At 50.8% G+C, this 52,410-nt stretch carries 46 protein-coding genes and 2 riboswitches; of the genes, 20 read left to right on the top strand and 26 right to left on the bottom strand.

What is annotated here, in order from left to right; translation table 11 throughout:
* The first annotated feature begins 463 nt into the window (after positions 1 to 463).
* Positions 464 to 1,420 (top strand): alpha/beta hydrolase, encoded by a 957-nt coding sequence (locus FKW19_RS12615; RefSeq protein ID WP_089179321.1) that lies wholly within the window; start codon positions 464 to 466, stop codon positions 1,418 to 1,420.
* Positions 1,421 to 1,476: 56 nt separating this feature from the next.
* Here FKW19_RS12615 and FKW19_RS12610 read toward each other — a convergent pair whose 3' ends face one another.
* Both FKW19_RS12610 and FKW19_RS12605 read right to left on the bottom strand, forming a co-directional pair.
* On the bottom strand, positions 1,477 to 2,181 hold the full coding sequence (locus FKW19_RS12610; protein WP_089179320.1) for a hypothetical protein: 705 nt from the start codon (positions 2,179 to 2,181) through the stop codon (positions 1,477 to 1,479).
* A 100-nt stretch (positions 2,182 to 2,281) separates the two neighbouring features.
* Positions 2,282 to 2,524, bottom strand: coding sequence for a hypothetical protein (locus tag FKW19_RS12605; protein ID WP_035353640.1), 243 nt, complete (start codon positions 2,522 to 2,524; stop codon positions 2,282 to 2,284).
* A 223-nt stretch (positions 2,525 to 2,747) separates the two neighbouring features.
* On the opposite strand from FKW19_RS12605, the gene FKW19_RS12600 reads away from it, so the two are divergent.
* The gene (locus tag FKW19_RS12600) at positions 2,748 to 4,106 is read left to right on the top strand and encodes an NCS2 family permease (RefSeq protein WP_089179319.1); all 1,359 of its coding nucleotides are present in this window, start codon (positions 2,748 to 2,750) and stop codon (positions 4,104 to 4,106) included.
* 48 nt (positions 4,107 to 4,154) lie between these two features.
* Here the strand turns inward: FKW19_RS12600 and FKW19_RS12595 are convergent, their stop codons facing one another.
* The 6 genes from FKW19_RS12595 to FKW19_RS12570 form a co-directional block, all read right to left on the bottom strand.
* Positions 4,155 to 5,471: an outer membrane beta-barrel protein gene (locus tag FKW19_RS12595; protein WP_063354400.1), complete on the bottom strand. Its 1,317-nt coding sequence runs from the start codon at positions 5,469 to 5,471 to the stop codon at positions 4,155 to 4,157.
* A 128-nt stretch (positions 5,472 to 5,599) separates the two neighbouring features.
* Positions 5,600 to 6,187 (bottom strand): hypothetical protein, encoded by a 588-nt coding sequence (locus FKW19_RS12590; protein WP_193561109.1) that lies wholly within the window; start codon positions 6,185 to 6,187, stop codon positions 5,600 to 5,602.
* Between the two features lie 42 nt (positions 6,188 to 6,229).
* Complete coding sequence (locus FKW19_RS12585) at positions 6,230 to 6,781, bottom strand: flavodoxin family protein (RefSeq protein WP_006116397.1); 552 nt, start codon at positions 6,779 to 6,781, stop codon at positions 6,230 to 6,232.
* A gap of 174 nt (positions 6,782 to 6,955) precedes the next feature.
* On the bottom strand, positions 6,956 to 7,594 hold the full coding sequence (petA, locus tag FKW19_RS12580; RefSeq protein ID WP_006116398.1) for a ubiquinol-cytochrome c reductase iron-sulfur subunit: 639 nt from the start codon (positions 7,592 to 7,594) through the stop codon (positions 6,956 to 6,958).
* An 18-nt stretch (positions 7,595 to 7,612) separates the two neighbouring features.
* Positions 7,613 to 8,389 (bottom strand): cytochrome c1, encoded by a 777-nt coding sequence (locus tag FKW19_RS12575; protein ID WP_089179317.1) that lies wholly within the window; start codon positions 8,387 to 8,389, stop codon positions 7,613 to 7,615.
* Positions 8,389 to 9,807 carry a cytochrome b N-terminal domain-containing protein gene (locus tag FKW19_RS12570; protein ID WP_006116400.1) on the bottom strand — a complete coding sequence of 473 codons (1,419 nt, stop codon included), beginning with the start codon at positions 9,805 to 9,807 and terminating at the stop codon, positions 8,389 to 8,391. Before FKW19_RS12570 ends, FKW19_RS12575 begins: the two co-directional genes overlap by 1 nt.
* A gap of 230 nt (positions 9,808 to 10,037) precedes the next feature.
* Positions 10,038 to 10,184, top strand: a riboswitch (FMN riboswitch).
* Between the two features lie 99 nt (positions 10,185 to 10,283).
* Between FKW19_RS12570 and ribD the strand changes: the two genes are divergently transcribed.
* The 6 genes from ribD to FKW19_RS12540 all read left to right on the top strand — a co-directional run bounded on the left by ribD (position 10,284) and on the right by FKW19_RS12540 (position 17,560).
* Positions 10,284 to 11,336 carry a bifunctional diaminohydroxyphosphoribosylaminopyrimidine deaminase/5-amino-6-(5-phosphoribosylamino)uracil reductase RibD gene (gene ribD / locus FKW19_RS12565; RefSeq protein WP_089179316.1) on the top strand — a complete coding sequence of 351 codons (1,053 nt, stop codon included), beginning with the start codon at positions 10,284 to 10,286 and terminating at the stop codon, positions 11,334 to 11,336.
* Positions 11,318 to 11,920 (top strand): riboflavin synthase, encoded by a 603-nt coding sequence (locus FKW19_RS12560; RefSeq protein WP_089179315.1) that lies wholly within the window; start codon positions 11,318 to 11,320, stop codon positions 11,918 to 11,920. Before ribD ends, FKW19_RS12560 begins: the two co-directional genes overlap by 19 nt.
* 14 nt (positions 11,921 to 11,934) lie before the next feature.
* A complete protein-coding gene (gene ribB / locus FKW19_RS12555) occupies positions 11,935 to 13,248 on the top strand; it encodes a 3,4-dihydroxy-2-butanone-4-phosphate synthase (protein WP_089179944.1) in 1,314 nt (437 codons plus the stop codon).
* Between the two features lie 36 nt (positions 13,249 to 13,284).
* Positions 13,285 to 13,770 (top strand): 6,7-dimethyl-8-ribityllumazine synthase, encoded by a 486-nt coding sequence (gene ribH / locus FKW19_RS12550; protein ID WP_006116404.1) that lies wholly within the window; start codon positions 13,285 to 13,287, stop codon positions 13,768 to 13,770.
* Between the two features lie 70 nt (positions 13,771 to 13,840).
* Positions 13,841 to 14,851: a lysylphosphatidylglycerol synthase domain-containing protein gene (locus FKW19_RS12545; protein ID WP_089179314.1), complete on the top strand. Its 1,011-nt coding sequence runs from the start codon at positions 13,841 to 13,843 to the stop codon at positions 14,849 to 14,851.
* A 114-nt stretch (positions 14,852 to 14,965) separates the two neighbouring features.
* Complete coding sequence (locus FKW19_RS12540; RefSeq protein WP_089179313.1) at positions 14,966 to 17,560, top strand: MMPL family transporter; 2,595 nt, start codon at positions 14,966 to 14,968, stop codon at positions 17,558 to 17,560.
* A gap of 98 nt (positions 17,561 to 17,658) precedes the next feature.
* Here the strand turns inward: FKW19_RS12540 and FKW19_RS12535 are convergent, their stop codons facing one another.
* The 6 genes from FKW19_RS12535 to FKW19_RS12510 all read right to left on the bottom strand — a co-directional run bounded on the left by FKW19_RS12535 (position 17,659) and on the right by FKW19_RS12510 (position 23,428).
* A complete protein-coding gene (locus tag FKW19_RS12535) occupies positions 17,659 to 18,918 on the bottom strand; it encodes an FAD/NAD(P)-binding oxidoreductase (RefSeq protein WP_035353629.1) in 1,260 nt (419 codons plus the stop codon).
* Between the two features lie 101 nt (positions 18,919 to 19,019).
* Positions 19,020 to 19,256 (bottom strand): DUF3297 family protein, encoded by a 237-nt coding sequence (locus FKW19_RS12530; RefSeq protein WP_003624557.1) that lies wholly within the window; start codon positions 19,254 to 19,256, stop codon positions 19,020 to 19,022.
* Between the two features lie 101 nt (positions 19,257 to 19,357).
* A complete protein-coding gene (locus tag FKW19_RS12525) occupies positions 19,358 to 20,122 on the bottom strand; it encodes a hypothetical protein (RefSeq protein ID WP_089179312.1) in 765 nt (254 codons plus the stop codon).
* Between the two features lie 41 nt (positions 20,123 to 20,163).
* Positions 20,164 to 21,126: an HlyD family secretion protein gene (locus FKW19_RS12520; RefSeq protein ID WP_089179311.1), complete on the bottom strand. Its 963-nt coding sequence runs from the start codon at positions 21,124 to 21,126 to the stop codon at positions 20,164 to 20,166.
* Between the two features lie 15 nt (positions 21,127 to 21,141).
* The gene (locus tag FKW19_RS12515) at positions 21,142 to 21,342 is read right to left on the bottom strand and encodes a DUF1656 domain-containing protein (RefSeq protein WP_003624554.1); all 201 of its coding nucleotides are present in this window, start codon (positions 21,340 to 21,342) and stop codon (positions 21,142 to 21,144) included.
* Between the two features lies 1 nt (position 21,343).
* Positions 21,344 to 23,428, bottom strand: coding sequence for an FUSC family protein (locus FKW19_RS12510; protein WP_006116410.1), 2,085 nt, complete (start codon positions 23,426 to 23,428; stop codon positions 21,344 to 21,346).
* Between the two features lie 313 nt (positions 23,429 to 23,741).
* On the opposite strand from FKW19_RS12510, the gene FKW19_RS12505 reads away from it, so the two are divergent.
* Positions 23,742 to 24,890 (top strand): DNA repair exonuclease, encoded by a 1,149-nt coding sequence (locus FKW19_RS12505; RefSeq protein ID WP_089179310.1) that lies wholly within the window; start codon positions 23,742 to 23,744, stop codon positions 24,888 to 24,890.
* The gene (locus FKW19_RS12500) at positions 24,887 to 27,592 is read left to right on the top strand and encodes a GTP-binding protein (RefSeq protein WP_089179309.1); all 2,706 of its coding nucleotides are present in this window, start codon (positions 24,887 to 24,889) and stop codon (positions 27,590 to 27,592) included. Before FKW19_RS12505 ends, FKW19_RS12500 begins: the two co-directional genes overlap by 4 nt.
* Here the strand turns inward: FKW19_RS12500 and FKW19_RS12495 are convergent.
* The gene (locus FKW19_RS12495; RefSeq protein WP_063354390.1) at positions 27,576 to 29,042 is read right to left on the bottom strand and encodes a carbohydrate porin; all 1,467 of its coding nucleotides are present in this window, start codon (positions 29,040 to 29,042) and stop codon (positions 27,576 to 27,578) included. The two genes, FKW19_RS12500 and FKW19_RS12495, sit on opposite strands and share 17 nt — an antisense overlap.
* Positions 29,043 to 29,176: 134 nt before the next feature.
* Here FKW19_RS12495 and moaB point away from each other — a divergent pair, with 134 nt between their 5' ends.
* Together moaB and FKW19_RS12485 are read left to right on the top strand one after the other, a co-directional pair.
* Positions 29,177 to 29,815, top strand: a complete 639-nt coding sequence (gene moaB, locus FKW19_RS12490) for a molybdenum cofactor biosynthesis protein B (RefSeq protein WP_170315314.1) — start codon at positions 29,177 to 29,179, stop codon at positions 29,813 to 29,815.
* On the top strand, positions 29,808 to 30,386 hold the full coding sequence (locus FKW19_RS12485; protein WP_006116415.1) for a DJ-1/PfpI family protein: 579 nt from the start codon (positions 29,808 to 29,810) through the stop codon (positions 30,384 to 30,386). Before moaB ends, FKW19_RS12485 begins: the two co-directional genes overlap by 8 nt.
* Before the next feature lie 52 nt (positions 30,387 to 30,438).
* Here FKW19_RS12485 and folE read toward each other — a convergent pair whose 3' ends face one another.
* The 3 genes from folE to metZ all read right to left on the bottom strand — a co-directional run bounded on the left by folE (position 30,439) and on the right by metZ (position 32,888).
* A complete protein-coding gene (gene folE / locus FKW19_RS12480) occupies positions 30,439 to 31,050 on the bottom strand; it encodes a GTP cyclohydrolase I FolE (RefSeq protein ID WP_006116416.1) in 612 nt (203 codons plus the stop codon).
* A gap of 39 nt (positions 31,051 to 31,089) precedes the next feature.
* Positions 31,090 to 31,560 carry a Co2+/Mg2+ efflux protein ApaG gene (gene apaG, locus FKW19_RS12475; RefSeq protein ID WP_006116417.1) on the bottom strand — a complete coding sequence of 157 codons (471 nt, stop codon included), beginning with the start codon at positions 31,558 to 31,560 and terminating at the stop codon, positions 31,090 to 31,092.
* Positions 31,561 to 31,679: 119 nt separating this feature from the next.
* Entirely contained in the window at positions 31,680 to 32,888 is a 1,209-nt protein-coding gene (gene metZ / locus FKW19_RS12470; RefSeq protein ID WP_089179308.1) for an O-succinylhomoserine sulfhydrylase, read from the bottom strand.
* 112 nt (positions 32,889 to 33,000) lie between these two features.
* Positions 33,001 to 33,080: riboswitch (SAM riboswitch) on the bottom strand.
* Positions 33,081 to 33,174: 94 nt separating this feature from the next.
* Here metZ and FKW19_RS12465 point away from each other — a divergent pair.
* Positions 33,175 to 34,674: a mannose-1-phosphate guanylyltransferase/mannose-6-phosphate isomerase gene (locus FKW19_RS12465; RefSeq protein ID WP_089179307.1), complete on the top strand. Its 1,500-nt coding sequence runs from the start codon at positions 33,175 to 33,177 to the stop codon at positions 34,672 to 34,674.
* Positions 34,675 to 34,720: 46 nt separating this feature from the next.
* Here the strand turns inward: FKW19_RS12465 and mutT are convergent, their stop codons facing one another.
* From mutT to FKW19_RS12450, 3 genes are all read right to left on the bottom strand, one after another.
* The gene (gene mutT / locus FKW19_RS15970; protein WP_089179306.1) at positions 34,721 to 35,713 is read right to left on the bottom strand and encodes an 8-oxo-dGTP diphosphatase MutT; all 993 of its coding nucleotides are present in this window, start codon (positions 35,711 to 35,713) and stop codon (positions 34,721 to 34,723) included.
* On the bottom strand, positions 35,706 to 36,824 hold the full coding sequence (locus FKW19_RS12455; RefSeq protein ID WP_089179305.1) for an aromatic ring-hydroxylating dioxygenase subunit alpha: 1,119 nt from the start codon (positions 36,822 to 36,824) through the stop codon (positions 35,706 to 35,708). The genes mutT and FKW19_RS12455 overlap by 8 nt, the downstream gene beginning before the upstream one ends.
* Before the next feature lie 116 nt (positions 36,825 to 36,940).
* A complete protein-coding gene (locus tag FKW19_RS12450) occupies positions 36,941 to 37,810 on the bottom strand; it encodes an ATP-binding protein (protein WP_006116422.1) in 870 nt (289 codons plus the stop codon).
* Positions 37,811 to 37,955: 145 nt separating this feature from the next.
* Here FKW19_RS12450 and yajC point away from each other — a divergent pair, with 145 nt between their 5' ends.
* A complete protein-coding gene (yajC, locus tag FKW19_RS12445; protein WP_193561110.1) occupies positions 37,956 to 38,321 on the top strand; it encodes a preprotein translocase subunit YajC in 366 nt (121 codons plus the stop codon).
* Between the two features lie 28 nt (positions 38,322 to 38,349).
* On the opposite strand, the gene FKW19_RS12440 is transcribed toward yajC, so the two are convergent.
* Positions 38,350 to 40,620, bottom strand: coding sequence for a primosomal protein N' (locus FKW19_RS12440; protein ID WP_089179303.1), 2,271 nt, complete (start codon positions 40,618 to 40,620; stop codon positions 38,350 to 38,352).
* 83 nt (positions 40,621 to 40,703) lie between these two features.
* Between FKW19_RS12440 and FKW19_RS12435 the strand changes: the two genes are divergently transcribed.
* The 3 genes from FKW19_RS12435 to FKW19_RS12425 are packed head-to-tail and all read left to right on the top strand — an operon-like array spanning position 40,704 to position 43,577.
* On the top strand, positions 40,704 to 41,651 hold the full coding sequence (locus tag FKW19_RS12435) for a tyrosine recombinase XerC (protein WP_006116425.1): 948 nt from the start codon (positions 40,704 to 40,706) through the stop codon (positions 41,649 to 41,651).
* A 7-nt stretch (positions 41,652 to 41,658) separates the two neighbouring features.
* Entirely contained in the window at positions 41,659 to 42,645 is a 987-nt protein-coding gene (pip, locus tag FKW19_RS12430) for a prolyl aminopeptidase (protein WP_089179943.1), read from the top strand.
* On the top strand, positions 42,642 to 43,577 hold the full coding sequence (locus tag FKW19_RS12425) for a pepsin/retropepsin-like aspartic protease family protein (RefSeq protein WP_116100269.1): 936 nt from the start codon (positions 42,642 to 42,644) through the stop codon (positions 43,575 to 43,577). The genes pip and FKW19_RS12425 overlap by 4 nt, the downstream gene beginning before the upstream one ends.
* Before the next feature lie 49 nt (positions 43,578 to 43,626).
* On the opposite strand, the gene FKW19_RS12420 is transcribed toward FKW19_RS12425, so the two are convergent.
* The 3 genes from FKW19_RS12420 to FKW19_RS12410 all read right to left on the bottom strand — a co-directional run bounded on the left by FKW19_RS12420 (position 43,627) and on the right by FKW19_RS12410 (position 47,537).
* Positions 43,627 to 44,154 carry a hypothetical protein gene (locus tag FKW19_RS12420; RefSeq protein WP_193561111.1) on the bottom strand — a complete coding sequence of 176 codons (528 nt, stop codon included), beginning with the start codon at positions 44,152 to 44,154 and terminating at the stop codon, positions 43,627 to 43,629.
* Positions 44,155 to 44,288: 134 nt separating this feature from the next.
* Complete coding sequence (locus FKW19_RS12415; protein WP_370512890.1) at positions 44,289 to 45,662, bottom strand: ammonium transporter; 1,374 nt, start codon at positions 45,660 to 45,662, stop codon at positions 44,289 to 44,291.
* Positions 45,663 to 45,959: 297 nt separating this feature from the next.
* Positions 45,960 to 47,537: a hypothetical protein gene (locus tag FKW19_RS12410; RefSeq protein ID WP_089179301.1), complete on the bottom strand. Its 1,578-nt coding sequence runs from the start codon at positions 47,535 to 47,537 to the stop codon at positions 45,960 to 45,962.
* A 437-nt stretch (positions 47,538 to 47,974) separates the two neighbouring features.
* Here FKW19_RS12410 and gmd point away from each other — a divergent pair, with 437 nt between their 5' ends.
* Positions 47,975 to 49,102, top strand: a complete 1,128-nt coding sequence (gene gmd / locus FKW19_RS12405; RefSeq protein ID WP_089179300.1) for a GDP-mannose 4,6-dehydratase — start codon at positions 47,975 to 47,977, stop codon at positions 49,100 to 49,102.
* Complete coding sequence (locus tag FKW19_RS12400; protein WP_089179299.1) at positions 49,103 to 50,074, top strand: GDP-L-fucose synthase; 972 nt, start codon at positions 49,103 to 49,105, stop codon at positions 50,072 to 50,074.
* Positions 50,075 to 50,133: 59 nt separating this feature from the next.
* Here the strand turns inward: FKW19_RS12400 and FKW19_RS12395 are convergent, their stop codons facing one another.
* Positions 50,134 to 51,612 carry a hypothetical protein gene (locus tag FKW19_RS12395; protein WP_150150541.1) on the bottom strand — a complete coding sequence of 493 codons (1,479 nt, stop codon included), beginning with the start codon at positions 51,610 to 51,612 and terminating at the stop codon, positions 50,134 to 50,136.
* 240 nt (positions 51,613 to 51,852) lie between these two features.
* Here FKW19_RS12395 and FKW19_RS12390 point away from each other — a divergent pair, with 240 nt between their 5' ends.
* The gene (locus FKW19_RS12390; protein ID WP_150150540.1) at positions 51,853 to 52,338 is read left to right on the top strand and encodes a hypothetical protein; all 486 of its coding nucleotides are present in this window, start codon (positions 51,853 to 51,855) and stop codon (positions 52,336 to 52,338) included.
* The last annotated feature ends 72 nt before the right edge of the window (positions 52,339 to 52,410 follow it).

Below are 52,410 nucleotides of genomic sequence, written 5' to 3'. Positions count from 1 at the left end.
TTTGGGGGATCTCCTGAGCAGCCATCACATGGGACTGCTGTCTATAACAATCCGGGACACCGGATATTATGTTTTGGATAATGAAAAAATGGCTGATAATACAAAGAACTTTTCTTAATTAGAGAATAAGCATTCATGGCCAGACGGGTGTAAATCAATCTGGCCATGAATGCATTTGGGCAATAGATACAGGTTGTATTTTAAAATACCTGTTGTTTGTTAATAAATTTCGCATTCATGCAAAATATATTATGCGTTTTAATTTTATTTAAACTATATATTTTTAATAAATTGAATTTATAACGCATATATAATAATGTATTATATGGAAATCATATATAAAATATTGATGTATTGTATTTTTATATTGATATTAATCAATAAATTATGATGATCGTGAGTATATAAACTTGTCTTGCGGCACGGTCTGTGATGCCAGCCGCAAAATAGGAGGCGAGTTACTATGCCAAAATCAGTAGTTAATCCCGAATTTCTTCCCATTCTTGAGAAAATGCCATCATTTGATGGTCTTTCATCGCTTTCACTTCCAGAAGTGCGAGAAGTTTTTCTAACATCTGTGCGCCTTATAGAAGGTCGGCCTCTGCCAGATGTTATCACGCGGGAAGAATACGTGCCGGGGTTGAATAATGCCCCAGATGTACGTGTTGTTGTTTATACACCGCGCGAAGTGCAACCCAATGCACCCGCTATGGTTTACATTCATGGCGGCGGCCTTGTTTCTGGCCACCCGGAAGTGGATGACCCCAAATGCCAAAGGCTGGCTAGTGATCTGGGTTTTCAGATTTTTTCGGTTGATTACCGTCTCGCGCCAGAGGTGAAATATCCCGGCGCTATTGAAGATTGTTATGCCGTTCTGAAATGGGTGCATGAAAACGCCAGCACACTTGGCATTTCGCGCGATAAGGTTGTTGTTGCCGGTGAAAGTGCAGGTGGTGGTTTAAGCGCAGCCCTAAGCCTGATGGCGCGTGACAAAAAAGAATACAAACTTGCTTTCCAACTGCTTATTTACCCCATGCTGGATGATCGTACAGCGGTAAACAGTGATCCAGGCGCTAATTTTGGTGAATTTGTCTGGACACGTTCTGCCAACAAATACGCATGGCAGGCTTATTTGGGCGATAAAGCGGGTGGCCCACAAACGCCGCCATATGCAGCCGCTGGCCGTGCAACAGATCTGGCAGGTTTGCCCCCCACCTTTATTGGTGTGGGATCAATGGATCTGTTTTTGAAGGAAGACCTTGATTACGCAACCCGCCTGATGGCAGCGGCTGTGCCCACGGAAGTTATGGTGGTGCCGGGGGCTTATCATGTGTTTGATATGTATGTGCCGGATGCAGAACTTTCCCGTAGGTTTATGGATGCCTACTGTGCAGCACTTAAACGCACATTGAATCTGTAATACCACTAGTGCCTGACAGGTTATTTAGCCTGTCAGGCTGTGGTGTTGTATTGTATTTACCCACCACCTCTGCATGAAGCCATTTCTCTGGTGGAAACCGCTTCCGATGCCGCTTTGCGTAATTTCTGGGCACAATTTTGCGCTGAAATAATCATTCTTTGTGCGCTGGCAGAAAAAGGCAGTCTGCCCCCACTTTTGCCTGCTGCGATAAGAGCCAAATCTTTATACGCATCTACAAAAATATTTTGCGCAACACTGCCAGTGTCTTCACAGCCGCCTAAATCTGTTGGCTGGAACATGTTTTTTGCACGAAAGCAGAGCAGAGAAATTTTTTTTCCGGCAGAATAAGATGAGGCAGCATTTACACCATTATTGGAAAGATATGCCTGCACATCATCTATTCCTGATGGGGAGGAAGCATAATCAACATAAAAATCTTCCCCAGTTTGGGAAACAGAAAGAGCCTGCCCGGTAATATAGATAGGCTTATCCATGGGGAAATTTTTTGCAGCAGTAACAGAACTGGATTTCCATTCTGCCCAATAGGCTTGGGCTGTTATGGATGTTGGGCGCGGAAAAACTGGAGCCCAGTTAATAAGGCTTTTGCCACCACTTAAAAATGCTTTGATATCATTGGTTAGTAAAATGGATGCGGCATCTACATAAGGGTAAGCATCATCTACAGTCTGCGGTGCAGAAAAGGCTATAACTGGTGTTGCCCATATTAGCATGGCAACCAGAAGTATCTTTTTCAAATTCATCTCCCTTCTTTGTCCGTATTATATCCTTCGGAAAGAAGAAGAGGCAGCCCTGTTCTAAAATGAATGACGGGTGGTTTTTGGCCACCCGCCTGCGCGATTATCAGGAATGTGCGGTAATAACGGTTTTTGCCAGAGATTCAATTTCAGAGGCTTCTACACCTTCTGGGTTGCGCTCTGCTTTTTTGGCCACTTCGCGTTCGGCTTCACCAGCCTTAACGCCGCCTTTAAGCACATAATTTGCCAGTTCACGCACTTCTTCCTTAGTTGCTAGCTTGGGCTGTTTAAGGGCGCGTTCTGCCAGATGGAAAAGGGAGCTGGTTTCGTGCGGTGCTTTATCGGTCATAAAAAAGTCCTTTCTGCTTTGATGCTCAAGCCTAAGCATTTGTTCATTTTACGAAATGGGGATGCTCCCTGCATTCAGCTACGGGGAAGGAGGGATGGCTGCTATGTGCTGCGCAGATTGCGTGCGTTAAGGCAGGAAATCTTTTATTCTGCTGGTGTTATTTTTGTTCGTACATCCGTAAGATAAAGCAGAAACTGGCCCCAGCAGCACTGCCGAGGAATGGATGAGAGATTTATGGTCAGGCATGCGTGCATGTCTGGATCGTGTTTTTGATATTTCTGGCCGAGGTTCCAGTATTCCCAAGGAAGTTGTGGGGGGTATCACCACTTTTGGGGCAATGGCCTATATTATGGCAGTTAACCCCAATATTCTGGCTTCTGCCGGGTTAGACCAACATACCATGGTTATCACTACCATTGCCTCTGCGGTTGTGGGGTCCTTTATCATGGCGGTGGGGGCCAACCTGCCCATAGCGCTTGCACCTGTTATGAGCAGCAATGTGGTGTTCGCCCAGATTGTTATTGTGCGTATGGGAGTGCCACCGGCTCAGGCCTTTACAATGGTGCTGTTAGGAGGGCTGGCCTTTCTGTTTCTTTCCCTTACGCCGTGGCGCCGCAGAATTGTTGAAACGTTTCCGCTTTCGGTCAAACAGGGCATTCATTTTGCCATTGGAGCCTTTGTGGCTCATATCGGCATTGTAAATGGTGGCTTGGTAACGAAGGGTGGAGAAGGGTTGGTTTTTGGGCAGTTGTCCAACCCTGTTGTGCTTTTAGCGCTGGCCGGGGTTTTTCTGGCCATGATGTTAAAATGGGCGCGTGTACCGGCCGCCATTTTGGTGTCTGTTATTGCCGTAACAATAGCTGGCTTATGGGTTGCACATCCAGATGGCAGCAAGGTGACGCAACTTCCCGCGCATTGGGTGGATTGGCCATCCTATCCATGGTTCATGTTGTTTCCGTATGATTTTCATGGCCTGTTTGCCAATCTGTTTCTGGTTTTGCCCATAACGCTTTATTTCTTTTTGGGTGATTTTTTTGATGCTACCGGCACCATGATGGCCGTAATGCAGCGTTCTGGCCTTAAGGATAAACAGGGGCAGCCTTTATTGGCAAAATCGGCTTTTGTGGCAGATGCAACGGCCAGTGTTATTGGTTCTGCTTTAGGCACATCCACTGTTTCGGCTTATCTAGAATCTTTGGTGGGCGTGGAAGAAGGGGGGCGCACAGGGCTGACAGCGCTGGTAGTGGCATGTTTGTTTGCTGTGTCATCTATCTTGTGGCCACTTATTATCTGCGTGCCTGCTGTGGCAACTGCTCCGGCTCTTATTCTGGTTGGCTTGGGTATGCTTGGCAGCCTGCCAGACTTGAAATCTTTGGCTGTGCAGGAGCGGGTTATTCCGCTGTTTATGTTGCTTGTAACCGTGCTGACGGGTGATTTTATGGTCAGTCTGGCGCTGGGTTTGCTGCTGCACACAGCCTTTGTGCTGACAACCCGCAAATGGGCAGAACTTACCCTGATGCTCTGCGGGTTGGACTGTGTGTTTATTTTGTATCTGGTGCTCTCATCCAGATTAGGCAGTTAGAAAGACAAAAAAGGCTGCGGTGAATATTGCAGCCTGTGTCTGAATGTATCAGAACCCGATAACCGCATCGCCACCAAAGGTGAACATGCCGTTGTTGCGGCCACCATTAAAAGGTGTGGTGCCATTAAGGGAGCGATCAAACCGTATTTCTGGCCGAAGCTGAAATACGCGCACATGGTGCCCCAAATCTGGATGATACACGACGTTCAAGGAGAGATCCCCATATGTGGTGCCATGGCCAGAGGGGCCAGCAACAGTTTCTCCGCCCGTGCCAGCCAAGGCTTCCATATAGGAGTTGTTGCCGCGGAAGGTGGCTACCATCATGTTGTTATTATCGCGGTAAATTTCGCCGCGGTAATTGAAGGTGAATTCCTTGTTGATCTTGTAGCTCAGGAAGCTGACAAAACTTTCTGCATCTGCGCCAGCAAATTGCCCACGTGCACCTATGCCACGCACCCCTTCATCATGCAGGTAGTTGAATTCTGCAGTAACAGAGAGCTTGTCATTTATATTATAGGTGGCGTTGATATCGTTCCAGAAGCGTTGTGCGTGGTCTGCTTCGTAATGCCCGACCGAGCGCCAAGAGTTTTCCGGCCCAACGCGGCTGAGTTCTACAATGCGTAGTTTACCATGTGCGAGATTATTGAGGTTGAAGCCAAAATAAGCCGCAGGCATGTGGTTGTTATCGGAGCTGCCAAAGGATGTCTGGTTCCCGGTATCAATTCCGAAAGTGACATCCACTATTGGCGTTACGTGCCAGTTAAACATAGCACCAATATGTTCAAACGGCACAGAATATTCAGATGTATAGGCAAGTGTATAAAAGGCGCGGGATGTGGGGTCTAACCCTTCAACACCCATGGGGGCCTGTAGAATACCAACCTGCATATCCAGCCCACCTTTTGTTAGCCACGGTAGATGCACATCCACATGCGCTTGGGCGGGAATAAGCTGGTAACGCGCCTTCCATTCCTGATCTGAAATGCCAAGCACATGGTAGTATCTGGCATCGGAACCATACAGCCCTTCTAGGGTGAATCCGATCTGATACTCGTTCAGGCTGGAATCGATGGCTTTGGAAATAGTGAATTCAGCTTGGTTCAGTTGTACCTGGTTGGCGTGGTCGGCCAGAAAGTCTCCGTAGTTATAGCCGGGATTGGGGCGTGCCGGATTGGCCATGATACCGCCTTCAATCTGCCCCGTAAGGGTAATATCAGACAACCAGCGGCCCAAGCTGGAACTGCTGGTTTTCAGGCTTGTAAAGGGCAGAACCTGCGCATGTGCCGTTTTATGCAAAACCGGAAACAACAGTGAAGAAGCAGAGAGAAGCAGCAGAACTTTCTGTTTTTTAGGAAGCGTCGTCATGGAGGGGGATGTCCCTTCAGTGCGGCTGTTACATGGCCAAAGTGTTTGGTAGTTTAGGCAGAAACATTCCGATAAAGAAATAAAAAAGAAATAATGAATGTTATTTACCCGTGGCGTAGGATTGGCAGTTATAATTTTTGCCGCATTTGTTGGCGCAGGTCATTGCAGCGTTTTGTATAATGTGCGGCCTTGAACGCAGTAAGAAAGTTAATGAAAAACGCCGCAGCCAAGGAGAGGAAGGAAAGTAACGTCAGCAACTCTCCAGATGTTCGGATTGGATCATCGTAATGCAGGCCGGAATACCACAACAAGCTTATGCTCACGATTGCACCAATAAAGCCAAAAACACCCGTTGTTTTAATCATGGAATCTTCCACGGTTTCAAACTCTGATGTCTCACGCCATAGGTCAAAAAGCTGGCGGTCTATTTCACCCACCGCGCCTGCATGGGCGGCTTTATCTTCTGTTGTCACTTTGTGCGGGTTCTTGCGGTAGATTTCCAGCTCCTGCCGTGCTTTGGAAAACACACGGCGGCGTTCCTTAATGGCAGGGATGCTGATATCCACAAAGCTGAGAATAGCAACATTCAGCCCCGCGGAAAGCTGGATGATAGCCTGAAAATCCCCCCAAGAAACAGCCATTACGTCCCCGTTTGCGGTAGATACTGGGGGTGTTTTAGCGTTTGAGGGGCTGGCTGAAAAAGGTATAGCCAGCATGTCTGCTATTCGGGGGCAGGAAACATGCTGGCTAAATGCTTGTTATCTAAAGCGCGCAGTTACTTCGGCAATGCGTGTGCCGTAAGTGGTGGCTGTATCCAGATCACCGCTCGGAATTTCATCTACACTAGCATCAGATGGGCTTTGCACCAGCAGGCCGGCGGCACCACCCAGCACGTTGATATCGGCTTTTGTAGCGGCTTTTGTGTTGGAAGGCAGCAGGTCTAGGCTGATCCAGATGCCACCGTGCTGCGCCGCCAGAACCTGAAACCATGCCATAGTGCACCCTTTATCCCCCACCGGGCTGGCGCTGTTTGTAAATCCGGCAAACAGTTTGTTCTGCCACCCACGATTGAACCAGATGCGCGATGTAGCATCTGCAAATTTCTTAAACTGCCAACTGGCATTGCCCATATAGGTGGGGGAACCAAACACAATGGTTTTGGCTTTGTTTAAAGCTTCCCAGCCGTTTTCTGGCAGATCACCATTTTGATCAATTTCCAGAATTGCAGCGTTAGCACCTTTGGCAACGTATTCTGCTACTCTGCGCGTGTGGCCAAACCCAGAATGATAAACCACCACAATATCAGACATTTATTTATACCCTTGCAATCAAGATGGTTGAAAAACACAGTTTAGATTGGCGGTTTTCCATTCTCTCGATAAGAGTGCATTCTGGCAATTCATCTCACACTCCAAGAGTGAGGTGAGTCTACTACGCAGATATAAAAAACGCCGCAGGGTGAGTGCGGCGTTTGTAGTAGGTGTTTAGATCTGTTCGATTGTTGAGAAATCGAAGTTTTGCCCCTTGGGGTTTTCTCCCAGCCGGATACTGGTTGGTGAGGGCATGGAATAAGGCGGCACAGGCAAATTATACGGAGCCGGTGCGCCTTTATAAACGCGGCCTGCCAGATCAAATTTTGACCCGTGGCAGGGGCAGCCATAGCCGCCACATGTATCAGCCGTGTTGCCTGTAGGTTGGTTAAGGCCCGGCACGCAGCCCAAATGCGTGCAAATACCCACGTAAACACCATATTCTGGCACAAGAGAGCGATGCCAGTTGCGGGCGTAAGCGGGCTGCTGGTTTGCAGCAGACTCTGCATCCCGTAGTTTTTCGGCCAGCGCGTGGTCTTGCAGTGCAGCAATTTCCTCTGGTGTGCGGCGCATGATGAACACAGGCTTGCCCTGCCATACAACTGTCATCTGTTGGCCGGGGGTAAGTTTGGAAATATCAACATCCACAGGCAGATGGGCGGATGCGCTGTCTTGCGGCTTCAGGCTTTGCACAAACGGAACAGCACAGGCTGCCAAGCCTGTAACTGTGCCAGCCGTGGTTACAATTCCCAAAAAGTCACGGCGTCCGGGGGCTTGTTCTGTTGCTGCGGTTTCTTCGGTTTCGCGTGTCATGGTGTTCGTGCTTTCCGTTTATCCGTGCGATTTCAGGTTTTTCCAGATTTTCCGCTTCCATGCGATAGCCAGAACAAGCAGAACAGCCAGATAAGCCAGAACCCCTTTGCCAATATGGTGGCGCTCATTACGGTGCGGATCTGCGGCCCAGACCAAGAAAGTGGTGATATCTTTGGCTTGCTGCTCCACAGTTGCCTGTGTGCCATCAGGGTATTGAATGGCACCGTTCATCAACGGCGGTGGCATACCAATCATATGGCCTTCTGCCCAATCATTATAGAATTTGCCCGGCACAATAGGGGCATCAGCGGGCGGGGGCATGCGGTAGCCTGTCAGAAAGGCGTAAAGCCAGTCTGCGCCACCAGGGTGCACAGCAGCCAAGCGAGATTGATCTGGAGGCGCAACCCCACCCATAACAGCGGCTGCCGCTGCATCATTGGGGAAGGGTGACCGGAAGTGATCATCCGGCAAGCCGGGGCGCATTGTGGGCATGCCGGAGATGCCAACCGGGCCGGGAATCTGCTTGCTATGGGCAAGGTCTGTAATTGCCTGATCACTTAGCCCAATGCCTTCCAGATCTCGATATGTCAGGCTGCGCATGCCGTGGCAACTGGCGCACACATGATCATACACCAGAAAGCCGCGTTGCAGGCTGGCTTTATCATAGGTGCCGGTGGCACCCTCAAAGCTCCATTTCTGATGAGGCGGGGCTTTATTATCCGATGTGTTGGCCAGTGTGGGCGTTGCAAGCGTAAATGCTGCCAGCAAGGAGCCTGTAAAAACATGCTTACGCATTAGGCGTCTCCCTGTGATGCAGCAATGGAGGAAGGGAGAGGGCGCGTTTTTTCCGTGCGGGACACAAGGGGAAGGAACACAAGAAAATACCCAAAATAGTAAAGCCCGGCCAAACGGGCGGCAATCAGCCAGCCACCTTGTGCGTGGTGTTTGCCCGCATCTGCCAGCACAATAAATGCACATACAACGCCCAACAGCCCAATACGGCACAGGGGGCGGAAACGCATGGAGCGCACGGGGGAGCGGTCAAGCCACGGTAAAGCAAACAAAACCAGCAGAGAACCAGCGGCCGCAACCAGCCCGCCAAATTTGGATGGCACAGATTGCAGCAGCCCGTAAAACGGCAGGAAATACCATTCAGGCTCAATGTCCGCAGGCGTGTGCATAGGGTCGGCCGGGGTGTAGTTGTCTGGTTCAATCAGCATATTGGGCCAGAAGAACATCAGGGCCGCAAACACCATGGCAAACAGAATAAGGCCAACCAGATCTTTGCTGATATAGTATGGGTAAAACGGCACCGTATCTTTGGGGGTGCGTGGCTCAACCCCAGTTGGGTTGTTGGAGCCAGAAACGTGCACAGCCGCTACGTGTATGCCTACAACCCCAACAATCAGAAATGCCAAAACAAAATGCAGCACAAAAAAGCGATGGAGGAAGATGTCTCCCAGATGGTCGCTGCCTGTCATGATGTGTTCTAGCGTTGGGCCAATACCTGGTATGGCGCCAACGGCCTTGGTAATCACATCTGCGCCCCAGTAGGACATTTGGCCCCACGGCAGCAGATAGCCTGCAAAAGCGGTGGCCATAACCATCAGCATCAGTACAAGGCCGGTTAACCACAGCAGTTCACGCGGGGCTTTGTAAGATCCATAATAAAGCCCACGGAACAGATGCAAATACAAAGCAGCCAGAAACAGGTTTGCGCCTGTCATATGCATGGCACGTAAAAGCCATCCGCCAGAAAGCTGGCGTTCTATAGCTTCAACAGAAAGAAAAGCCCCTGCATCTGTGGGGGTATAGTTCATGGCAAGAAAAATGCCACTGGCTAGCATCAGCCCCAGAACAAGCGTAAGAATGGCCCCAAAATTCCACCAGCCATTCAGATTGCGCGGCACACGGAAATCAACATATTCAGCCCGAAAGGCAGAAATGACCGGAAGGCGTCTGTTAATCCAGCCAGCCAGGCCAGAATAGGGTGGTGTAGAAGAAGCAGATGTTTGCTTCTGGTCGGGTATGCTCATGGTAAATCCATGTTGGCTGGCAGAAACAGGGGCAGATAGTGCTCCGTATTCCGCTGTGGCTGTAAGGAAAGGCAACGCATAGCCAAAAACGGCATGCGGAATCTGTGGTGCAGATCTGATATGAAGGGCATACAGGTTAAAGTTGTTTCGTCTGCCTGCGTATGATGCAAAACGCACGTGCCTGTGGATATGCCATAAAAACCTGCCATAGATTGCTATCAGAATGACCGGGTTTAAGGAGCAATAAGTTCCTTTTACCTAGTTTAGATAGATATGGCGGCATCATAACTTTCCCGAAACATTTGGGCAAGGTAGAGGCGGTTTTTAACAAACTGTGAAGGCATTTGCTCTTGCATAAGAGAAAATGCAGGGCCATCATACTTGTTATCACTCGCATGTTGTGGGTGTGATGTTCTCAGGGCAGGGTGCAAATCCCTACCGGCGGTAAGCAGCGCAAAGCGTTGTAAGCCCGCGAGCGCTCGCTTCTGGCGGGGTCAGCAGATCCGGTGCAATTCCGGGGCCGACGGTGATAGTCCGGATGGAAGAGAACAGAAAGACTGGTGCGTGATCGTGATTCGTTCAGAATGACGTGCGTGCAAGGCTATCTTACGCCCTGAGTCCGTCTGGTTTATGAGAACGCGGGCAGAAACAGGGTGAACAGCTTTTCACAGATTTCCCGACAGATCATGCCAGAACGCATTGGTGCGGCGTTTCATCTCGCCGTGGCTGAGGCGTGGAGCTTTGTAGGGCGCACAGCCCCCAACCCGCCAGTAGGGTGTGTGTTATTGGATGCGCAAGGAGATGTGTTGGTTGTGGCCGCACATCATCAGGCAGGCACCGCACATGCAGAAAGACTGGCTGTAGAGCAGGCGCGTGCTCTTGGGTTGGTGGAGCGGATTGATACCGCTGTTGTCACGCTGGAGCCTTGTAATCATACCGGTCGCACCCCCCCATGTACGGAAGCACTGCTTTCTACCCCAGTAAAAACTGTCTGGATTGGCTGTGCAGATCCTAATCCACACGTGCAGGGCGGGGGTGCCGCACGTTTGGAGCATGAAGGTATTACGGTTAACCGCTTATGGCAGTGCATGAATGCTGCGGGCACATATGCACGTTGCCGTGCGTTGCTGGCACCATTTGCTTGGCGCATGACACATGGGCGGCCTTGGATAACCGTTAAACAGGCGCTGGATAGCAAAGGGTCCATGGTGCCACCCCAAGGGCAAAAAACCTTTACAACCCCTGCATCCCTCCGTCTGGCACATGCTTTGCGGCGCGTAACAGATGGTATTGTAACAGGCACAGGCACCGTGCTGGCTGATAGGCCCACGCTAACTGTTCGGCATGTTGAAGATCACCCTGAACGCCGCCGCCTGTTGGTGGTATGTGGCCAGGAAAAACATGCTCCGGCTGAGTGGCTGGCCAGTGTTTCAGCCGCGTTCGATGTAAGCTTCTGCCCTGATATTGCACACCTGCCAGATATTCTGGCGCAAAGTGATGCGCTGTGGGTGCTGGTAGAAGCCGGGCCAACTCTGCTGGAGGCCCTTAAAACCCATAATTTGTGGGATGATTGGCTGACCATCCGTCAGGATGCTTCAGGGCAGGATCATCTTGCTGTTTCAACCCAACATGATGTCACACCTCTTTCTTTGTTTCCTGAATGGATGCGGTGTGCGCAGGAGCAGGTATGTTTTCCGGTATCATAGAATCTCTCGGTCATGTGGTTAAGGCGGAGCACAGCCCCCAGTCTCTTATGCTGGAAGTGGAAACCGGGCTGCATGATGTGGCGGAGGGTGAAAGTATAGCCGTAAATGGTGTGTGTTTAACGGCAGTCGCGCCTTCGACAACTGGCCTTGTTCGCTTTTTTGTAAGCAGCGAGACACTGGATTGCACCACGTTGGGCGCGCTTAAAGCCGGGCACCAGATCAATCTGGAACGTGCCGTTACCCCCGCTACACGTCTTTCTGGCCATATTGTGCAAGGCCATGTGGATGCCGTGGCGCGGTTTACAGAATGTACGCAGTTTGGCGATGCGCGGCGCGTGGTGTTTGAAGTGCCAGCTCAGCTACGGCGCTACATGGTGGCTAAAGGGTCTGTGGCACTTGCGGGCATTAGCCTGACGTTGAACGAAGTGGGTGAGCCAAATGGCGAGACCTTTCCCATCGAACTGATGATTATTCCGCACACATGGGAGCACACCACGCTCGGCACATTGAAGGTGGGTGATGCCGTGAATGTGGAAGTGGATATCATTGCCAAATACGTGGAGGCACAATGCCGGACCAAGTAAAAACAGCAGCCCCTGTGGCAGCTAAGGCATCGGCAAGGCTTTTGCAGGCGGTTGAAGCCGTGCGTGCTGGCCGGATGGTCATTATGGTGGATGATGAAGATCGTGAAAACGAAGGCGATCTGGTCATGGCCGCTGAGTTTATGACGCCAGAAGCCATGAACTTCATGATCACCCATGCGCGTGGCCTTGTGTGCCTGCCACTTACGCCAAAACAGGTGGATCGCCTCGGTCTGGCCATGATGGTGCGGCAAAGCGACAATACCGCTCAGTACGGCACGGCGTTTACAGTCTCTATTGAGGCGAAGGAAGGCGTTAGCACCGGCATTTCTGCGCCAGACAGGGCGCATACTGTGCGTGTCGCGGCATCAGAAAAAGCAACGCCAGCAGATATCGCCACACCGGGCCATATCTTTCCACTGCGGGCCGCCCCCGGTGGGGTGCTGGAACGTATTGGGCATACCGAGGGATCAATAGATCTGCTGCGTTTGGCCGGGTTAAAGCCAGCCGCCGTTATCTGTGAAATTCTGAATGAAGATGGCACCATGGCGCGCCGTCCTCAGTTAGAAGTGTTTGCCCGCCAGCATGATCTGCCGATTGTCTCTATTGCAGAGCTGGTAACGTGGATTAAAGCACACGGTTTGTCATCCTTGGCTGCGCAGGCCGCCGAAGCAAATCCGGAAACTGCGCCAGAGCCTGCGGTGCTAGATCTGGCGCAGGCATCCTTACCCAGTGCTTACGGTGGGGACGATTTGATCATCCATGCTTTTCAGGATGAAAACGGCGTGGAGCATGTTGCCTTGGTAAAAGGGGATGTGCGCCGCAGCGGTGCTGTGCCGCTGGTGCGTTTGCATTCTGAGTGCGTGACAGGTGATGCCCTTGGCTCCCTGCGGTGCGATTGTGGGTCACAGTTGCATGCAGCGTTGCGGGCCATAGGGCAGGCGGAATGTGGCGTGCTGGTCTATGTGCGCGGGCACGAAGGGCGTGGTATCGGGTTGGTCAACAAAATCCGGGCCTATGAGCTACAGGATGCCGGGCTAGATACGGTGGATGCCAACCATCGGCTTGGTTTTGCAACAGATGCCAGAGATTGGCGCGCAGCCTCTGGCGTATTGCGCAGCCTTGGCGTGGGCGAATTGGATTTGCTGACGAACAACCCAGATAAAGTGCGCGCACTGGAAGCACGCGGGTTTATGGTGCGCCGCCGGATTGGGCTGGAAATTCCACCTACCGCGCATAATCGTGCCTATCTGGAAGCCAAACGCCGGCGCATGGGGCATCATCTTGGGCAGTTTATTGCCGTTGATGCCGAACCGGATGCGGTTGTCTGATTTTTACATAAGTGAATGATTAAAGGTGTTTAACTAATGGGTACACGTTCCCCCGTTTCCTTGCCGGATCTCAAGGCGCTTTCTCCTGCGCCGCGTTTGGCCATTATTGTCAGCCGATTTAATGAAACTGTGACAGGTGGCCTGCGTGATGGCGCAGTGGCTTGGCTGGCAGAACATAACATTGCCGTGAAAGATGGTGATGTATTTGCTGCGCCCGGTGCCTTTGAAATGCCACTTCTGGCACAGACACTCGCCAAAACAGGCAACTATGAAGGCGTTATTTGCCTTGGGTGCGTGGTAAAAGGGGATACAGCGCATTTTGAATTTATTAGCCTGGGCGCCACAATGGGTATTCTTCAGGCATCTTTGGCCACAGAAACGCCTATCGCCTTTGGTGTGCTGACAACTTATACAGAAGAGCAGGCACAGGTACGTTCTGCGGATGATATCCATAACAAAGGGCGCGAAGCCGCTGCGGCGTGTGTGGAATCTCTGGCCTTGCTGCGCCAGATCAAAGGCTGAATAAATGAGGTGTGTTAGGCTGCACCAACCGAAAGTGTAAAAGCCAAGCCAGAAAAAGGATGGAGGGAGCATGAAGCGGGTCACTCTCATTGCCGGGATTTTCGGTTTGGGGTTGACCGTATGGATGCTGGCCCAGTTTGGGGTGTCCTCCATTTTTTCTCTTGTTATGACAGGCGGTTGGGGCATTTTAGCTGTTATTGCTTTTCATAGCGTACAGGTTTTTCTTTCTGCTTCCGCTTGGCGCACCATTGCGGGCCAGACTTTTGGCCCGGTTCTGCCGTTAAGGGCCTATTTCATGCTCCGCTGTGTGCGAGAGGGCATAAATAACCTTCTCCCCGTTGCACAGGTTGGTGGGGAGGTAATGTCCTCCCGCTTGCTCGCACGGCGTGGCTTGGGCCTAAAACATGCGGCTGCCGCGACAATTTGTGATCTGACAATAGAGTTGCTCAGCCAAGTGGTATTTACCCTCAGCGGCTTGGTTATGTTGCTGTTCTTGGTCAAGCGCTCTGCCGTTACAGACCGATTGCTGGAAAGTGCATTGGTGCTTTTGGCTATCGGCGGCGGCGTATTTATCAGCCAGTGGCTTGGGGCCGTTGCTTTCATAGAGAAATTGCTTATCCGCATAGCTGCTCATCTGGGGTGGAGCGGTGTTGATGGTATTCGCGGCCTTAATAAGGAAGTGCTTGCGCTGTATAAATCAGGCCGCAATGCGGTTAATGGCCTGATATTGCAGTTTTGTGCGTGGGCTTTGGGGGCTGTTGAGGTGTGGTTGATTCTGCACTTCATGGGGCATGGGTGCTCTCTTGCTACCGGATTTGTGATCGAAGGTGTGGGAGAAGCAGCTAAATCAGCCGGGTTTGCCGTACCCGGGGCCCTTGGTGTGTCAGAAGGGGGCTACATTATGGTTGGTAGCCTTTTTGGTATGCCGCCTGCAGTTGCCATCGCGCTTTCTCTTATCAAACGTTTGCGTGAAATTGCTTGGGGTTTGCCCTCTCTTATATTGTGGCAATGGCTTGAGCATACATGGCGCCCTTATGCCGAGCGTCTGCGTAAAATGCCCTTTTCCCGCACGGGTCTGTAAAAAGGAAAACAGAGCCCTGCTTACATCATCACTTGCTTCTGGCTGGGGGGTTGGGCAAACCATGACAGCCCCTTCTGCTGGGGCTGTGATTATTTTGGGATCCTGTCGTTCATCATGCTGTTTGCACCCATAGGTCGTTTTATTGCGTTTTGCGCCCGCCATGCCTGGGCTGTTGTGGCGTTGTTTCTCGTGCTTTCGGGGGCAGGCGTTTACGCTGGCATGACCCGTCTGGGAGTAACGACAGATACCAGCAAAATGCTTTCTCCTCGTTTAGAGTGGAAGCAGCGTTCCGATGAAATGGGGCGCTTATTCCCCCAGAAGGAAAACCTTCTGGTAGCTGTCATTCAGGCTAAAATGCCGGAAGAAGGACAGGAAACCGCGCGAGAGCTGGCCGCCAAGATAAGTGCCGATCATAAACACTTTTCCTTTGCGCATAGGCCAGATGCCAACCCGTATCTGCTACGCAACGGCTTGATGTTTCTGGAGCCGCAGCCGCTTTCCCAGGTGCTGAATGATACAATCGCGGCGCAGCCATTTCTGGCGGCGTTATCGCAAGATCCTTCAGCACGAGGGCTGTTTGGCGCTCTTTCCCTTATGGCAGAGGGCGTAAAGCAGGATCAGGCCAATCTGTCTGGCTTTCAGGCGCCTTTGTCCGGTTTTGCCAATACGCTGGAACAAGCCGTGGCAGGGCATGCCGAGGCTATGTCATGGCAGCAGCTTTTGGGCGGCAAACTTTCTGATCTGGCTGGAAATTATCAGTTCGTTATCACCAAACCGATATTGGATTATGGGTCTTTTCAGCCGGGTGGTGCCTCTGCAGATGCCATGCGGCAGGCTATCAGTTCTCTGGAATTTGTTAAAAATGGGCACGCCAAGGTTTATCTAACCGGGCAGGTGCAGCTGGATGATGAAGAGTTTGCAACCGTGGCAGAAGGCATGGTGGCTGGGCTTCTGGGGTCTTTGGCGCTTGTTACCTTGTGGCTTACGCTTGCTGTTAGAACATGGCGCGTGGTGCTGCCTATTGTGGTCACACTTGTGGTGGGCTTGTTGCTTACCACCGGATTTGCCGCTGTAGCTGTTGGTACGCTTAACCTGATTTCCGTGGCATTTGCTATTCTGTTTGTTGGCATTGCGGTGGACTTTGCCATCCAGTTTTCTGTGCGCTTTCGGGCTCAAACACCCACACACACGGGCGAAGAAGGCATGTTTGAAGCGCTGCGCCTTACGGGTGAAGAAACCGGGCATCAGATTCTTGTAGCTGCCTTGGCAACATCCGCAGGGTTTCTGGCCTTTACGCCTACAGCTTTTCTGGGTGTTGCGCAGCTTGGTCTTATTGCTGGTATTGGCATGTTGGTTGCGTTTATCTGCACCACCACGCTTTTACCTTCACTGCTAAAAATCTGCCATCCGCCGCTCAACTGCCCAAGCATGGGCTATGCGTTCATGAAGCCGGTGGACATTAAAATCCGCCATATGCGCAAGCTGCTTTTAGGCTTTTTTGCACTGGTGGCTTTGGTGGGCTTGGCGCTAGTACCCAGCCTACAGTTTGATGGTGACCCGCTGCATACCAAAAATCCGAACTCGGAAGGGATGCGCGCCCTTAAACTGCTGATCAACAACCCGCAGACATCTCCTTATAGTGCAGAATTGCTGGTGCATTCCCTTGCTGATGCAGAAAAAGAAACAACACGCTTGTCTAATCTGCCAGATGTGAATGATGTGATGTGGCTGGGCTCCTTTGTGCCAACCCAACAGCAGCAGAAACTGGCTCTTATTCAGGATGCGGCTTCTATTCTGTTACCAACGCTTATTGTGCCACAGCCTAAAGCTGCTCCCACAGCGGATGATCTGCGTAAATCAGCACATGATACGTCTGTTGCTTTGGCTGCTGTGCTGGATAAACTGCCTGCTCAAGACCCGTTGCGCCGTATTCAGGCTGCTCTGGCCAAGCTGGCAGAAGCTCCAGATGCCACAGTGCAGGCTGCTAACACCGCATTGGTGCGCTTTTTGCCGACAGAGCTGGATCAGTTGCGCACCATGCTTCAGGCAACGCCTGTAAGCATCAAGGATGTGCCTGCTGAAATTGCAGATGATTACTTGCTGCCAGATGGCCGTGCCTTGGTGGAAGTGCATCCTAAGGGAGTGATGTCCAATTCTGGCGCGCTGCGTAAATTTGTGAGTTCTCTCCAGAAAGTAGAGCCACAAATGGCTGGCACAGCGGTTGATATTGTGGAAAGCGCACGTTCTATTGTGAAGGCGTTTGAACAGGCCGCAGGCGCAGCTATTGTTATGATTGCCGTTATTCTGATGCTGGCCCTGCGCCGCGTTAAGGATATGGCGCTGGTGCTGGCACCGCTGCTGCTTTCTGCTTTGATGACAGTTATTTTGATTGTGCTGCTGCCTGAAACCCTAAACTTTGCAAACATTATTGCATTGCCCCTGCTGCTAGGGGTTGGGGTTTCCTTCAATATCTATTTTGTCATGAACTGGCGGGATGGCGTGAAATATCCGCTGGCTTCGCCCACTGCACGTGCCGTGCTGTTTTCTGCCCTGACAACGGGCACAGCCTTTGGTTCTCTGGCGCTTTCTCACCATCCGGGCACAGCAAGTATGGGGCGGTTGCTGTTGCTTTCTTTAGGGTGCACATTGTTGGCAACACTTGTGTTTGTGCCAGCCCTACTGCCCAAGCGACCGATAGACGATGCCTGATAACAGGCATAAGAGTGAAGTAAAAAAAGCCTCCCGAAAATATCGGGAGGCTTTTTTTATGTCTGCTTTCTGAAAAGGGGGATCAGAAAGGCCGGAACTTATTTCTTCACCCATTCCGGATGGTGCGGCATTTCAATATCCCGCCCTTTCAACATCATATCCCAGTAAACACGCGGGAATACGGTTGTCTTAAGGAACCATGCAAAGCGGCTAGGCTTGCGCTGATCGTAAGGGAAGCTGGGGGCAGGTTTGCCGCCATACAGGAATTCCGCCAGAATAATCTTGCCGTAAGCAACGGTTAGCGGGCAGGCGCCGTATCCATCGTAGCTGCCTGTTAGCGGTTTGCCATCCAGAGATGCCAGAACGTTTGCTGTTACCACTGGGGTTTGCGCACGCGCAGCGGCCATGGTTTTGGCGTTGGATGTGCCGATAACATCGCCCATACCAAAGATGGAAGGATACTTGGCATGCTGGAGCGTGCTGGGGTCTACATCCAACCAGCCGCCTTCATTCGCCAACGGACTTTTTTTGATGAAGTCTGGAGCGCTCTGTGGTGGGGTGACATGCAGCATGTCAAACTCTTTCACCACATTTGTAACTTTTCCATCTGGCCCGGTAACAGCAAAGGTTGCCTTGTGTTCCGGCCCGTTTACGGCAACCAGTGTATGCTTGTACAGCACGTTAATGCCATAATAATCTACGGCTTCCTGCAAACCGGGGCGATAGTAAGCCACCCCAAACAGCGCATCACCTGTCATGCAGAAATCTACATTGGTGCGGTTAAGCGTGCCTTGCTTGCGCCAGTAATCAGATGCCAGATAGGCAATTTTCTGTGGCGCGCCAGCGCATTTGATAGGCATCGGCGGCTGGGTGAACAGTGCCGTGCCACCGGAAAGGGATTGGATGCATGTCCATGTATATTCCACAGTATCTTTGGAATAGTTACTGCACACGCCATTGCGGCCCAGCGTATCTGTTAGCCCTTCAATCTTATCCCAATCCAACTGGAGGCCGGGGCAAACAATCAGGCGGTTGTAAGCAACGGTGCGGCCATCTTCCAGCGTAAGCATGTTATTATCTGGCTGGAAGGATGCTGCCGCAGCACGCAACCAGGTGCAGCCTTTGGGAATAACGCCACCTTCCTGATCCAGCGTGCTCCGCAGCTTCATGACGCCTGCGCCAACCAGTGTCCAGCCGGGCTGATAGGCGTGGGTGGTTGCGGGGTCTATAATGGCAATATCCAGTGTGGCCCGTTCACGCAGTAGGCGGGCTGCTACGGCAATGCCAGCAGATCCACCACCCACGACAACAACAGTGTAGCGTAGATCTGGTGTTGTGGAGTTTTCTGTTTGAGTCATGGAAGTCTCCCTGAATCTCACGTTGACGTGGGTGTACTATCCCAAACATCTACAATTTAATAAAGTATTTAATTGTATTTGGGATATGTGTGGAGGGCAGGTCAGTCCTTGACCCACACTTCAACCGGGCCGCTTAGCTTCATGGTAAGGGGGTTGCCACGCCGATCTACCGTTTTGCCCACGGCCACACGTACCCAACCTTCGCTGATGCAATATTCTTCAACGTTTGTTTTTTCTACGCCTTTAAAGCGCACGCCAATGCCCCGGGCCAGCAGGTCTTCATTATAAAAAGGGCTTTCCGGGTTTACGGAAAGGCGGTCGGGCAGGGTATCAGACATTTAGAGAGTCCTTGATATATCGGTTAAAAGTGCACCGACGTTTTAAGGGCTTTCATATTGAAAGACCATGCTCGATCTGCATTTACAGCGCAGAATACGGGCTAGTGGTTGCCTTGGGTTGAGGTTACAACAATTTTCCCTTTGCCATCACGCTCTGTGGCTAAGGTGCCGGTGGCTTTATCCACTAAAATATTGCCTGCATTTTCAACATGCAGGGCCGCCACGGATGTTTCACCGTGAAATACAGCGTCTGCCGTGCTGTTAGAGGTGATTTCCAACGCCTCCAGCTTACCTTGTTGGGTTGTAAAGGAGGCAGAACCACCAAGATAAATAGCCAGAGCCGGGGCTTGCACCTTCCCGATCATGAACGGGGCAGAAAGTGTGGAACGCAAACGTGCAGAGTCAGCCAATACAGGAATGGTGATAGCGCCAGTGGAATCAGAAGTAACATTCAGTTCCGCAGTGCGCCCTAGTGTTACGGCTCCGCTGCCAGCCTGAAGAAAAACAGGGCCTTTACGGTCATCCACCTGAATGGCTGTTCTGCCTGTGCTGGTAATAACCAACGGCATATTGGGAGGCGTGGTGAGCGTAAGCTTGGTATCTGTCTGACAGTTTTGCCCTGCAAGAGACAGGCTACCATCAGAGTTGGTGGCAAGCTGTAGGCCTGCTGGCCATTGGCCATTTGCTGGTTCAGGCTGCGTTACGCCTTTTTGGGCGCGGATATGCAGGCTGTTCAGACAGGGCGCTACAATATTGAGTGTCGGGGTTCTGGTTTTTTCTGCCCCACAGGCAGTAGAGGGCAGAAAAACCGCCAAGCAAAGAGCCATTGCAGCGCAAAGTTCTGAACGAAAAAAAGAATACAGCATGTCTTCTTTTTGCCAGTGCCAGAGGGGTGCGTCTATCTGTTTTAATGGCGCAGCCCACTGCCGCCAGTGCCGCCCATTAAGGTATCGTGCATACGATCCAGTGCTTCGGTGAGTGTATCATGCGCGCGTTTGCCTTTGCTGCCCACAACAGTCACCGTGCTGGTCATGCCAGCAGCCAACTGGGTGCCGGGGGGAATACTGTCTATCTGCACACGCACAGGAATACGCTGCGCCAGACGCACCCATGTATAAACCGGATCAACTGATGGCAGGCCCTGCGTTGCTGTGGCTGCGTTGGCGGTTGCAATGCCGCGCGTAAGGCTGACAACATGGCCCCACATAGGCTCCCGATACCCCATCAGATCCAAGCGTACCCGATCTCCAACGTGAATGGAGCGAATTTTTGTTTCCTCAAAATATCCATCCACCCAGTAGGATGAGGCATCAATAACCTCAATATTGGATTTGCCTGCTGTTGCGTAATCACCCACACGCATGATGAGGTTATTGACGTAACCTGTTACCGTGCTGCGCACATACGTACGATCAAGGTTGATTTTGGCTTGGGAAAGATTGGCCAATGCCTGCGCATAAGCAGCTTTGGCAATGTCTGCCGTGGCTTGATAAACCTGTTTTTCTTCGCGGGAGGCCGCAGCATCTGTCAGCCTATCACGCCGAAACTCCTGCGTATCTTTCAGCGCCATATCCGCCTTGCGCTGGTTGACAACAGCCGTTGCTGTGGCCAGCGCTACCTTGAAGTCAAACGGATCAATTTCGTACAGAATATCTCCGGCATGAACGAACTGGTTATCTCTTACGCGCACAGCAATAATCTGGCCTGAAACACGAGGGGCAATATCTGCAACCTGTACACGCACTTGTCCGTTTCGGGTCCAGGGGGCGGCTGTGTAATAATCCCACAGTACAAAGCAAACAACGGCCGCAATGGCAAGAATGGTCACCGTTGTGATAAACTGCAGGACGCGGCGGGCGCGCTCAAACACGGTCGGAAAGCCCTTTCACAACAAAATAGTGTAAAGGCCGATAAGGCATATAAGAATGCCAAATTCAGCCAGAGGCAGGTTCCATACCACGCGGCGGGCACGTACTTTGGATAGAACCGGGTTAAGAGCCAGCAGGGTGGCAATAGCCAATCCGGCATGGACAACAAAGGACGAAACAAGCAGCCCGCCTATATCCAGAACAGGGCGTAATTCCATGTTAGCGGGCCTTCCATTGCTGATCTGGCACAGGAACAAGATCATACAGATGCAAAGCGGAACGGTTGTGTTCCAGCAAATGTATGGCGCCAACCATGGCGGATACGGCAGCAAGGGCCGTAGCCATCTGGCCATGTGGCAGGTTGATGGAGTGATCAAGCAGAACGCGGGCTTTGCGCTTCATGCGGTAAAGTGCTGAATCCACGTTGTAGATAATGGTGGCGCGGTAGGCGGATTCCGCATCCAGCCGAATGGCGGGAATAGTGGCGGCGCGTTGCAAATGGCGGCGTGCGCGGGCCAGTTCCACGTTCAGTTCATCTAAACTGGCAAGGCGGGAGAAAACGCGCTGTTTTGCCTTGTTGTTAGGCAGGTAGCGGTTCCATTCCAGAATACGGCAGAGCCGATCATAATGGCGGCTGATAAGGGCGGAACCGGCTTGTTCGCCATGCCCTTCAAACTGAAGCAGCAAATCGTGCCCGATGGTAATGCCAACTCGGAAGCGCCTGCCTGTGGCAGAAGGGGGCAACAACAGCACCAGTGAGATAAAGATAATAATGGCTGCAAACAGGTACAACACGTTGCGGTCTATAAACGCAGAGGGCTCATAGTTCTGTTGGTTCGCCACTCCCAAAATCACAAAGAAAAAGACACCCGCGTTAAACCCAATAGTGGCTGTTTTGGGGTTCATCAGCAGTAAGCAACCGCCAAAGATAATGGGGAGAATAGCCATTGCCAGAAAAGGCATGTCTGCACCGTGGGGCAGCACTCCAAAGTTCAGCACTGCGGCCACGGCAATAGCCAAAGGCGTACCTATAAGGGCACCCATACCAAAACCGCGCGCATTGTACGTGGTGGCGGCCAAGGTGAGGATAATGGCAACCTGAGACAGCGCGCTGTAAGTGGCGGGAATATCAGAGATAATGCACAGCCCGGCCGCGACGGAAAATCCAATCAGGGTGCGCAAGCCATTGAGTAGGGCCGCAATAACATCATGATGCTGATCAATCTTGAGTTCTGGCGCCTGTGTGCGAGCACGTTGCCCATGTTGGAGCGCATCTATGCCATCTGCTGCCCAACGCGCATCGGACAGAAGCGCCATGGAACGTTCAATCAGCCACGCTTCATCCAGCGTTGGGCCAAGAGATGCTTCCTCTGCGTGGGCTTCCTTGGCCAGATCTTCCAGATCATGCACAGCTTGAAGGGGAGATTCTACCGGAGTACCATCTCCAAATGATGTGCGAATATGTTTGAGTATGGGGCCAGAGATGTTGCCCCGGCGCAGCACATTGGCAATGGCACGGCTACAGGTTAGCATTTCTAGCAAGGCCACCATGGCGGAGCGCGCACCTGCAAGGCGCAGCTTGGCATCAGCAAGCTCGGTTTTGGCAAAGGAAACCTGAGATGTCAGGGCAATAATTTCGCCAGCCAGCCCCGCGCATGTCATGTCATCTGGTACGCCGTGGCCTGCTACGGCATCACGCGCAATACGTTGCACCATTTCACCCGTGCGGCGCAGATTGGCTGCCAGTTTTTCAAACGCGGTGGGAGACCCAAACACATCGTTAATGGCAGCGGTGGCTGCAATGCCAACGACAATGGCCGACACACGGTTAACGGTGACATCAAAAATAGAAGCCGGGTTATCAATACAGCTAATGCCCACAATGGCTACGGTGTAGCCAGAAAGCATGGCTGCATAGGCACGGAAGTCTCGCTCCAATGTCCCCATAATGGTGCATAACGTTAACCATAGCGCCACGCCGCCCAGAAAAACCCCACGCTCTTGATTAAAGCAAGCGGTTAAAAACAGCGCGACAAATGCCCCAATAATTGTGCCAGCCAGCCGGTAAAGGGCTTTGGAGAGCACCTGCCCACGTGTGGGCTGCGCCAAGATCATAACAGTAACAGCAGCAGAACCGGGGGAGGAAAGCTGGAGCCAGAAAGCTGTGGCAAGTGCCAGAACAGCAGACAGCCACGTGCGCAGACAAAACAGAAACCAGCCATGTGCGAAGATGCTGCGTGGCAGGGGAAGAAACAGTGTCTTCCAAGATCCCATACGGAATGCTGCCGGTGTTTCTGTTGTCATGTCTGCTCTGTCTTTAACCTCTTTGCTTCATATTAGGGGGCATGCCATTTCCGGCCAGACAAGGCGGGTGAGAGCGAATCTCGCAGTATCAGCATGCTTCTTAAAATAAAATATAATCTTTGGCGTGATGCCATGAGTGATGAGGGGGGTTGCGCTTAACGCGGGTCAGGCCAGATGGCGAGGGTGTGAATTATATCTAACCTAATGATAAGATAAGATGAAGTGAGGTTAAGGGATGGCTGCTCACGATCTGGGTATGTCATGGAAAAGTGAAATTTTTCTGCCAGTTGCGTGATGGAGTGCACCAGAATTCATGAAATTTATCCACACATCAGATTGGCAGATCGGCAAGACATTTAGTTTTGCAGATGATGATACACTGGGTGCGTTACAGGCCGCGCGTGTAGATGTTGTGCGCACGATTGGCGCTTTGGCGCGGCAGGAAGGGGTGACCTGCGTATTGGTGGCGGGCGATATTTATGAGCACGAAACACCAGAAAGACGCACATTGCATCAACCCATGGAGCGGATGCGGCAGTTTCCCGATGTGCAGTGGCATCTTATCCCCGGTAACCATGATGCGGATACGGCAGAGGGTGTGTGGGCACGTTTAAGGCGTGAAGATGCGGTGCCAGACAATGTGCATCTGCATACATGCCCACAAGCGGTGGAAATAGATAAAACATATAATGCGTGGTTGCTGCCTGCTGTGCTCAAGCGGCGGCATACGCTTTCTGATCTCACCGATTATATGAATGATGCGGCCACCCCGCCAGAAGCCTTGCGTATTGGATTGGCGCATGGATCTGTTGTCGGGTTTAGTAATGGACAGGAAGCCGAGCATAACCCTATTGCGCTGGATCGGGCAAAGCAGGCTGGGCTTGCCTATCTGGGGTTGGGAGATTGGCACGGCTTTTGCCAGATTGATGCGCACACCTGTTATTCTGGCACCCCGGAAACAGACCGTTTTGTAACAGGTGGCGCAGGCGGCGGAGAAACGCTGGTTGTGTCAGTAGATGGTCCATGTGCTCAACCTGTTATTTCTCGGCATCGAACGGGTAAGTATCTCTGGCGCAAACTGGAAGATATTGTGCTGACCAATGGTGAAGATATTGAAGCATTGGAAGCCCGTGTAAGAAGTATAAATCCGGATAATCCTAGTGTTGTTATGGCATGGCTGGAAGTTTCTGGCCTGCTGGGTGTGGATGATTTGCGTAAATACGAGAGTGTTATTCTCTCGCGCTTACAAAGTGCGGTGGCGTGTTTACGTATAACCGGCGCTCCCCAACTGGTTGCAGGCGCACAGGATCTGGAGCGGCTTGAAGCCTCAGCAACGGTAAAGGTGGCTGCCCAAGAACTGCTACAAATGGTTGAGCGGGGGGGTGAGGAAGGTGCCGTGGCAAGGGAGGCCCTGCAAAGGCTGTTCCTGTTCTGGCACGAAGTAGAAGGTGCCGCAGCATGATTCTAACAGATATCCAGCTTGAATGTGTGCGTCGGTTTACATCACCAGTGCGTCTGGAAGGGTTGGGCGATGGGCTGAATGTGCTGGCCGCCCCGAATGAGGCCGGTAAATCCACATTGTTGATGGCTCTACGGGCAGCACTAACCTTACGTCATGGTTCCAAAGCCCAATCTGTAAAAGACATGCAGCCCTATGGCGGCGGTGCGCCCCATATTGGCGTCGGGTTTGAATGGAGTGGTAAATCCTGCTGGTTGGAAAAACGCTTCATGAAGGGCGCGTTTGCGCGTCTTGATCTGGGGCAGGAGCGTTTTGATGGGGATACAGCAGAAGAACGCCTGAATGCTCTGCTGGAGTTGGAGAAAAACGGCAAAAGCGAAGCAACAGGTTTGTGGAATGCTCTTTTAGTACGCCAAGGGGAAAGTTTTGCTGCGCCCGTTCTGAACAATGCAGGCCGTTCCAGTATTCAGAACTGTTTGGAACAAGGTATTCAGGAAGTCACCGGTATTGCTACAGCAGGGGCTATGCTGGAGCGTGTAAGGGCCCGGTTGGGGCAGTTACAGACCGCAACTACAGGCAAACCCACAGGGCGTTATAAGCAGCTTCTGGAAGATCAGGCCAAAGCAGCAGAAACGTTGAAAAGCCTGCATGCCAAGCGTGCTGCGCTGGAAGAAGATCTGGTTTTACTAGAACAAACACGCCGTATGTTGCGTGAGCAGGAAAACCCAGAACGGCAAAAACAGGAAGAACAAGAACTACATAAACTGCGGGCCGTACGAGACCGCCTGCGAAACTTGGATGCAGAGGAAAAAGCCGCGCAGGCCAGAAAAGCCGCAGCAGTGCAGCAGTTGCAGAATATTCGAGATGAAGAGGAACGGCGACAAGAGCACCGAGCCGAATGCGCGCGGTTAGAGCAACTCATTGCGGCCAGTAAACAAGATCTTGCAGAACTGGCAGAATACGAAAAAGTTGCCAATTTGCGGTATCAGGCTGCTCAGGCCGAATGCCTTAAGGCAGTACAGCGCCATCAGGTGCGGCGTGCTGTTTTGCATCATGGCATGCAGCAGCGCGAAGTGCAGCACATGGAAGCAGCACTTTTGCGCCAGCGTGAAAACCTAAAGCATGTGCAGGAAACTTTTGTCCAAATAGAACAGGCGCAGGCCGTTTTTGATGCGTTACCTATGGACGAAGCTAAAATCCAGCGCGTGCGTAAAGCAGCCCAGAAAGTGGCAACGCTGGAACAACAGTTGCAAGCGCAAGCCACTGTGCTGGAAATGGATTTGCTGCCGCAAGCTTCGCAACATGTTCTGTTAAATGGTCAAGTTTGTGCATCTGGTAAAAGCCTGCTGCATGCTCCTGCTGAACTTCAGATTGAAGGCATTGGCCGGTTTATTATTACCCCTTCGATTGGGGGAAATACGGTTGAATTGCAGCAGGCTCTTCAAACAGCCCAAGCAGCATTAGCAGATATTTTGCAACAGGCTGGCTGCCAAAATGCAGAAGAAGCCGAGCAACATTACGAAAAGCGCTGCTTGGCGGAACGTCAGCTTAAGGAAGCTAAGGCCGTTTTTGCTGCTACAGTGCCCAATAAAAAGAGCGCACCCCCTGATCAGGTTCTGTTGGAATTGCGGCAGGTTCTGGCTAGAGAAGAAGCAGCATGCACACAGAAAAAACAGGCCTTGGCGCAAAATCTGGCCAGCCAGATCGGAAGTGCTGAGGAATGTGATCTTAATTGCCAGCCAGATGAAGCCGTACAGCAGGAGCAGGATGCAGCCGTAGCGGTAGATCAAGCGCGAGAAAAAGAGCGTGATGCGCAACAGGTGTTGATAACGGCCCAAACGGCGTTGGATAAAGCCAGTGCTGCGCAACAGCAGCAGGTATCCGGGCTAGCCCGTGTGCAGCGTGAACTGGCGCTCTGGCAGGAGCGTGAGCCGGATGCAGCATTAGTCCAACGCAAGCAGGCCTGCCAGCAGGAGCAGGAAGCAGCACAAGCCGCCTTGGAGCATTGTGAGCAGGCACGCCAGAAAGAACAGCCTCTTAGCCTAGTGGAAAGTGGTATTCAACGGCGTGAACAGGCCCAGAAAACGGATGGCGAAACCATAGCCCGGCTGCGTGAAGATATACGTGAACGCGAAACCCGTGTGCGTGGAGCAGAAGGTGAAGGGCTGGATGAGCGCATAGCAGAGGCAGACCGGCACCAGCAGCGCCTGAATATGGAAGAGGCCGCCTGCACGCGAGATAGGTCTGCCCTTGTTTTGCTGGATCAGGTTTTAAGCAAGGCGGAGCAGGAGCAAACAGCACGCTATATGGGGCCGCTGGTGAAAACCATGCAGCCTGCATTTTCAGCTCTGTTTCCTGGCGCTGCACTGGAAATGAATGCAGATTTTGGAGTAGCTGCCCTTTCGCGCACTCAGCGGGAAGATGTGGCAGATCTTTCTGATGGCACGCGCGAGCAGATAGCTGTTCTGGTGCGTTTGGGGTTTGCTGAAATGCTGCATGCACGCGGTGTTCCAGCTATTTTGGTGCTGGATGATGCGCTGAGTTTTGCAGATTCAATGCGGCTGGAACGTTTGTTTGATGTGCTGGCAGAAGCCGCAAAGCGCTTTCAGATCCTTATTCTCACATGCCATGCGGAACTGTTCGCGCCATTGCGGGGCAGGATGTTAAGCCTGCGCCCGCAAGAAAGTTTTACATCACCACGTTGAACTGAAGGGCCATAACGGCAGCATCATGGAACACGGTGGAACCACCGGGGCGGTTGATATACTGGAAGTCCGGCTGCAAAGACATGCCATTGGCAACGTGTGCGTTATAAAACACTTCGTAGATGTTTTCGTGGGTTTGAATACCCCACACCTTGCCCCACTGGTTATCGGGGAAGGGCACGCCAGCAGCTAATGCAGCTTCCTGTTGCAGAACAGAGGCGCGGCTCATGGTCATCCACTGGAACATGGCGCCAACGCTATCATTGGGGCGGCCCCATGCTGCGCCAGTTTCTGTCATACCGGCCCATACGTGGTGAGACATGGCTGTGGTTTTACCATCAGACCACATCCAACCGGCCAGTGCGATCAGGCCATTAGTTGGGCCATCACCATTCCGCATCAGCATCTGGTCAGCCATAAACCATGCACTTGCGCGGCCTGCCTCGTATTGCGGTTGTGCGCCGGTTTGCACCCATGCATTGCCGTTTACGTCATTCAGCAGATTTTTGTATTTGGAGTTATCGTAGCCAAACCCAGCCTTATAGTGGCCCACCAGATGGTTGCGCCCGAAAGAAGGCAGCCAGCCAATTTCAACTGGGGAGGAAAACTTGCCCAAGCCATCCTGCGCCCAAGCCCAGCCAGAAATGCCGCCGTTATAAGCATGGGGGGAAACAGCAAACAGGCCCGCCATAATATAGGTTTGTTTTGTGGGCATAACGCGCGCAACAAAGCCGAGGTTACCAGATGGCCAGTCTCGCGCGCCTTCTGTGTATTTGGTGGGGGCTGGGTTCCCGCACATGGCAACGTTCATGTACATACAAAACAGCGGGGAGGCGGCAAAAAAGCTGCCAACCGGAATCCAGCCAGCGCTGATATCGATATGGTTGTGCAGAAAAGCATGTTCACCATACAGGTAAACAAGATGGGCCACCACGTTACCACGTGCACCGTAAATCTGCTGCACGCCGCCGAGTGAATCCCCAATGTAATCTGTGCTCAGGTTACGGCCATGCCCGTTTACCACCATCATGTGGGTCCAGAACCCTTTCATGATGTCGGCATTGGTGAGTTTGCCCCAGTCTACATCAAGCTCCACACCCACCTGTCCGGCATTATCCACACCTTTCCTGCGGCCGCCCCTAAAGTTGCCTGCAAGTTCTTCATGCACATCTGCCAGAATATGAATGCCGTGGTTGAGCAGCCAAGGCTGCGCGCCCCACCAGTTTCCAAAAAAATGATCCTTGCCATAGGGTGCAGAAAAAAGCGGGCCGGGATCTTCTACCTGATCGGCTTCGTTATCTACCTGCAAGCTGGGCCAAAGGCCCACGGCGCTGTTTCCACCTGTCAGCAACTGTGCATGCGCAGGTAAAACAACAAAAAAAGACAGAATAAGCAGGCAGGTCAGCCATAAAGCGCGAAAAGGAAAATGGAGGTGAAGGCGTTTAATCATGTTCCCTTGATTTTTATTTCTTTCGGCCACCTCATATTTCAGCAGAAAAAAGTGTGGCCTTGGGTTTCGGGATACTGCGGTTCCCGTTTTCTAAAGCAATTTTTATGCGATTGTAGACGCTGTTGTGCAGTTTAATGGATTTTTTATATAAAAATAGGCCATTATTACGGCCATATGGTGCAGTTCTGCATCAGAATTATGGAGATAAGATTCTCTCAATGTCTAAAATCGATACCAACCTGCCATTTCTTCCTGTTCGTATTGCAGTGCTTACCGTTTCGGATTCGCGCACGCTAGAAACAGATACCTCTGGGGCAGCGCTTGTTGCGCGGCTTGAAGGTGCGGGCCATGTGCTGGCTGATCGGGCCATTATCTCGGACGATGCAGACAAGATAGCCACACAACTGCGCAAGTGGATTGCTGATCCGCAGGTGGATGTTGTTATTACAAACGGCGGCACAGGCGTAACTGGCCGTGATGTGACACCAGAGGCTTTTGAAAGCGTGTTGGAAAAACGCATTGAAGGCTTTGGCGAGCTGTTCCGTATGCTGTCTTATAGCAAGATCGGTACATCCACCATTCAGTCTCGTGCGTTGGCTGGTGTGGCTGGTGGCACGTATCTGTTTGCGCTGCCAGGTTCTACGGGGGCTGTGAAGGATGGTTGGGATGACATTCTGGTTTTCCAGCTTGATAGCCGCCACCGCCCTTGTAACTTTGTGGAGTTGATGCCGCGTTTGCGCGAAGGCTTGAAAGGGAACGGTCATCATGACTGATGATGTCAAACTGCTGATGCTGGCAGGTGATTACGTAGAAGACTATGAAATTATGGTGCCTTATCAGGCCCTGCTGATGGTGGGGTATAAGGTGGACGTGGTCTGCCCCGGCAAAAAAGCGGGCGATAAGGTGCTGACGGCCATTCATGATTTTGAAGGTGCGCAGACATATAGCGAAAAGCCCGGCCATGCTTTTGTGCTCAATGCAGACTTTGATGCCATTGATACGGATGAATATCTGGGGCTGATTATTCCTGGTGGGCGTGCGCCTGAATATCTGCGTCTGAATGCGCGGGTATTGGAAATTGTAAAAGCGTTTTCCGATAGGCCTATTGCCGCAATTTGCCATGGAGCACAGCTTTTAGCCGCTGCGGGTATTATCAAGGGGCGTGAAGTTTCAGCTTACCCAGCCTGCCGCCCAGATGTGGAACTGGCTGGCGGCACTTACGCTGATATTCCGGTAACGGAAGCCGTAACGGATGGGGAGCTTGTAACAGCGCCCGCATGGCCCGCGCACCCAGCGTGGCTGGCTCAGTTTCTTAAGGTGTTGGGTGCAAACGTAAGTATTTAAGACCCAAAGTCTTTTCTCTCCCATCTATTTTATAGTGGGAGAGAAGTCTTTTTTAGTATTCGCAGACGGCTGGGCGGTTCAGCATTGCCATGAGTTCACGTCGTGTGTCTGAATTTTCCCGAAAAACGCCCAGCATAGTACTGGTTACCATGGAAACACCGGGTTTATGCACACCGCGTGTTGTCATGCATTCGTGGGCAGATTCAATAATAACGGCAACCCCGTGCGGTTCCAATTCATCATTGATGGTATTGGCGATCTGTGCCGTGAGCCGTTCCTGAATTTGCAGACGCTTGGCATAGGCATCCACCACGCGTGCCAGTTTGGAAATACCTACAACGCGCTGGCGCGGCAGATAGGCAACATGTGCCCGCCCAATAATGGGGGCTAAATGGTGCTCGCAGTGGCTTTCAAAGCGAATATCACGCAGCAGCACAATTTCATCATACCCTTCCACTTCGGAAAAGGTGCGGCGTAACAGGGCTGCGGGGTCAATTTCATACCCGCAGAAAAATTCGGTGTAAGCGCGGGCAACACGGGCGGGGGTATCGTGCAGGCCTTCACGATCCGGATTATCGCCAGCCCAGCGCAACAGGGTGCGTACAGCCTGTTCTGCTTCTGCTTGTGTTGGGCGCTTAGATGTATCAGACGGAGGCACGCTCATGCCACACTCCAGAAAAAATAGGGATATGAATGGGGCGGATTAGTGAATCTGGCGGAGCAGAAAAGGGCTGTCCAAGCTAAAAGCAGGAATGCTGACATCAAACCGTCTGCCGCTGCTTTTATCCTGCATCAGGTAGTGTCCGCTCATAAATCCGCCCGGCGTGGTAAGGGATGCCCCGGAGGTATATTCATAAAGCGCACCGGGCTGAATAACCGGCAGTTCTCCCACTACGCCAGAACCGTGCACATATTCTGTGTGCCCGGCTGTATCCGTAATGTGCCATGTACGTTCCAGAAGTTGCACAGGCTGGGTACCATCATTGCCAATACGGATACGATAGGCCCAGCAGTAGGAATGCTCATCTGGTTCGGATTGATCTGGCAGCCAGAACACCTGTACCTGTACGCGCACATGCTCCGTAACGGCCTCATAGACGGGCAGTGAGGAGAATAGCTCGTTCATGGCTTCTTCTGGATCTTGCAAAAGGGGAGAAGTGGCCCAGTCGGGCATGGAATATCCTGTTTATGGTACGGGATGGTGGTTGCACCTATCACGAACCCATCTGTTATGCCAAGCATTCTCCCTCCCGATCCTGTTACGGCGGAGGGGAGGGAAAATGCTGGTATTGTTTAAAGAGCCTGAAGGGCCGCAACACCGCGGGCGAGATCATCTATCAGATCTGCGCTGTCTTCCAGCCCAACGGAAAAGCGAATGGCGCCATCCGTAATGCCCAACACTGCGCGGTCTTCTGCGCTCACTTTGGAATGTGTGGTTGTGGCAGGGTGTGTGACCAGAGAGCGTGCATCTCCAAGATTGTTGGAAATGGCAATCAGCTTCAAGGCATCCATGAACGCAAACGCGCCTTTCTGGCCGTCCTTTACTTCAAAGGCAATCAGGCTTCCGCTGCCGCTCATCTGGCGTTTAGCCAGTTCATACTGCGGATGATCGGCCCGGCCCGGATAGCGCACGCTTACAATACCGGGGGCAGATGCCAGATAATCAGCAACGGCTGCGGCATTGGCTGCCATGGCGTTGACGCGCAGGGAAAGTGTTTCCAGCCCCTTGAGCATGACCCATGCGTTGAAAGGAGAAAGCGCGTTGCCCGTATTACGGGTAAAAGGCTGAAGTGTTTCTGTAATCCAGTCTTTCCGGCCAAGCACGGCACCGCCGAGCACGCGGCCTTGGCCATCAATATGCTTGGTGCAGGAATAGACAACAACATCCGCGCCCAACTGGAGAGGCTTTTGGAAAACAGGGGAAGCAAACACGTTATCCACCACCACAATCGCGCCTGCCTTGTGGGCGAGATCTGAAATAGCTTGGATATCCAGAATATCAAGCATGGGGTTGGATGGGCTTTCCAGCAGTACGGCGGCGGTGGGCTTGGAAAGTGCTTTTGCCCATTCGTCCAGATTACAGCCATCTACAAAAACGGTTTCTACGCCATAACGGGGCAGAAGGTTGGCAACAATCCAGTGGCAGGAGCCAAACAGTGCGCGAGAAGCTACCACTCGGTCCCCGGCTTTAACGTGGCTTAGCAGGGCGGAGGATACAGCACCCATGCCAGTAGCCGTTGCTACGCAGGCTTCTGCGCCTTCCAGATCTGCCAGCCGGCGTTCCAAAGCTGCAACTGTAGGGTTGCCAAAGCGGCTATACTGATAGTGGTCTTCCTCACCACGGAAGGTGCGGGCAGCTTGTTCGGCATTATCGTAAACAAAGCCGGAGGTCAGAAACACGGCTTCACTGGTTTCACCATATTCCGTGCGTTCCACACCAGCATGGAGCTGACGGGTTGCGGGGCGCCACGCTTCAGAAAATGCAATCTTGTTGTCACTCATGGGTCTTTGTATCCGGTTCTGGCGTGTCAGACCAAGCAGCAGACAGGCCCATATGTGCCTGCCAAAGCAGCTCAATCTCTTAAATTGACCGTGGAAACCATGACAGCCGGCTAAATGCCGTGTCAGAGCCTCTTTAGCGCGTTTCTTTTACCTCGCCGCAAGCCGGCCTTACAAATCACGAGGGCAGGGCTCAACACCTTGCTGGCAAGCAGGGTAAGCCCGGATATCCGCTATCGTCAAGTTCTGTGCATGTAGCCTTCACAAAACAGGCTTGCGGTGATTTAACTTGGACGAATATTTCAAAAATCTGATGGATTTATGCATGTCCGCTAAGAAAGAAACAGCCACTTCTGTGCATATAGCCAATGGGCAGGAGGTTGTGCCTGTTATTCTTTCTGGTGGTTCAGGCAGCCGTCTGTGGCCAGTTTCTCGCGGAAGTTATCCCAAACAGTTTTGGCCATTGCTGACAGAAAAAACCTTGTTACAGGAAACAGCTCTGCGTGGCGTAGCCGCCAAATTGTGCGGGCCGGTTGTGATCTGCAATGCCGAGCACCGTTTTATTATAGCAGAACAACTGCGGGATGTGGGCGTGCAGGATGCCCGTATTGTGCTAGAACCTGTTGGCCGTAATTCTGCCCCAGCCATTGCCGCGGCTGCTTTTTTGGCAGCGGAAAAAGACCCGAATGCCGTGTTGTGGGTTATGGCGGCAGATGCCGCTATAACGGATACGCAGTGTTTGTATAAGGCGCTGGAAAGTGCTGTTCAGGCAGCCCAAGCTGGATATGTCGTCACGTTTGGCATGAAGCCCTCCCGCCCGGAAACAGGGTATGGATATATAGAGGAAGGAGCGCCTCTTTCCGGCCTTTCTGGCGTATGCCGTGTCGCTCGGTTTGTTGAAAAGCCGGATGCGCAAACAGCGCACCATTTTTTAGAGAGTGGCAAGTATTTGTGGAATTCGGGCATGTTTGTTGCCCGTGCGTGCACGTTTTTGCATGAGCTTCAAAAATACGAACCCGAATTATACGAATGCGTGCGCCAAGCTGTAGAAAAACGCCAGACAGATATGGATTTTGAACGCCTGGACGTGGAAAGTTTTAAAAAATCTCCTGATATTTCAGTGGATTATGCAGTTGCGGAACGCACGGATAAAGCGGCTGTGGTGCCCGCCGATTTTGGGTGGTCCGATATCGGAAGCTGGGATTCCCTGTGGGAACTCAGTACGAAAGACAAAAACGCCAACGCGGTTTATGGCAATGTGATGCTGGAGGATGTGTATGATTCCTACATCCGTACAGATGGCACCCTAACCGTTGCGCTTGGAGTTGAAAATCTGACCATTGTGGTAACGCAGGATGCCGTTATGGTTGCCCGGAAGGATCGGGCGCAGGATGTTAAAAACATTGTTGAGCGTCTGAAATCAGAAGGCCGCACAGAGGCAACGCACCATGCGCGCACATATAGGCCGTGGGGATTTTATGAGGGTCTCACCCAAGGGGATCGTTTTCAGGTTAAGCGTATTGTGGTGAACCCGGCGCAGAAACTTTCCTTGCAAAAGCATTTCCATCGCTCGGAGCACTGGGTGGTGGTGGAAGGCACAGCTCTTGTAACCCGAGGAGATGAGGAAATTCTCGTACGGGAAAATGAAAGCGTTTACTTGCCGCTGGGTATGTTGCACCGCCTTGAAAACCCCGGCCGTATCCCCCTTACGCTGATAGAAGTGCAGTCTGGCCCCTATCTGGGGGAGGACGATATTGTGCGTGTGCAGGATTTGTATAGCCGGGAGTAGGTATTACAGAGGGCCTGTAGAGAAGGCCCAATCTATTCCTGAATGTTTAAAGCAAAGCCTGAAGCAGCGGAATAAATGGTAGATCTGCTTCGGGCATAGGGTATTTGCGCAGGTCTTGCGGCGCAACCCATGCCAGTTTCTGCCCTTCCTTAGGGATAGGTGTACCTTGCCAGCGCCGACACACATAAAGCGGCATGAGCAAATTAAATGTCGGGTAAGAATGGGATGCAAAGGTAAACGGCGCCAAACAGGCGCGGGACATATCAAGCCCCAGCTCTTCATGCAGTTCGCGCACCAAAGCGGCTTCTGGTGTTTCGCCTGCTTCTATTTTGCCACCCGGAAATTCCCACAGGCCCGCCATGCTTTTTCCTTCCGGGCGGCGGGCAAGCAAAATATGGCCTTGTGTATCAATAAGTGCTGCGGCGGAAACCAGAACCAGCTTTTTGGGGGCTGATGATGTGGTGGCGGGTGCAGAGCCGCGGCGTGCATCCTGCATATGGCGCGTGGTTTCAAAAACCAGCATAGGTTGTTCGCTGCCGCGGGAGGCAAAAACTTGTTTGTCTGTTCCGATTTGCTGAAAACCGATATGCTCCAGTACGCGGGCAGAGGCAATATTATCAACCGCTACATTTGCGCGGATGCAGGAAATTTCCAGATGCGCCAGCGCCCAACTGGTGATGCGTGCTGCTGCACATGTTGCAATGCCTTGCCCCCAATAGGGGCGGCCAATCCAATAGCCCAGCACCCCAATGCGTGCAGAATTGGCTGGGGTTTGAATACCCAAGCCAATACAACCAATAAAAGTGCCATCCTTATCCAGAATGGCAAAATGATACCCTTCTCCCTTTTGCTGCATCTGCTGTGTGGAAGCTATCCAGCTATCGGCCAGTTCACGCGGGTAGGGAAAAGGCAGGCGGCTGAGCATCCGCACCACTTCCCAATCATTCACCAGATGATGGAGGGCAGGGGCATCCTGCGCGCAAAGTGGGCGCAGGTGATAGGGTGGGGCTTCCAGTTCGGTCGGGGCAGTATCAGGCATTGGGTTGAGGTGTTTGCGCTGGTTCTGGGGGAATACCGCATTCGGTCAGAAGTTCACGCAGGGCGTTAATAACGGGAAAAACCTCTACGTTATGGTCACCGCCCAGTTCGCGCCATGCATTTTGCTCCAGTTCCACAATCTCACGGTCTTCGGCAAAAATGCGGTTGGTAAAGGCAACAAGGAAAGGCCATGCAATATCCAGCAATCCACCTATTTTGGGACGTTTAACGGACAGCAGGCCAAAGGTGCGGTTGGTCAGCTCATCTGCGCTTTGCGGTACATAAACAATCCACAAATCCATTACCGGGTCTTCATCTCCGGTTTGGATACGCAGAGTTTGATACGGATATTCCGTACGAATGGTCATGACATCGCGATGCTGGAATTTTTCCGAAGAATCGCGGCGTTCACCAAAAATCAGCGCTTCACCAAAAGGCTGTTTGCCGCCAGTGCGGGCAAAGCTATAACGGGCTTCCACCAGCTTTGACTCACGCTTTTGGCCCAGAAAACGGGGTTTCATCTGCCCCATTTGTTTGGAGTGCATGAACTGATGATTCATATCCATCAGATTTTCATGCATGAAGCTGTAGTGGCAACCAATGGTGGTGCCAAAGTAGCGGGTTTTGTAAGCTGGGTTGCTGGCGCGTGCCAAATGTGTAGGCAGGGGCACGGTGTCTGCTTTTTCCGGATCACCGGGGAAAACAAAGATCATGCCGTCCTGTTCCCGGCAGGGGAATGTACGCACCCCGTTAGGAAGCTTGCCTTTGCCCAGATAAGGCACATCAATGCACCGGCCAGAGCGGCCATAGGCCCAGCCATGATAGCAGCATTTAACAGAGGCACCTTCCACCGTGCCTTTGCTAAGCGGCACCTGCCGGTGGGCGCAGCGGTCTTCCAGCGCAAATACAGGGCCTTCATCCGGGCGCACCAAGGCAATAGGCATGCCAGCATAACGCGTGCCAATGGTTTTGCCGGGTTTTAGCTCCCGCGACCATGCAACAGGGTACCAGTAGTCTGGATTGGATCTGACGCGCCGCAGATCTATTTTACCCTTTCTGGCTTCAACAGCCAGTGCAGGGGTGGAGGAATCGGTCTGAGCGGTCTGATCCATTTCGCCTCAAATCACAAAGAATACCTGTGCGGCGCCGTTTTGATGCCGCTGTTGCGAATGCTATCTCAACTCATCGTGACGCAAGAAGCAAGACAGGAGCGCATAGCTGACAGAAATTAATGTTCTGCAAGCTCTGCCGTCAGGTCCTCAATAAACTGGAAAGCTACCCGTCCAGAGCGGCTTCCGCGTGTAATCGCCCACTCATTGGCACGGGCCATCAGGTTCTCATCATCAATGGTCAGATTACGTTCACGCGCATAGCTCCGCACCATGTCTGCAAACGTATCCTGTTCACAAGCATAAAAACCAAGCCACAGGCCAAACCGGTCTGAAAGCGAGACTTTTTCTTCTGTGGCTTCGGAGGGATTAATAGCGGTTGCGCGTTCATTTTCAATCATATCGCGCGGCATCAGGTGGCGGCGGTTGGAGGTTGCATAGAACAGAACATTTTCTGGCCGCCCGGCAATACCACCATCCAGAACAGATTTAAGAGCCTTGTAATCCCGGTCTTCCTTTTCAAAGGACAGATCATCGCAGAACAGAATAAAGCGGCGCGGGTTTTCCCGCAGCAGGCTGAGCAGCAGTGGCAGGGTTGCCAGATCTTCACGCTGGATTTCAATCAGAGCAATAGCGCCTTTACCGGGGGCACACGGTTTGCCATCAACCTGATTGGCCAAGGCATGCGCGCCTTTCACCAGTGAGGATTTACCCATGCCGCGCGCACCCCAGAGCATGGCGTTGTTGGCAGGCAGGCCACGGGCAAAGTGCTCTGTATTTTCAATCAGGATCTTGCGTTGCAGATCCACCCCGCGCAGCAGATCAACCGGCACGTGTGCAACATGCGGAACAGGCAGAAGGCGCCCACGTTCTGGCAGCCAGACAAAGGCATCGGCTTTATCCACGCCTTCCAGCGTGGCGGGGGGAGGAGAAAGCCGCTCCAGAGCAGAGGCAATGCGTTCCAGAACAGGGAGTGTTGGTGTGTCCATCTGGGTATCTATCCTGTTTGTCGCCGATATTGGTTATAAAATACGGGCGGAAGGCGTTTTCATCCGCGCAGGTGCTTGACGCACGAGGATTGAAAATTATGGTCACTTTCTCTGTTTTCGCAACACGCCTTTCAGGAAAGTCTGCTTGATGTCCAATTTCCTTATTCCCGCCGCCTATGCCCAGAGTGCCGGAGGTGCCGGTGGGGGCTCTAGCCTGATGTCCTTCCTGCCGTTTGTGGCCGTTTTTGTGATTATGTATTTTTTGCTCATCCGCCCTCAGCAAAAGCAGCAAAAGCAGCTTAAAGCAGAACTGAAGGCCCTCCGCCGTGGAGACCGGATTGTAACGGCAGGTGGCGTTGTGGGTATTGTGCAGCGTTCCAAGGATGATTCGGAAGAAGTGGAAGTGGAAATCGCGCCAAACGTGCGTGTTATGGTGCTGCGCAGCACAATTTCCACAGTGCTGACAAGCACCGCTAAGCCTGCAAACGATACCGCAACAGCAAAAAAGTAAGATTTTTTAGGCGAAGCGCTCAGAAACGTTAGAGAAAAGAAACGGGGTCTATATCCACGTCCACTTTGGCGTTTCTGGCCAGATTTACCATGCCTAGCCAGCGGCGCAGGATAGGCTGTACCGCAATATTGCGGTGCGTGCGCAATAGCAGCCGCCTACGGTGCCGCCCGCGTAATACAGCCAGCGGGGCTGGGGCAGGGCCAAGCACCTGTATGCCTTCTCCATAAGGGGCAGTGCGGCCCAGTTGGGCTGCGGCTTCATCTGCGGCAACAGGTGTATCTGCACTTACAATTAAGGCAGCCAACCGCCCGTAAGGGGGCCAAAAACCCGGCTTACGCTGTGCAGCTTCTTGCTGCATAAAGGCATCAAAATCACCCGAAAGCAGCGCCTGCATTACCGGATGTTCTGGTGTATAGCTTTGCAGAATAACCCGACCGGGTGAGGATGCACGGCCTGCTCGCCCCGCCACCTGATGCAAAAGCTGAATGGTGCGTTCCCCAGCCCGTAGGTCTGCCCCACCAAGCCCAAGGTCTGCATCCACTACCCCAACAAGAGTGAGGTGCGGAAAGTGCCATCCTTTGGCAACAATCTGCGTTCCGATAATCAGATCCACTTCCCGGCGCGAGATTTTGGCCACGGCTTCCGCTGTGGCGGCTGGGCCTCCAAGCGTATCGCTAGACATCACCAGCAAGCGCGCATCGGGGAACAACTGTCGGGCTTCTTCCGTAATCCGCTCAATACCGGGGCCTATGGCGGTCAGGCTGTGGTCTGATCCACATTGCGGGCATGCGGGGGGCATAGGTTCTGTATGATCGCAATAATGGCAGGAAAGCACCTTGCGGTTGCGGTGTTCCACCAGCCATGCCGTGCAATGCGGGCACTCCATACGGTGCCCGCAGGATCGGCAAAGGGTAAGGGGGGCATAGCCGCGCCGGTTGAGAAACAGCATAACCTGCTCCTGCCGTTCCAGCGTGGCGCCAATATCTTCCACCAGCTCGGGTGAGAGAAAAAGCCCTCTGGGTGGAGGATGGTCGCGCAAATCCAGCACGCGGGTTTCTGGCAGTTGTGCTCCTCCGTGCCGGGTGGGTAGAACCAGATGCCGATACCGGCCAGCTTCTACATTTGCCAGTGTTTCCAAGCTGGGCGTGGCGGAAACCACAACAACCGGAAAACGTGCCAGCCGCCCTCGCACTACGGCCATATCGCGGGCATTGTAGATAACGCCTTCTTCCTGCTTGAACAGGGCTTCGTGCTCTTCATCTACAATAATCAGGCCGAGGTTATGGAAGGGCAGAAATAAAGCAGAACGGGCGCCGACTATCACAGTGGCAGAGCCATCTGCTGCGCCAAGCCAGGTGAGCCTACGTGCGCGTTGCCCAATTTCGGAGTGCCACACAGCAGGTTGCACACCAAAGCGTCGGGAAAAACGTTCCATCCATTGGGCGGAAAGTGCAATTTCGGGCAGAAGAATAAGGGCTTGTTTGCCCTGTTCTAGACAGGCTGCAATGGCTTCCAGATAGATTTCTGTTTTACCAGAGCCAGTCACCCCTTCCAGCAGGGTTACGGAAAAACGGTTTTCCGTAACAGTTTGGCGCAGAGCCATAGCTGCGCTCTGTTGCTCCCCTTCTAGGATAGGCGGGTTATAATGTGCATCAGGGTGGCCAAACGGGCGTTCTGGCCCCAAGGAAACAGGGCGCAGCACGCCTGTATTGGCAAGTCCCTTCACTACACCAGCACTTACACCTGTGGCATTGGTAATATCTGTGGTGGTGCGATGGTTCCCATCAGCAAGAAGGTCCAACACTTTTTGGCGTGCAGGCGTAAGGCGTAAAGCCTCCAAATCAGGATTTTCTGCCAAAGCCCACCCCATAGTAGGGATAGGGGCTGCCCGCATATGCAGCCGTAAGGTCATGGCCAGCACCATACCCGGAGGGGTGAGGGTGTAAGCAGCAACCCAATCTATGAATTGGCGCAATTCAGCGGATAGTGGAGGCAGATCCAGCCGACAGACAACCGGACGCAGGCGGGCCGCATCTACCTTTTTTTCTGTGGCCGGTGGGGCCAGATCGGCAGGGAGCGAAGATGTTGTATCCCACACCACGCCGGTTTCCTGCCGCTTACCTAAGGGGGTGACAACGATATCACCGGGTTGCAGATCCATATCTACTGGTGCGCGGTAATCAAAAGGCCCAGCAAAAGGCATGGGGAGCAGCACGGAAATGCGTGTAGTGCCAGAAGTGCTGGCCGTTAAGTTGCCAGAATCCTGCAAAGGTATATGGGAAAAAGGTTTCTGCGCCATCAGGATTTGGTTGTAATGCTGCCTACAGGAAAAGAACAGGGGAGAAAAAGCGTACAAAGCTTTCTGCCCGATAGAGGAAGATCATGACTGCTGAAGAAGCTGTTCAGAAATTTCTGGAGTGGATGGCTGTAGAAAAGCAGGCATCTCCCCTGACAATTGAAGCTTACCAAGGCGATCTGGCTCGTTTTTTAGGGTTTATGACCACCCATCTGGATGGTTTGCCAGATATGGTCGGCTTGGGTTTAATCAGCTTGCGGGATTTTCGTGCATGGCTGGCTTATGAGCAAGCCGAGGCCAGTAAACCAACAGCCCGCAAAACATCATCAGATCAGGCTACCCGCACACGTGCACGCCGTGTTTCTGCTGTGCGGTCTTTCTTTAAGTATCTGGCCCGCAGGCAAGGGGTGGAAAACCCGGCTATCCAGTTGCTCAGCACACCGCGCACCAAAAAGCCTCTGCCGCGGCCTTTGGCTAAAGATCAGGCCTTGGCGGCTCCAGAAGATATTTCTGATCTGGCACATACGCCCATGGAACAGCAGCGAGATGCGGCGTTGTTTCTACTTTTATATGGATGCGGTTTGCGTATTTCCGAGGCCTTGAACCTGAATATTGCAGATCTGGACGTAATGCGCAGCAGTAACGTGCTGCGTATTTTGGGTAAAGGCGGCAAGGAGCGGCTTGTGCCGGTGCTGCCTGTTGTGCAGCAAGCGCTGGAAGCATGGCGCGGGCGGCACCCAGCCCCAACCCCAGATGCACCGCTTTTTGTAGGGATAAGAGGCAAGCGGCTCCAGCCCGCCATAGCCCAAAAAGCCATGCGAGAATGGCGGCATCTTTCTGGCTTGCCAGATTACGTAACGCCGCATGCTTTGCGCCATTCTTTTGCAACCCATCTGATGGAAGGTGGGGCAGATTTGCGTGTTATTCAGGAATTGCTTGGGCATGCCAGCCTTTCCACCACACAGCGTTACACACTGGCAGATGAGGCCCGCTTGCTGGATGTCTGGACGCGGGCGCATCCGCGTGCACAATGAGCCCAGAATGCAAAATAAGGAACACACCGGCATGATACAGGCGTTGCGTGCACCGTGGCCCGAAATCGAACCCTATGCTCATGGTTATCTGGATACGGGGGAAAGGCATCAGATTTATTGGGAGCAGTGTGGCAACCCCGATGGTATGCCGGTTGTATTTTTGCATGGTGGCCCAGGTGGGGGTTGCTCACCTTCTCAACGGCGGTTGTTTGACCCGGCGCGTTACCGTATTGTGCTGTTTGATCAGCGTGGATGTGGCCGTTCGCTTCCTCATGCTTCGTTGGAAGCAAACACAACGTGGCATCTGGTTGCGGATATTGAGCGTCTGAGAGAAATGTGCGGGATAGAAAAATGGGCTGTATTTGGTGGCTCATGGGGTTCTACGCTCGCACTGGCTTATGCCGAAACACATCCGAACCGCGTAACTGCGCTAATGCTGCGCGGTATCTTTACCCTGCGGCGTGCCGAATTGCTGTGGTATTATCAGGAAGGCGCCTCTTGGCTTTTCCCCGATAAGTGGGAAGATTTTCTAGCACCTATTCCGCCCGCAGAGCGGGGGGACATGATGGCTGCATACCGCAAGCGTCTGACATCAGATAATCCCGCCATTCGTTTGGAAGCTGCGCGGGCTTGGAGTTTGTGGGAAGGGCGCACCTTAACTTTGTTGCCATGCCCAGAAATGGAAACGCAGCATGATGAGGCTGATTACGCGCTTGCCTTCTCTCGTATTGAAAACCATTACTTTGTGCATGGGGGCTGGTTGGAAGAGGGCCAGCTTATTCAGGATGTAGGGCGTATTCGCCATATTCCTACAGTGATTGTGCAAGGGCGCTACGATATGGCAACGCCAGTACGCACAGCGTGGGATTTGCATAAAGCATGGCCGGAAGCCGATTTTCAATTGATTGACGCCGCAGGCCATGCGTTGTTCGAGCCCGGTATTTTAACGGCGTTGCTGAATGCGACAGACCGTTTTGCGCGGGAGCTGGCATGAAACGCCAAATAGTTGCTTGCGCCTTAATAATAGGTGGCGGGCCCAGTGTGCCGTTTGGTGGTATTTCTCCAGCTTATGCGGCAGATGGGTGCCATAAACTGGTAGCGCGTGTGGCGTTACGGAATGATCAGGGTTTTCTGAACATTCCTGTAAGCGTTAATGGGCATGCTGTCAGCATGATTGTAGATACAGGTTCGGAGGGAAGCCTTATTTCACCAGAGGCTGCCTCACTTTTCGCCGCCCAGCGGGATAAAAGCGTGCACACGGTTGTGCGGGGCACTGGGGGAATAGGGCGGATTGTACCCAATGCGATTGTAAAATCCTTTCGTGCGCAGAATGTCGAGTTTGGGCCTGTTTCCATTCCGGTAGATACATTACCCGCAGTTCCACAAACTGAGCCTGAAGTAGAGGGCCTTATGGGGGGGGATCTGCTCTCTCGCTATGATGTGGAATTTAATGTGGCGGGCGGGACGCTGTCTTTCTGGTCTGCCACTTCAGCAGATTGCAATGGCCCAGAAGGCTGGCGTTACATTTATCGGGCAGTGCCGTTACAGGCAGCAGGCCAGCGGGTGGTGGCGGAAGTTACACTAGACGGCACAAAGCTTAAGGCACTGGTGGATAGTGGGGCGCGATCTCGCATTGTCTCAATTGGTGCGGCTGAGCGTATTGGTGTTTCTCGCCAAGCCTTGGCGGCTGATCCGGGTGGGATGACAACCGGAGTAGATGGGCATCAGCAGATTTATCACTGGCATAAATTTCATTTGTTTCAGATTGGGCAGGAACAGGAAAAATCTCCGGTTCTTACAGTTGCCCCCGTGCATGATACTGTAGATATGCTTTTAGGATCAGATTGGTTTGCCGCGCATCGTGTCTGGATATCTTACCGCACACATACTCTGTATGTGATGCCAGCACAGCAGGTACGCCGTTAATATAAAAAAGAGAGGCAGAAGATGATTTCTCCTGCCTCAAACTTTTAGATTATTCGCCTTTCAGGCGCTTGTTGCATTCGCTGTAATAGCCGCCACCTTTTTGAATCCATTTCATGTTGCCATTGGCATTGCTGGATTTGTTGGTGTGGTACTGATCCAGGCAGGTTTTCATGCGGGCCTTACCTGCGCTGAGCTTGGAATACTGAGGATCGACCGCAGAAGGAAAGGTTGCACCAGAAGCACTTACAGCAGTAGGCGCCGCCGGTTTGGTAGCTTCTGGTGTGGTTTCTGTCGGTTTGTTGGCTGCGGCTGGAGCAGCCTCTGCCGTGGTGGCATCACAGTTGGCAGCCTTAAATGCTTTAAATGTCTGGCCGTTAAGCGTGTTTTCCGCTTTGGCTTCTTTGAATTTTGCGTGGCATTCCTTAGCCGTCAGTGCATGGGCGCTAGGAGCGGAAAGAGCAGTTGCGCAACCAAGTAGTAACGCAGCCAAGCCAGTACGTGCAGAAAAGTTCATAAAATAAAACCTCATGCAAAGGGACGAATCAAAAAACGACCCGATGCCGTTTTTTATTCCCAAAAAATATTATCGCAAACTGTGGCGTTGAAATGAATGGGTGATGATATTTTTATGAGAAAAACAAAAACCCCCTCCCGAATAGCTGGGAGAGGGCTTTGTATAAAAGCTGGAATTAAAGTGTGCTTGCAGAAGGATCAGTCGTTAATACGTTCCCCATGCAGGGACATATCCAGACCTTCCAGTTCTTCATCCGGTGTAACGCGTAGGCCGATAACCAGATCAACCACTTTTAGGATGATGAAGGACACAACCGCACACCATACAATGGTGACGAGCACAGCTTCTGACTGAACAATAAGCTGATGCACAGAACCCGTAATGCCGGAGGGATTTGAATCCGTTGCAGAAAGCGGGCCATAAGCGAACAGGCCAGTTAGCAGGGCGCCAACAATACCGCCTACACCATGCACGCCAAAGGCATCCAAGCTATCGTCATATCCCATCATGTGCTTCAGGGATGTGGCGCCCCAGTAGCAGACAACGCCAGTAATCAGACCGATAATCAGGGCGCTACCCGGCAGAACAAAGCCAGCAGCCGGCGTAATAGCCACCAGACCACCTACAGCACCAGAAATGACACCCAGTACAGTGGGTTTGCCGGAGCGCAGCCATTCAACCAACATCCAGGAGACACCAGCACCAGCAGCAGCAATCTGGGTGGCAGCCATAGCCATACCTGCGCGCCCATTAGCGCCCACAGCAGAACCAGCGTTGAAGCCAAACCAACCAACCCACAGTAGGGAAGCGCCAATAACGGCATATGTCAGGTTGAAGGGGGAGAGATCATCCTGCCCGTAACCTTTACGGCGGCCAAGCACCAGAGCGCACACCAAACCGGCAACACCCGCATTGATATGCACGACTGTACCACCAGCGAAATCTGCCGTGCCAAGGCCACCCAGCCAACCAATAGGGCTCCAGACCCAATGTGCGATAGGAGCATATACAATCAGAGACCAGATGATGGAGAACACGCACATGGCGCTGAACTTCATGCGTTCAGCATATGCACCAGAGATCAGAGCCGGGGTGATGATGGCGAATGTCATCTGGAACATCATGAAGATGCTCTCAGGAATGGTCATGGTTGTGGCGTTGGGAGAATCTGCGCCAAGCGTGAAACCAATATCCGCGCCGTTGTGAATGTTGGCGCCAATGCCATTCAGAAACATGCGGCCAAAGCCGCCAATCCAAGGGGTGCCTGTAGTGAAGGCAAGGGAGTATCCAGCTACCATCCACACAATGGAGATAATGCAGCACAGAGCAAAGGATTGCATAAGCGTTGCCAGCACGTTTTTCTTACGCACCATGCCCGCATAAAACAGGGCCAGACCAGGGATAGTCATCATCAGCACCAAGGCGGTGCTGGTTAGCATCCATGCTGTGTCACCGGTATCTATTGCTGGAGCCGTATCAGCAGCAAGACACCTTGAACTATATGCGAAAGAAAGGAGTAAGGCGCAAAAAACATTTATCCTAGTTTTGCACATGGGCTTCGGGATGCGCATATGACAATCTTTCCCTCAAGGTGTAGGTCAGTGAATATAGTATCTATTCCGAAATGATATGTTGTTTTTCTTGGCAGAGCAAGAGAGTCGTGTATTTCTAAAACGTTATTATCATGTTGATTTTTTAATAGAGATTTATCAGCTATAGCAGGAATTTTGGGCGCACAAGAAATAATAACAGTAAGCTAGATGATGTTCTGCTGAATGTGCACAGAATTAAAAAAGCACACTCTGAGATACTATTTTTATGCCGCTTTCCCTTAAAACAGAAGGAGGGAAAACGGCATATTATTTACATTACCAAGGCTTTGAATCCCACGCGACGCGTTTCCAGTTGTTCGGAGCTACGCAATAGTAATGATACCGCGTATCATCGTAAAAATTACCCGGACTGCACCTTGATGTGCTGGATCTTGGCGCAGACTTGATGGCGTTGGACAATAGTCCGTTTGATTTGATAATACCGTTATCCGACACGGACAGCACGGTTGTTTTTTTGACTTTATAATCCAAAGCATTGTCAGAGCTTGAGTAGCCTAAGAGATGCAAATTCTGTGTTGCTGCTGTCGCTTTGTCAGTTAAATCTAAATATGTGTCTGGCTGTACACGCATATTGACTTTGTAAGGTAGAGAAGGATCAAATTTGGCCGTCGAAAAATCAATGAGAGCATTATAACACCAGATGGTGTCTGTTTCGAGAAGTGTCCCGAAGCGTGTCACCCAACCTTTCTCGGGATCATTTGCACCAGAAAATTTTAAGACAGTGCCAAGATCGAACCGGAATGGTCCTAAACCTGTCCATGTTATGTTGCCATCAACAATTTTATCTCCGGTGCCAAATGTCCACAGAGGTTTTGTTGGGCCAGTTTTGTCCGTGTTATGGGGGCTCATTCTTCCCGGCACCCATGATGATGGGAGCGCTTGGAACATATAGGGTTTGTTGTGTGAATCTTTGACGATGATAATCTGATATATTCTGTATGATTTATTTGCAGCCCATGATGAATTGGGATCATTCAGCTGCATTCCGTTATAACTGATACCTGCGCCAAATATTTTTTTGACGGCTCTTGATGGGTCGTATGCAGTTACATCTTTTTCTGGGCCAGCGCCGGCAAAATCTATTTCGTTTTCATCATATTCTGTGCATATCGCCCCATCTCCGCTGGAATCTGATGGGCATACAAAAGGGGTAACAATGGCAAATTCCTGAATATTATCCCACACCCAATTTGTTCCGTACGCACGCGTATTGCTCCAATGGTTTACATCAAAACTTCCTGCGTAATTATGGCCGCTTGAACGGAGGTATGTTCTTAAACCATTCATATTGCCGGAACTGTTGGGTGTAGAAGTGGCCATAATACGCATCACTTCGGATCCCTGTTGGTTTCTTGATGGACCATCATTCATTTGATCGAACGTGATCATGGGCGTCCAACTTGGATCATTTTTGATATTGGATCTGGAAAACCTTAGCCTTGGCCCATCCCAGTTTGTGCCAGCTGTGAAACTTGTAACACCATCACCAAAATTCAGGGCGTTTATGCTAGAGACGGGGTCGGTCAAATTGGTTGGATTAATTACAAACCCATTAACATTTACAAATCTGGTTGTTCCTAACGGAAAATGAGGAACCCATTTTGAATTTCTGCCCGGCCAATTTACTGATCTAGGAATCTCAATATTTGAGTGATTTACGTTGCTTGCATAAATGTTATCAAGTACAAATTCATCATTTTGGCTTCCATCACCTTTAAATCCAAAGTAATAGGCGTTTGCGTTATCTATGTTGTGGTGCAATGTTTCTTGGCCATTGGCGTAAGAATGAAATAAAATAAATGGTATGGAATATAGTATTGCTTTTCTAATCATTTTACACCTGAATTATAGTGGGTTTAAAGGTGAGTATCATTTGAGTGCATGATAACCTACATGATTGTAGAGGTGTTTCTATCTGGCCTGACACGCGCATTCTGCATATTAGGATTCCATCATTAGAGGGGCGCATAGGTTTTTCTTATCAAGAAAAACAATATAGTACAGATATTATTAAGAGTTTTTAGATTTTTGTTTTAATAAAAAACAATTTTATGATGGAGTTAGGGGCATTATTGTCAGCCACTAAGGATGCTGAATGATATTTTGCATAATATTAGGATGCCTTATGTGAATAGATAATTTTAAAGCATTGTAGGTGAGGGGAAAATTTTTTTTGATATTAAATTTTTGGTCTGGCGTATGGTTTTTAAACATTTATAGCGTTAGAGTGCCTTAATCAAAATGGTATTTGTGTTAATGGAACTGAGTATATGACAAAGCGCGCTTTGATTACGGGTGTTACTGGGCAGGATGGCTCTTATCTTGCTGAATTTCTTCTGGGGAAAGGTTACGAAGTACATGGTATCAAGCGCCGTGCTTCTTTATTCAATACAGCCCGAGTGGACGGCATTTATCAGGATCCGCATATTGGGAATAGCCGCCTAAAGCTGCATTATGGGGATTTGACGGACACCTCTAATCTCACGCGCATTTTGTCAGACGTGCAGCCAGATGAGGTTTATAACCTCGGCGCACAGTCTCATGTGGCGGTGAGTTTTGAAATGCCAGAATATTCTACAGATGTGGATGCAATGGGGACGCTTCGGTTGCTAGAAGCCATTCGCTTTCTAGGATTGGGTAAAACAACGCGTTTTTATCAGGCATCTACATCTGAACTATACGGGTTGGTGCAGGAAACACCGCAAAAGGAAACAACACCTTTCCATCCGCGCAGCCCCTACGCTGTGGCTAAAATGTACGCTTACTGGATTACCGTAAATTACCGTGAGGCTTACGATATGTATGCCTGTAACGGGATTTTGTTTAACCATGAAAGCCCGCGTCGTGGTGAAACATTTGTAACACGCAAAATTACGCGTGGGCTGGCCAATATTGCTGTTGGTCTGGAAAAATGCCTGTACATGGGGAATATCAACAGTCTGCGTGACTGGGGGCATGCAAAAGATTACGTGCGCATGCAATGGATGATGCTCCAACAAGAGCAGCCAGATGATTTTGTAATTGCAACAGGGGTACAGTATTCTGTGCGCCAGTTTATTATCTGGTCAGCGGCAGAACTGGGTATTGCCTTGGAATTCAGCGGTGAAGGCGTGCATGAAGTGGCGCGTGTTGCTGAAGTTAAAGGTGATAAAGCACCAGCAGTAAAAGTTGGTGACGTGATCATGCGAATTGATTCGCGTTACTTCCGTCCAGCTGAAGTAGAAACTTTGCTGGGGGATCCGACAAAAGCAAAAGAAAAGCTGGGTTGGGTGCCAGAAATCACTGTTCAGGAAATGTGTTCTGAAATGGTTGCTGATGACCTGAAGGCCGCATATCGACATGTGGTGTTAAAGGAGCGCGGTCTGGACCTACCTGTCAGTGTGGAAGACAATAAATAAATGCGTAAGATATATGTTGCTGGCCACAGAGGAATGGTGGGTAACGCCATTCTGCAGAAACTTCAGCTCAGACAAAAAGCGGGGGAAGAGATTGAGCTTATAACCCGAACACATTCTGAGTTGGATTTAACTGATCAAGCTGCTGTACGTGCATTTATGTCTACAGCAAAGCCAGATACGGTTATTCTTGCAGCAGCTAAGGTTGGGGGTATTCATGCTAATAATACTTACCCGGCTGAGTTTATCTATGAAAACCTGATGATTGAAAGCAATGTTATTCATCAGGCTTTTCAAGTTGGGGTAAAATCTCTTCTGCAATTGGGTTCTTCATGTATTTATCCACGCGAAGCCCACCAGCCCATGTCAGAAGCTGAGCTTCTGACTGGTGTTTTGGAACCTACAAACGAACCCTATGCTATTGCAAAAATAGCAGGCATCAAACTGTGCGAGAGTTATAATCGCCAGTATGGCGTAGATTATCGTTCTGTGATGCCGACCAATTTGTATGGACCGGGTGATAATTTTCATCCAGAAAATTCCCATGTCATGCCAGCACTGATCCGGCGGTTCCACGAGGCCACTCGCAATCAGTCTCCAGAAGTAGTTGTTTGGGGAAGTGGCTCGCCACGGAGAGAGTTTCTGCATGTTGATGACATGGCAGAAGCCAGCTTGTTTGTGCTGGATTTACCCAAAGATGTTTATCAGGCAAATACACATCCAATGTTGAGCCATATTAATGTAGGAACCGGAAGTGATATTTCGATTCTAGAGTTGGCTAGTCTTGTGGGGGAAATTACTGGGTTTAAAGGACAAATTTTAACAGACCCGACAAAGCCGGATGGAACACCACGTAAACTTTTGGATGTTTCGCGGTTGAATAATATGGGCTGGAAAGCAAAAATTACCTTAAAAGATGGTATTGAAGAAACTTACGATTGGTTTTTGATGCACATTGATGCAATTCGTAAGTAATATTTTGTGATATCCCCAGGGCTTTGTATTTCTACATAGTCCTGGGGAGTTTTATATAACTACTCTAGATCATAAGCATTTTTCAGCTTGATATTTTCTGGAGGTAGTTCTGTCAGCAACGCGTATTGCTCCGGTGTCATTGTCCACAGACCCATAGGTGTTGCCCGATTTGTAATGTCGTAGCCAATGATACAATGCATTTTCTTTAGGCGGAAAATACGGGGCATAAGAGCTATGATTGAAGCGACCATATCTCCTTGCCCAAACTGGCTACTAATTTTTTCAAAACACCATAGATAACGTATGGAGTCAGAAAACATTGCGGCCATTTCTGAGAGCGTACTATTGGATTTAACTAAGTATTTTGCTTGCCGGAGAGCTGAAAAGTCCCGAGTAATAGATTCAGATTGAACCGATACTTTAAAGCCATATTTAGGTAACTCTTCTACAAGAAAATCTACCGTAGGATTTAAATGGTTTTCTGTAATGATGAGAACATTATCTATTCCAAACTTCTCAGCATCTTGTGCAGCTTTAATATAAAAGGCAGCAGGGGGCTGCGCATACCAAGAATGAACACCACTCTCAGGCGTGAAGATATCACCGCTACGTATGTGCATTAGCAGAGTGCGAGCAGGATCAAACGAGCAGCTATTGTTTTCTAAAGGAAGCAATTTGGATATTGTGGATACGCATTGCATAAGCGTTTGGTCCGAAGCTTGCCCGAAAACAGCTTCAAACCCTTTGGCTGCATAGAAATTGCCGGTTAATTTTGGAGTGGGCGAATTGAGAACGCTATCTGTTTCGGTATTTTCTTGTATAGATATTTTGGTATCAGCAATTTGAAAGTTTCCTTGTAGCGGGAAACCACTAAGCTTAAATAAACTTATGTTTTTTGATTTTAAAAATAGTCCAATAAGAATAATATTCATATATTGGATTAAATTATTGCCAAGTCTGCCATAAGGAGAAGAGAATATATTTGTAATTACATTGCTTGGATTTTCAGATGTCTGTCCAATAATGTCAATTTTTTCTTGTCCCCATCCTTGTAGGGTAACCCAATCAAGTATGATATCATTTTGGGTCGCCCAAGCTGCTGAACTGCCCATAGAATCTGAAATAAGTTTCGCATATTTTAACGGAATAATGCGGAAAGTTTCCCAATTTTGAACGATATTTCCTTCAGGTCTCACTATTCCATTGGGGAAAGCTGTTAAAAAGCGATCACCAATTTTTAATGAAACATGAAAATTTTGATCTATTTTTGAAATGGTAATTTTACTAAAATCATAATCAGGATATTTTTCTATAGTGCTTTGACTTACAGAAAGATCGTTTCCTTTTTTTGTGAAGACAAAATTGTAGTTTTTGTCTGCATTGTATTCGCCAAGGAAAGGGTCATCTCCACCAGCAAAGCATATAAAATACTTATGAGTAGACAACAGAAGCCAATCAGACTGATCGTCATCTTCCTGTATCTGTTTGAAAATTTGTTGCCACCCAGATAAATTTCCAAACTTATCTAAAAAAAACATGAACACCTCCAAAATATTATATTTAACGTACAATTAGTTATGAGAAAAGTCTATATTGTGCTTTTTAAAAGGTAAAATAATAGGTTTTTCATGGATAAAATAGTTACTGTGTTGTGTGATTGTTATGACCTCATCATCTTGAGAGCCCTGTTAAAATGATAGCAAGGTATTCCTATTTTCTTGATTCTATTTTACATATGAAGGGAATAATATCTCGAGAGATTGAGTGGGAGTATACTCATGAACCCCAAAAAACTATCTGTAACTATTATTGATTCGGGTATAAATATAAAAAACATACTCCATAATTTTTTACAGGATAAGGTGGTAAATATTGTATCGATAAATGATGAAGAGAGTATTAGTGCAGGAGGTGATATTCTATGCTGTTCTCTTGAATTAACACATGCAGAAAATACTCAGGATGCAGTAGAAAAAGCAAAAAAATATTTGGAAAAATATTCTGCTGTTATATTTTGTGAACCAAGCTCTTGCTCTCAAGATAAATTAAAGCAATTGGGCTTTAAAAGTGTTCATGAGAATTTTTCAGAAAATAAAATGTTTGGAGAAATAAATTTCCAATTTTTTGAAAATTTGGCCATTGAATCGCATATTGCATCAATATCGGAGTATGGTTACGAGGCAGCTTATCATGTGAGATCTACATATCTTGTGTCGGTCGAAAATATGGGCGGTGTAGATTATGATAATATTAGGGCCTGTTAGGACTTGATCCAGTCTGCTGCGGCAGCGATGTGGATGATGGCGAGGAACGACGTTGCTGTTTTCTCGTATCTG

Source organism: Acetobacter sp. DmW_125128 (assembly GCF_008704325.1).
GTDB classification, from domain to species: domain Bacteria; phylum Pseudomonadota; class Alphaproteobacteria; order Acetobacterales; family Acetobacteraceae; genus Acetobacter; species Acetobacter oryzifermentans.
Note: the sequence above shows the minus strand (reverse complement) of the source record. Positions and strands in the feature narration are given on the sequence as shown.

Bases quoted from the DNA above. Each gene is read 5' to 3' on its own strand.
- FKW19_RS12615 (WP_089179321.1), top strand. From the start codon at position 464: ATGCCAAAATCAGTAGTTAATCCCGAATTTCTTCCCATTCTTGAGAAA.
- FKW19_RS12610 (WP_089179320.1), bottom strand. From the start codon at position 2,181: ATGAATTTGAAAAAGATACTTCTGGTTGCCATGCTAATATGGGCAACA.
- FKW19_RS12605 (WP_035353640.1), bottom strand. From the start codon at position 2,524: ATGACCGATAAAGCACCGCACGAAACCAGCTCCCTTTTCCATCTGGCA.
- FKW19_RS12600 (WP_089179319.1), top strand. From the start codon at position 2,748: ATGAGAGATTTATGGTCAGGCATGCGTGCATGTCTGGATCGTGTTTTT.
- FKW19_RS12595 (WP_063354400.1), bottom strand. From the start codon at position 5,471: ATGACGACGCTTCCTAAAAAACAGAAAGTTCTGCTGCTTCTCTCTGCT.
- FKW19_RS12590 (WP_193561109.1), bottom strand. From the start codon at position 6,187: ATGCTGGCTATACCTTTTTCAGCCAGCCCCTCAAACGCTAAAACACCC.
- FKW19_RS12585 (WP_006116397.1), bottom strand. From the start codon at position 6,781: ATGTCTGATATTGTGGTGGTTTATCATTCTGGGTTTGGCCACACGCGC.
- petA (WP_006116398.1), bottom strand. From the start codon at position 7,594: ATGACACGCGAAACCGAAGAAACCGCAGCAACAGAACAAGCCCCCGGA.
- FKW19_RS12575 (WP_089179317.1), bottom strand. From the start codon at position 8,389: ATGCGTAAGCATGTTTTTACAGGCTCCTTGCTGGCAGCATTTACGCTT.
- FKW19_RS12560 (WP_089179315.1), top strand. From the start codon at position 11,318: ATGTTTTCCGGTATCATAGAATCTCTCGGTCATGTGGTTAAGGCGGAG.
- ribH (WP_006116404.1), top strand. From the start codon at position 13,285: ATGGGTACACGTTCCCCCGTTTCCTTGCCGGATCTCAAGGCGCTTTCT.
- FKW19_RS12545 (WP_089179314.1), top strand. From the start codon at position 13,841: ATGAAGCGGGTCACTCTCATTGCCGGGATTTTCGGTTTGGGGTTGACC.
- FKW19_RS12540 (WP_089179313.1), top strand. From the start codon at position 14,966: ATGCTGTTTGCACCCATAGGTCGTTTTATTGCGTTTTGCGCCCGCCAT.
- FKW19_RS12535 (WP_035353629.1), bottom strand. From the start codon at position 18,918: ATGACTCAAACAGAAAACTCCACAACACCAGATCTACGCTACACTGTT.
- FKW19_RS12530 (WP_003624557.1), bottom strand. From the start codon at position 19,256: ATGTCTGATACCCTGCCCGACCGCCTTTCCGTAAACCCGGAAAGCCCT.
- FKW19_RS12525 (WP_089179312.1), bottom strand. From the start codon at position 20,122: ATGCTGTATTCTTTTTTTCGTTCAGAACTTTGCGCTGCAATGGCTCTT.
- FKW19_RS12515 (WP_003624554.1), bottom strand. From the start codon at position 21,342: ATGGAATTACGCCCTGTTCTGGATATAGGCGGGCTGCTTGTTTCGTCC.
- FKW19_RS12510 (WP_006116410.1), bottom strand. From the start codon at position 23,428: ATGACAACAGAAACACCGGCAGCATTCCGTATGGGATCTTGGAAGACA.
- FKW19_RS12505 (WP_089179310.1), top strand. From the start codon at position 23,742: ATGAAATTTATCCACACATCAGATTGGCAGATCGGCAAGACATTTAGT.
- FKW19_RS12500 (WP_089179309.1), top strand. From the start codon at position 24,887: ATGATTCTAACAGATATCCAGCTTGAATGTGTGCGTCGGTTTACATCA.
- FKW19_RS12495 (WP_063354390.1), bottom strand. From the start codon at position 29,042: ATGATTAAACGCCTTCACCTCCATTTTCCTTTTCGCGCTTTATGGCTG.
- moaB (WP_170315314.1), top strand. From the start codon at position 29,177: ATGGATTTTTTATATAAAAATAGGCCATTATTACGGCCATATGGTGCA.
- FKW19_RS12485 (WP_006116415.1), top strand. From the start codon at position 29,808: ATGACTGATGATGTCAAACTGCTGATGCTGGCAGGTGATTACGTAGAA.
- folE (WP_006116416.1), bottom strand. From the start codon at position 31,050: ATGAGCGTGCCTCCGTCTGATACATCTAAGCGCCCAACACAAGCAGAA.
- apaG (WP_006116417.1), bottom strand. From the start codon at position 31,560: ATGCCCGACTGGGCCACTTCTCCCCTTTTGCAAGATCCAGAAGAAGCC.
- metZ (WP_089179308.1), bottom strand. From the start codon at position 32,888: ATGAGTGACAACAAGATTGCATTTTCTGAAGCGTGGCGCCCCGCAACC.
- mutT (WP_089179306.1), bottom strand. From the start codon at position 35,713: ATGCCTGATACTGCCCCGACCGAACTGGAAGCCCCACCCTATCACCTG.
- FKW19_RS12455 (WP_089179305.1), bottom strand. From the start codon at position 36,824: ATGGATCAGACCGCTCAGACCGATTCCTCCACCCCTGCACTGGCTGTT.
- FKW19_RS12450 (WP_006116422.1), bottom strand. From the start codon at position 37,810: ATGGACACACCAACACTCCCTGTTCTGGAACGCATTGCCTCTGCTCTG.
- FKW19_RS12440 (WP_089179303.1), bottom strand. From the start codon at position 40,620: ATGGCGCAGAAACCTTTTTCCCATATACCTTTGCAGGATTCTGGCAAC.
- FKW19_RS12435 (WP_006116425.1), top strand. From the start codon at position 40,704: ATGACTGCTGAAGAAGCTGTTCAGAAATTTCTGGAGTGGATGGCTGTA.
- pip (WP_089179943.1), top strand. From the start codon at position 41,659: ATGCAAAATAAGGAACACACCGGCATGATACAGGCGTTGCGTGCACCG.
- FKW19_RS12425 (WP_116100269.1), top strand. From the start codon at position 42,642: ATGAAACGCCAAATAGTTGCTTGCGCCTTAATAATAGGTGGCGGGCCC.
- FKW19_RS12415 (WP_370512890.1), bottom strand. From the start codon at position 45,662: ATGCGCATCCCGAAGCCCATGTGCAAAACTAGGATAAATGTTTTTTGC.
- FKW19_RS12410 (WP_089179301.1), bottom strand. From the start codon at position 47,537: ATGATTAGAAAAGCAATACTATATTCCATACCATTTATTTTATTTCAT.
- gmd (WP_089179300.1), top strand. From the start codon at position 47,975: ATGACAAAGCGCGCTTTGATTACGGGTGTTACTGGGCAGGATGGCTCT.
- FKW19_RS12400 (WP_089179299.1), top strand. From the start codon at position 49,103: ATGCGTAAGATATATGTTGCTGGCCACAGAGGAATGGTGGGTAACGCC.
- FKW19_RS12395 (WP_150150541.1), bottom strand. From the start codon at position 51,612: ATGTTTTTTTTAGATAAGTTTGGAAATTTATCTGGGTGGCAACAAATT.
- FKW19_RS12390 (WP_150150540.1), top strand. From the start codon at position 51,853: ATGAACCCCAAAAAACTATCTGTAACTATTATTGATTCGGGTATAAAT.